Annotated in this window: 51 protein-coding genes and 1 riboswitch (1 of these 52 running past the window's edge); of the genes, 13 read left to right on the top strand and 38 right to left on the bottom strand. The window is 60.2% G+C overall.

The features are described 5' to 3' along the window. Window positions 1-417, bottom strand: partial view of an argininosuccinate synthase gene (locus DXD24_RS07575; RefSeq protein WP_117564621.1) — the 5' end (the start) only. It extends 810 nt beyond the left edge of the window; only the first 417 of its 1,227 coding nucleotides appear in the window; its start codon is at window positions 415-417; its stop codon lies beyond the left edge, outside the window. A 553-nt stretch (window positions 418-970) separates the two neighbouring features. Between DXD24_RS07575 and DXD24_RS07570 the strand changes: the two genes are divergently transcribed. Next, a complete protein-coding gene (locus tag DXD24_RS07570) occupies window positions 971-1,798 on the top strand; it encodes a Cof-type HAD-IIB family hydrolase (protein ID WP_117564623.1) in 828 nt (275 codons plus the stop codon). 275 nt (window positions 1,799-2,073) lie between these two features. Here the strand turns inward: DXD24_RS07570 and polA are convergent, their stop codons facing one another. Then, window positions 2,074-4,824, bottom strand: coding sequence for a DNA polymerase I (gene polA / locus DXD24_RS07565; RefSeq protein WP_117646487.1), 2,751 nt, complete (start codon window positions 4,822-4,824; stop codon window positions 2,074-2,076). Window positions 4,825-4,990: 166 nt separating this feature from the next. Between polA and DXD24_RS07560 the strand changes: the two genes are divergently transcribed. Together DXD24_RS07560 and DXD24_RS07555 are read left to right on the top strand one after the other, a co-directional pair. Beyond that, window positions 4,991-6,388, top strand: coding sequence for an aminopeptidase (locus tag DXD24_RS07560; RefSeq protein ID WP_117564626.1), 1,398 nt, complete (start codon window positions 4,991-4,993; stop codon window positions 6,386-6,388). Window positions 6,389-6,491: 103 nt separating this feature from the next. Continuing rightward, the gene (locus tag DXD24_RS07555) at window positions 6,492-7,301 is read left to right on the top strand and encodes a YaaA family protein (protein WP_117564628.1); all 810 of its coding nucleotides are present in this window, start codon (window positions 6,492-6,494) and stop codon (window positions 7,299-7,301) included. Window positions 7,302-7,341: 40 nt separating this feature from the next. Here the strand turns inward: DXD24_RS07555 and DXD24_RS07550 are convergent, their stop codons facing one another. Next, window positions 7,342-7,857, bottom strand: coding sequence for a hypothetical protein (locus DXD24_RS07550; RefSeq protein ID WP_055251712.1), 516 nt, complete (start codon window positions 7,855-7,857; stop codon window positions 7,342-7,344). A 62-nt stretch (window positions 7,858-7,919) separates the two neighbouring features. Next, a riboswitch (TPP riboswitch) is annotated at window positions 7,920-8,036 on the top strand. Between DXD24_RS07550 and thiC the strand changes: the two genes are divergently transcribed. Then, window positions 8,028-9,362, top strand: coding sequence for a phosphomethylpyrimidine synthase ThiC (gene thiC / locus DXD24_RS07545; RefSeq protein WP_117564630.1), 1,335 nt, complete (start codon window positions 8,028-8,030; stop codon window positions 9,360-9,362). It overlaps the preceding riboswitch by 9 nt. 178 nt (window positions 9,363-9,540) lie before the next feature. Further along, window positions 9,541-10,371: a bifunctional hydroxymethylpyrimidine kinase/phosphomethylpyrimidine kinase gene (gene thiD / locus DXD24_RS07540; protein ID WP_117564632.1), complete on the top strand. Its 831-nt coding sequence runs from the start codon at window positions 9,541-9,543 to the stop codon at window positions 10,369-10,371. A gap of 145 nt (window positions 10,372-10,516) precedes the next feature. On the opposite strand, the gene DXD24_RS07535 is transcribed toward thiD, so the two are convergent. The 5 genes from DXD24_RS07535 to DXD24_RS07515 all read right to left on the bottom strand — a co-directional run bounded on the left by DXD24_RS07535 (window position 10,517) and on the right by DXD24_RS07515 (window position 14,330). Beyond that, entirely contained in the window at window positions 10,517-11,128 is a 612-nt protein-coding gene (locus DXD24_RS07535) for a pentapeptide repeat-containing protein (protein WP_117646486.1), read from the bottom strand. A 79-nt stretch (window positions 11,129-11,207) separates the two neighbouring features. Then, on the bottom strand, window positions 11,208-11,867 hold the full coding sequence (locus DXD24_RS07530) for an SGNH/GDSL hydrolase family protein (protein ID WP_158550172.1): 660 nt from the start codon (window positions 11,865-11,867) through the stop codon (window positions 11,208-11,210). 75 nt (window positions 11,868-11,942) lie between these two features. Then, entirely contained in the window at window positions 11,943-13,076 is a 1,134-nt protein-coding gene (locus tag DXD24_RS07525; RefSeq protein ID WP_117646484.1) for a TIGR02452 family protein, read from the bottom strand. A gap of 140 nt (window positions 13,077-13,216) precedes the next feature. Further along, the gene (locus tag DXD24_RS07520; protein WP_117786661.1) at window positions 13,217-13,912 is read right to left on the bottom strand and encodes a Bax inhibitor-1 family protein; all 696 of its coding nucleotides are present in this window, start codon (window positions 13,910-13,912) and stop codon (window positions 13,217-13,219) included. A 79-nt stretch (window positions 13,913-13,991) separates the two neighbouring features. Then, complete coding sequence (locus DXD24_RS07515) at window positions 13,992-14,330, bottom strand: hypothetical protein (protein WP_147326358.1); 339 nt, start codon at window positions 14,328-14,330, stop codon at window positions 13,992-13,994. A 248-nt stretch (window positions 14,331-14,578) separates the two neighbouring features. Between DXD24_RS07515 and DXD24_RS07510 the strand changes: the two genes are divergently transcribed. The 3 genes from DXD24_RS07510 (at window position 14,579) to DXD24_RS07500 (ending at window position 17,044) form a co-directional block, all read left to right on the top strand. After that, complete coding sequence (locus DXD24_RS07510) at window positions 14,579-15,628, top strand: inorganic phosphate transporter (RefSeq protein WP_117646481.1); 1,050 nt, start codon at window positions 14,579-14,581, stop codon at window positions 15,626-15,628. A 67-nt stretch (window positions 15,629-15,695) separates the two neighbouring features. Beyond that, window positions 15,696-16,319, top strand: coding sequence for a DUF47 domain-containing protein (locus tag DXD24_RS07505; protein WP_055251695.1), 624 nt, complete (start codon window positions 15,696-15,698; stop codon window positions 16,317-16,319). A 194-nt stretch (window positions 16,320-16,513) separates the two neighbouring features. Further along, window positions 16,514-17,044, top strand: a complete 531-nt coding sequence (locus DXD24_RS07500) for a nitroreductase family protein (protein ID WP_117646480.1) — start codon at window positions 16,514-16,516, stop codon at window positions 17,042-17,044. Window positions 17,045-17,211: 167 nt separating this feature from the next. On the opposite strand, the gene DXD24_RS07495 is transcribed toward DXD24_RS07500, so the two are convergent. From DXD24_RS07495 to arcA, 30 genes are all read right to left on the bottom strand, one after another. Continuing rightward, entirely contained in the window at window positions 17,212-17,886 is a 675-nt protein-coding gene (locus tag DXD24_RS07495) for a DivIVA domain-containing protein (protein WP_006234242.1), read from the bottom strand. 61 nt (window positions 17,887-17,947) lie between these two features. Next, window positions 17,948-18,193 (bottom strand): YggT family protein, encoded by a 246-nt coding sequence (locus DXD24_RS07490; RefSeq protein WP_227790178.1) that lies wholly within the window; start codon window positions 18,191-18,193, stop codon window positions 17,948-17,950. A gap of 57 nt (window positions 18,194-18,250) precedes the next feature. Further along, window positions 18,251-18,973 (bottom strand): cell division protein SepF, encoded by a 723-nt coding sequence (locus DXD24_RS07485; RefSeq protein WP_055251691.1) that lies wholly within the window; start codon window positions 18,971-18,973, stop codon window positions 18,251-18,253. A 60-nt stretch (window positions 18,974-19,033) separates the two neighbouring features. Next, a complete protein-coding gene (locus tag DXD24_RS07480; protein ID WP_055251689.1) occupies window positions 19,034-19,771 on the bottom strand; it encodes a YggS family pyridoxal phosphate-dependent enzyme in 738 nt (245 codons plus the stop codon). 119 nt (window positions 19,772-19,890) lie between these two features. Next, window positions 19,891-20,748 carry a PhoU domain-containing protein gene (locus tag DXD24_RS07475; protein WP_055251687.1) on the bottom strand — a complete coding sequence of 286 codons (858 nt, stop codon included), beginning with the start codon at window positions 20,746-20,748 and terminating at the stop codon, window positions 19,891-19,893. A gap of 92 nt (window positions 20,749-20,840) precedes the next feature. Further along, complete coding sequence (gene pstB, locus DXD24_RS07470; RefSeq protein WP_089571588.1) at window positions 20,841-21,644, bottom strand: phosphate ABC transporter ATP-binding protein PstB; 804 nt, start codon at window positions 21,642-21,644, stop codon at window positions 20,841-20,843. 12 nt (window positions 21,645-21,656) lie between these two features. Beyond that, window positions 21,657-22,562 carry a phosphate ABC transporter permease PstA gene (pstA, locus tag DXD24_RS07465; protein WP_006234250.1) on the bottom strand — a complete coding sequence of 302 codons (906 nt, stop codon included), beginning with the start codon at window positions 22,560-22,562 and terminating at the stop codon, window positions 21,657-21,659. Window positions 22,563-22,565: 3 nt separating this feature from the next. Then, complete coding sequence (gene pstC / locus DXD24_RS07460) at window positions 22,566-23,492, bottom strand: phosphate ABC transporter permease subunit PstC (protein ID WP_117564650.1); 927 nt, start codon at window positions 23,490-23,492, stop codon at window positions 22,566-22,568. A gap of 1 nt (window position 23,493) precedes the next feature. Beyond that, window positions 23,494-24,330, bottom strand: a complete 837-nt coding sequence (locus DXD24_RS07455) for a phosphate ABC transporter substrate-binding protein (RefSeq protein ID WP_117564651.1) — start codon at window positions 24,328-24,330, stop codon at window positions 23,494-23,496. Next, window positions 24,327-25,127 (bottom strand): polyphenol oxidase family protein, encoded by an 801-nt coding sequence (locus DXD24_RS07450; RefSeq protein WP_117646479.1) that lies wholly within the window; start codon window positions 25,125-25,127, stop codon window positions 24,327-24,329. Before DXD24_RS07450 ends, DXD24_RS07455 begins: the two co-directional genes overlap by 4 nt. A 210-nt stretch (window positions 25,128-25,337) precedes the next feature. Beyond that, window positions 25,338-26,492 carry a cell division protein FtsZ gene (gene ftsZ, locus DXD24_RS07445; RefSeq protein ID WP_055251674.1) on the bottom strand — a complete coding sequence of 385 codons (1,155 nt, stop codon included), beginning with the start codon at window positions 26,490-26,492 and terminating at the stop codon, window positions 25,338-25,340. Between the two features lie 199 nt (window positions 26,493-26,691). Further along, on the bottom strand, window positions 26,692-27,948 hold the full coding sequence (locus DXD24_RS07440; RefSeq protein ID WP_233502359.1) for a cell division protein FtsQ/DivIB: 1,257 nt from the start codon (window positions 27,946-27,948) through the stop codon (window positions 26,692-26,694). Next, complete coding sequence (gene murB / locus DXD24_RS07435; protein WP_117636007.1) at window positions 27,905-28,816, bottom strand: UDP-N-acetylmuramate dehydrogenase; 912 nt, start codon at window positions 28,814-28,816, stop codon at window positions 27,905-27,907. The genes DXD24_RS07440 and murB overlap by 44 nt, the downstream gene beginning before the upstream one ends. A gap of 5 nt (window positions 28,817-28,821) precedes the next feature. Beyond that, complete coding sequence (murC, locus tag DXD24_RS07430) at window positions 28,822-30,240, bottom strand: UDP-N-acetylmuramate--L-alanine ligase (protein WP_117646478.1); 1,419 nt, start codon at window positions 30,238-30,240, stop codon at window positions 28,822-28,824. 97 nt (window positions 30,241-30,337) lie between these two features. After that, a complete protein-coding gene (gene murG / locus DXD24_RS07425) occupies window positions 30,338-31,453 on the bottom strand; it encodes an undecaprenyldiphospho-muramoylpentapeptide beta-N-acetylglucosaminyltransferase (RefSeq protein ID WP_117646477.1) in 1,116 nt (371 codons plus the stop codon). Next, window positions 31,443-32,963, bottom strand: coding sequence for a putative lipid II flippase FtsW (gene ftsW, locus DXD24_RS07420; RefSeq protein WP_147326357.1), 1,521 nt, complete (start codon window positions 32,961-32,963; stop codon window positions 31,443-31,445). The genes murG and ftsW overlap by 11 nt, the downstream gene beginning before the upstream one ends. A gap of 9 nt (window positions 32,964-32,972) precedes the next feature. Beyond that, entirely contained in the window at window positions 32,973-34,379 is a 1,407-nt protein-coding gene (gene murD / locus DXD24_RS07415) for a UDP-N-acetylmuramoyl-L-alanine--D-glutamate ligase (protein ID WP_117646475.1), read from the bottom strand. Window positions 34,380-34,388: 9 nt separating this feature from the next. Further along, on the bottom strand, window positions 34,389-35,408 hold the full coding sequence (gene mraY / locus DXD24_RS07410) for a phospho-N-acetylmuramoyl-pentapeptide-transferase (RefSeq protein WP_117646474.1): 1,020 nt from the start codon (window positions 35,406-35,408) through the stop codon (window positions 34,389-34,391). 3 nt (window positions 35,409-35,411) lie between these two features. Continuing rightward, the gene (gene murF / locus DXD24_RS07405) at window positions 35,412-36,836 is read right to left on the bottom strand and encodes a UDP-N-acetylmuramoyl-tripeptide--D-alanyl-D-alanine ligase (RefSeq protein ID WP_117564664.1); all 1,425 of its coding nucleotides are present in this window, start codon (window positions 36,834-36,836) and stop codon (window positions 35,412-35,414) included. Window positions 36,837-36,963: 127 nt separating this feature from the next. Continuing rightward, window positions 36,964-38,664, bottom strand: a complete 1,701-nt coding sequence (locus tag DXD24_RS07400; protein WP_369832001.1) for a peptidoglycan D,D-transpeptidase FtsI family protein — start codon at window positions 38,662-38,664, stop codon at window positions 36,964-36,966. A 182-nt stretch (window positions 38,665-38,846) separates the two neighbouring features. After that, window positions 38,847-39,317, bottom strand: a complete 471-nt coding sequence (locus tag DXD24_RS07395; RefSeq protein ID WP_022094483.1) for a hypothetical protein — start codon at window positions 39,315-39,317, stop codon at window positions 38,847-38,849. Window positions 39,318-39,407: 90 nt separating this feature from the next. Continuing rightward, complete coding sequence (rsmH, locus tag DXD24_RS07390; RefSeq protein WP_006234266.1) at window positions 39,408-40,373, bottom strand: 16S rRNA (cytosine(1402)-N(4))-methyltransferase RsmH; 966 nt, start codon at window positions 40,371-40,373, stop codon at window positions 39,408-39,410. Between the two features lie 20 nt (window positions 40,374-40,393). Then, window positions 40,394-40,828: a division/cell wall cluster transcriptional repressor MraZ gene (locus DXD24_RS07385; protein WP_006234269.1), complete on the bottom strand. Its 435-nt coding sequence runs from the start codon at window positions 40,826-40,828 to the stop codon at window positions 40,394-40,396. A 462-nt stretch (window positions 40,829-41,290) separates the two neighbouring features. Beyond that, window positions 41,291-42,232 carry a site-specific tyrosine recombinase XerD gene (gene xerD / locus DXD24_RS07380; protein WP_199407928.1) on the bottom strand — a complete coding sequence of 314 codons (942 nt, stop codon included), beginning with the start codon at window positions 42,230-42,232 and terminating at the stop codon, window positions 41,291-41,293. Window positions 42,233-42,234: 2 nt separating this feature from the next. Further along, a complete protein-coding gene (locus tag DXD24_RS07375; protein ID WP_006234274.1) occupies window positions 42,235-43,896 on the bottom strand; it encodes a CTP synthase in 1,662 nt (553 codons plus the stop codon). 178 nt (window positions 43,897-44,074) lie between these two features. Further along, window positions 44,075-44,413: a hypothetical protein gene (locus DXD24_RS07370; protein WP_117564669.1), complete on the bottom strand. Its 339-nt coding sequence runs from the start codon at window positions 44,411-44,413 to the stop codon at window positions 44,075-44,077. Between the two features lie 256 nt (window positions 44,414-44,669). Next, on the bottom strand, window positions 44,670-46,151 hold the full coding sequence (locus DXD24_RS07365) for a DUF1846 domain-containing protein (protein WP_117564670.1): 1,482 nt from the start codon (window positions 46,149-46,151) through the stop codon (window positions 44,670-44,672). Window positions 46,152-46,756: 605 nt separating this feature from the next. Further along, entirely contained in the window at window positions 46,757-48,244 is a 1,488-nt protein-coding gene (locus DXD24_RS07360) for a YfcC family protein (protein WP_370446252.1), read from the bottom strand. Window positions 48,245-48,382: 138 nt separating this feature from the next. After that, window positions 48,383-49,378 carry an ornithine carbamoyltransferase gene (gene argF, locus DXD24_RS07355; RefSeq protein ID WP_117564674.1) on the bottom strand — a complete coding sequence of 332 codons (996 nt, stop codon included), beginning with the start codon at window positions 49,376-49,378 and terminating at the stop codon, window positions 48,383-48,385. Window positions 49,379-49,483: 105 nt separating this feature from the next. Next, the gene (arcA, locus tag DXD24_RS07350) at window positions 49,484-50,725 is read right to left on the bottom strand and encodes an arginine deiminase (protein ID WP_117564676.1); all 1,242 of its coding nucleotides are present in this window, start codon (window positions 50,723-50,725) and stop codon (window positions 49,484-49,486) included. Window positions 50,726-51,282: 557 nt separating this feature from the next. On the opposite strand from arcA, the gene ppk1 reads away from it, so the two are divergent. From ppk1 to DXD24_RS07325, 5 genes are all read left to right on the top strand, one after another. Continuing rightward, on the top strand, window positions 51,283-53,685 hold the full coding sequence (gene ppk1 / locus DXD24_RS07345; RefSeq protein WP_233502358.1) for a polyphosphate kinase 1: 2,403 nt from the start codon (window positions 51,283-51,285) through the stop codon (window positions 53,683-53,685). 98 nt (window positions 53,686-53,783) lie between these two features. Continuing rightward, window positions 53,784-55,112, top strand: a complete 1,329-nt coding sequence (gene rlmD, locus DXD24_RS07340; protein WP_117564380.1) for a 23S rRNA (uracil(1939)-C(5))-methyltransferase RlmD — start codon at window positions 53,784-53,786, stop codon at window positions 55,110-55,112. A 106-nt stretch (window positions 55,113-55,218) separates the two neighbouring features. Next, window positions 55,219-55,761 carry a DJ-1 family glyoxalase III gene (locus DXD24_RS07335; RefSeq protein ID WP_117646473.1) on the top strand — a complete coding sequence of 181 codons (543 nt, stop codon included), beginning with the start codon at window positions 55,219-55,221 and terminating at the stop codon, window positions 55,759-55,761. Then, entirely contained in the window at window positions 55,758-56,339 is a 582-nt protein-coding gene (locus DXD24_RS07330; protein WP_117564381.1) for a nucleoside triphosphate pyrophosphatase, read from the top strand. Before DXD24_RS07335 ends, DXD24_RS07330 begins: the two co-directional genes overlap by 4 nt. A gap of 100 nt (window positions 56,340-56,439) precedes the next feature. Continuing rightward, complete coding sequence (locus tag DXD24_RS07325) at window positions 56,440-57,441, top strand: P1 family peptidase (RefSeq protein ID WP_117646472.1); 1,002 nt, start codon at window positions 56,440-56,442, stop codon at window positions 57,439-57,441. Window positions 57,442-57,671: the final 230 nt, after the last annotated feature.

The following is a 57,671-nucleotide window of genomic DNA, read 5'->3' as shown; positions in this document are numbered from 1 at the left end:
CTCGGGGTCGAGGGCCTTGACGGCAGCCTCAAAACGAACCTGGTCGTTACCCTTGCCGGTGCAGCCGTGAGCGACGTAGGTCGCGCCAAACTCGTGAGCGACCTCGACAAGCTTCTTGGCGAGCAACGGGCGGGACAGGGCGGAGAGCAGCGGATACTTGTTCTCGTACATAGAGTTTGCGGCGATAGCCTTAGTCAGGAACTCATCGGAGAACTCGTCGCGCAGATCGAGCACCTGGCAATCCAGAACGCCCAGGTCGAGGGCCTTCTGCTTCTTGGCGTCCAGACCGGTCTCCTCCTGGCCCACGTTGCCGCAGACACAAACAACATCGAGATTCTTCTCGTCCTGGAGCCACTTAACACATACGGATGTATCAAGACCACCGGAATATGCGAGAACGACTTTTTCCTTGCTCATGGCTGTTTCCTTTCGCCCTTGGTAGCTAGTTAGAACATCGGTCAGTTGCAAGTCATTTCGAGGTCAAAAACCGTGCAATATCAGGTTAAATAGCAAAAAGCAGCACAACATGCCCTAGAAACATGCAGCAATGTCGTGCTAAAACCCAACGACCTCAAAATGACTCTGTTGAGGCAATTCGCCCCATACGGACAGAGACGATTGTTATCGTCGTCGGGAAATTGCGCGCTGGCGTCGGATGGCATTGTCTGCAGTAGTGATGATCTTTACGAACTGCATCTGCCTCTCCTTTCACCTATCGCCGGGCGCAATTCTAATATCGCAAACGGTACCTTTTCCTCGGTAAGCGGCGCTTTTGCCGTCTCCGTTTTCGATGGTCGCTATATTACGCTAAAGTGCCTGCTGTACAAGCGACAAATTCAAATTTCTGAAAAGTTTTTTCATTAGTTTGTGAATTGCAGTGCAAGTACGCACCATTCCTGCGAAAATACGCTCGATTACATAGCAGAGGGTCATTACGCCCGAAACAATCTGGAAACGGAAAGGCGCATTTATGCAGACTTATGAATCAGACGCCAACATCGGCAACATTAAACTCATCGCCGTAGACATGGACAAGACGCTGCTCACCGACGAGCGCGTGTTGCCGCAGGGTCTTGATGAGCGTCTGGACAAGCTCGCCGACGCCGGCATCGTATTCTGCCCCGCCAGCGGACGTCCCGCTCCCAAGCTCGAGGAGATGTTCGAGGGCATCAAGAACCGCCTTGCTTTTTGTCCCGACAACGGAGCCTGCGTCATCTATCGCGGCAGCTATATCTATAAGAGCAACATCGATGTGGCGCTGTATCAGCAGGTGCTCGCTCGTGCCTCGGAGGACCCGCGCGCCGTTCCCGTCCTGTGCTGCTACGACGAGTTCTATGTGCTCGCCCGCGACCATCAATACCACGACGAGATCAGCGTCTACTACAACACGATCAACTACGTCGACACCTTTGAGGGCATCGATATCGAGTCCAATAAGATCTCGATCTTCTTCCCCGCCTATGATGCCGAGCCTGCATTCCGCGAGACCTATGGCCCCGAGTTCTCGGACAAGCTCTACGTCACCAACGCCGGGCGCGAGTGGATCGACTTTATGAACCTGGGCGTCGACAAGGGCGCCGGCGTCGCGCACCTGTGCGAACACCTGGGCATTGATATCGCCGATGCCGCCGCCGTGGGCGATACCTACAACGATATCCCCATGCTGGAGCGCGTCGGCCACAGCTTTATCGTTAACAATGCCGAGGAGCACATGAACGCGCACGCCAAGTGGCGCATTCCGAGCAACAACGACGGGGGCGTACTGACGCTCATCGACGCCATCCTGGCGGCTCGTTAACGTTGCTCGTCGGACCTGGCCGGGCGGCACGGGTTAACTTTTCGCTCGGTCAGGTCCTGCACAAGACGAAAGCCACATTAAGTGGCTTTCTTTGCGTGCGGAATCTACGGAAAGTTAACCCGTGCCGCCCGGCCAGGCCCTAGGTTTACCTACCTGCCGCCAAGATGTCGTCTTGAGTGTCTAGATACTTGGCTGAATTAAATTGGATGAAGGGAGCTCCTTGCTGATGAGGGGCTCCCTTCTTGTTTGGTTACTTTGGGGTTGTGGGGGCGTCTTTACTTGGCGTCGGCCCAGGTTACTCCGGTTGAGGCTTCGGCGATCAACGGTACGCGGAGGTCTACTACGTGTTCCATGACGTCGCGGACCATGGTGGTTAGGCGCTCGACTTCGTTGACGGGGCACTCAAAGTCCAGTTCGTCGTGTACCTGCAGAATCATGTGGGCGGCAAAGCCCTCTTCTTCCAGACGGCGGCTCACGCGGGCCATCGCGATCTTGATGATGTCGGCCGCAGTGCCCTGCATGGGGTGGTTCATGGCCGTGCGCTCGCCAAAGCCGCGGAGTTGCGGGTTTTTGGCCTTGAGCTCGGGAATATGGCGTCTGCGGCCATACATGGTCTCGGCATAGCCCGTCTGCTTGGCACGTGCCACCACGTTGTCGAGGAACGTGCGCACGCCCGGGTAGGCCTCGTAGTAGCGATCGATCATGTCGCGCGCCTCGGCCATCGAGATGTGCAGCGACTGCGACAGGCCATAGGCCTGCTGGCCGTACACAATGCCAAAGTTCACGGCCTTGGCGCGGCTGCGCAGGTCGGGCGTCACCTCGGACACCGGCACGCCAAATACGCGCGCGGCCGTCTCGGCATGGAAGTCCTCGCCCTCGTTAAAGGCACGTACCAGATGTTCATCACCCGAAAGATGCGCGAGCAGGCGCAGCTCGATCTGCGAGTAGTCCACCGCCAAAAAGACGCTTCCCTCGCCTGCCGAAAACGCCGTCTTGACAGTACGGCCCAACTCCGAGCGCGTCGGGATGTTCTGAAGGTTCGGGTCACTCGAGGACAGACGACCCGTCGCCGTGATGGCCTGGTTGTACGTGGTGTGCACGCGACCGTCACCACGACGCAACGGGCCCAGCGTGTCCAGATAGGTCGACTTAATCTTGGACTTCTCGCGCCAGTCCAAAATCAGACGCACGATTTCGTGGTCACGGGCAAGGTCGCTCAGCACCTTGGCGTTGGTCGAATAATAGCCGCGCTTGGTCTTTTTGAGGCCCTTGGTCGGAAGCCCCATAACATCAAACAGCACGTGCGAGAGCTGCATGGGACTGCCGATGTTAAAGGTCTCGTCGCCGGCCAGATCGCGAATGCTCCGCTCGACCTCGGCAATCTGGGTCGCCAGGCCCTCGGACAGACTATGCAGGCGGTCGGGGTCAACGAGCATGCCCGCGCGCTCCATCTTGGCAAGCACCGGCACGAGCGGCATCTCGATGCCATCGAACACGTTGGCGGCGTTCTCGCGGGCCATGCACTCGCGCAACGGCGCCACGAGCGCCAACGTCAGGGCCGCAGTACGGGCGGCAGACGCCGGAGCGTCCTCACCAGCACCCTCTGCGCCGCGCGCCGCAGGCAGCGCCATCTGCAGATACGTATCGGCAAGATATGCCTCATCGAACTCGGAGCGATCGGAATCCAGCAGATAGGCAGCGACCACGGTATCGAAGATACGCGTGGAATCGACAGCGAGCGGATCCATGAGCTCGGGCTCAGAGGAATCGATGGGCGAAAGCTCATGCAGGAGTGCCTTCATATCCGGGCTCGCCACGCGGCCCTCCATAAACAGACGTGCGAGCACGCCGGCAATCACGCCGTGGACGAGGTTGAAGCCCTCAACCTCAGCCGCCGCACCGCCGTCGCCCTCCTCGAGCGAGAACAGGCCCTTGGACGTCGCCAACCACAGCGTGCGCGTCAGTCCAAAGAGCGCGCCCTCTTCCTTGTCGTCGTCCACCACGGCGGCGACCCACTCGCCGGCATCAATCGCGCGGGAGACCTCATCTGCAACGGCACCAAGCGCGTCAGTATCGCCGGCGGCTGCGCGCAAAACGGCGGGCATCTCAAACGTGCTGGCAGTGGCAGCAGCGCCACCCTCGCCGCCGATCAGCGCCAAGAAACGGTTCTGCATGGCGGTGATACCAAGCGTACCCAGCGCCGCAGACACCTCGTCGGCAGAAAACGCCGGGAAGGACGTCGCATCAAAGTCGAGCTCGACAGGCGCATCGGTACGAATGGTTGCGACCTTGCGGCTCAGCAGCGCGTCGTCGATATGCGCGCGCAGGTTCTCGCCCATCTTGCCCTTGACCTCGTCGGCATGCGCGATAACCTCGTCCAAGCTGCCGTACTGCGCGATGAGCGCGCTCGCCTTTTTGGGGCCGATGCCCGGCACGCCGGGAATGTTGTCGGAAGTATCGCCCTTCAGGCCGTAAAAATCGGGCACGAGCGCCGGTGTAATGCCGTGATAGAGGTCGTCCACGCTCTCGGGCGTCATAATCGCCACGTCGGACAGGCCTTTGCGGGTCGAGACCACGTTGACGTGCTCGGTCACGAGCTGATACATGTCGCGGTCGCCGGTCACCAGCAGCATGTCGCAGCCGGCTTCCTCGCCCAGGCGCGCCATGGTGCCCAGGATATCGTCACCTTCCCAGCCCTCGGACTGCAAAATCGGCACGTTGAGCGCAGCGAGCAGCTCCTTAATCATGGGAAACTGCGCGTGCAGGTCGGGGTCCATGGGCGGGCGCTGCGCCTTATACTGCGGCAGCATCTCCATGCGCACGCGCGGCTTGCCCTTATCAAACGCCACGACCACACCGTCGGGGTTAAAGGCGTCGATCATCTTGAGAAACATGTTTAAAAAGCCAAAGATCGCGTTGGTGGGGCGACCGTCCGGCGCGTTCATGGTGGGCAGCACGGCGTGGAAGGCGCGGTGCATGAGCGAGTTGCCGTCGATAACGGCAAAGGTGCGGCGCTTATCAGACATATTGAATACCTCGCTTTGGGCTGGGCACGATTTGCTCCCACCAGTTTACACGCTCCCCGCCTCGCGGCCACCGCACATCAAGCTCCTCCGCCACCGCGCGCCCGCGCGTGATACGATGGCTCACGGTACATTAACCAGCACGATCGATCCGAAAGGAGCCTGCGTCATGGAGCGTCCCTGCGCATGGAAAAAGTACACGCCACAGCAGATCGAGGAGCTCGAGGAGCTTTGCCGCGGCTATAAGCAGTTTTTGAGTGAGAACAAGACCGAGCGCCTGTGTGTCAAGGCCGGCATCAAGATGGCCGAGGAGGCGGGCTACGTCGACCTGGAGACCGTGATCGCCGAAGGCCGCGAGCTCAAGGCAGGCGACAAGGTGTACGCCGCCAACCACGGCAAGGACCTTATGCTCGTCAACCTTGGAACCGCCCCGCTCGAGCAGGGCTTTAACATCCTGGGCGCCCACGTGGACTCGCCTCGCCTGGACCTCAAGCAAAATCCCGCCTTCGAGGCCGGCGACATGGCCTACCTCGACACGCACTACTACGGCGGCGTCAAGAGCTACCACTGGGTGGCCTCCCCGCTCGCGCTTGTGGGCGTCATCTGCAAAAAGGACGGCACCACCGTCGACATCAACATCGGCGACAAGGCTGACGACCCGGTCTTTACCATCTCCGACCTGCTGATCCACCTCTCGAGCGAGCAGATGTCCAAGCCGGCCAAGGACGCCGTCGACGCCGAGATCCTCGACGTGATCGTGGGCGGCCGCCCCGTCAAGTTTGACGAGGACGACAAGGACGCCCCCAAGGAGCCCGTCAAGCAGATGTTCTTGGATATCCTCAAGGAACAGTACGATGTCGAGGAGGAGGACTTCCTCTCCGCCGAGATCGAGGTCGTGCCCGCCGGCCCCGCCCGCGACATGGGTCTCGACCGCTCCATGATTTTGGGCTATGGCCACGACGACCGCGTCTGCGCTTACCCCTCCATGCTCGCCCAGATCAACGTGGCAGACGTCGAGCGTACGAGTATCACGCTCATCGTCGACAAGGAGGAGATCGGCTCCGTGGGCGCCACCGGCATGACGAGCCGTTTCTTCGAGAACACCGTCGCCGAGATCATGACGCTCGCCGGCGAGAGCAGCCCGCTGGCCCTGCGCCGCGCACTCGCCCGCAGCCGCATGCTCTCCTCTGACGTGTCCGCCGGCTTTGACCCGGGCTACGCCGGCAAGTTCGAGACCAAGAACGCCGCCTTTATGGGTCGCGGCCTGTGCTTTAACAAATACACGGGCAGCCGTGGCAAGGGCGGCTCCAACGACGCCGACGCCGAGTACGTCGCTCTCATCCGCGACATCATGGACGAGGCAGGCGTGGACTTCCAGACCTGCGAGCTCGGCCGCGTCAACGCGGGTGGCGGCGGCACCATCGCCTACATCATGGCCGAGTATGGCATGAACGTCATCGACTCCGGCGTTGCCGTCCTGTCCATGCACGCCCTGTGGGAGGTCGCCAACAAGGCCGATATCTACGAGGCCTATCGCGGCTACAAGGCCTTCATCGAGCGCGCCTAACCAACCCTTCATCAGTTGCGGTGAAATACGGACTAAACTGGCCCATAAACGGCCAAAACAGACCGTATTCCACCGCAACTTCCTTTTTGGCAGAGGAGAGTCCATGCTGCAGGTCATCATTTCGCCCGCCAAGCAGATGCGTGCGGCCCAAGATGCTTTTGAAGTCCTGGGCATTCCACCTTTTGCGCACGAGACGGCTCGCCTCCACCGCGCACTGCTAGATATCGAGCGGAATGAAGGCAGCGGAGGTCTGCAGGCGCTCTGGAACGTGAGTGACAAACTGCTGGGGCCTTGCCTCAACACCCTGCATGAGTTTGGGCCCATCCTGAAAAACGGCGATCTCGACAATCCCGCACTCGCCCGTCACCTCTCCCCTGCCGTCATGTCCTATCACGGCATTCAATACCAGAGCATGGCACCCGAGGTGATGGATTCCGCGCAGCTCGCATGGCTGCAAGACCATCTGTGGATCCTATCGGGCCTTTACGGATGCGTACGCCCCTTTCATGCCGTTGAACCGTATCGGCTGGAGATGGGCGCGAAGCTTGCCGTCGACGATGCCCGAGACCTCTATGCGTTTTGGGGCGACAAGCTCGCACGGGCCATCGCTCCGGCAGGCTCCAACGCTACGATCGTCAACCTCGCCAGCGCGGAATACGCCAAAGCCGTTCTGCCCCGCCTCACCACCGATGCCACGGTCGTCACATGCCTCTTTGGCGAAGGCATCCGCAACGGCAAGCCCATCCAGCGCTCGACCGCCAGCAAAAAGGCACGCGGCTCCATGGTGCGCTGGATGGCAGAAAACAAGCTCGAGGATGTAAGCGGGCTCACCGCGTTCGACGTTGGTTATCGCCACTTTCCCGAGCTTTCAAATAAAAACACTTTGGTCTTCCTGAACGAACAGGCCTTGTAGGATCACCGCTACTTTTGAATGTGCCGCCTAGGCACGGCGTCTATTCCGCCAAGCCGTCGGCTTTGGCAATTTCATTTGTCGAGCCGTCCTGATAGGTAATCTTGACATGCTCAACCTCGGACACCGCAACACCCGTCGGAGGCTCCAGGCGCCATTCCGTCAGCGCAATGTCCATGGTCGTGGGAACGTCCCCCTGATCTTTGAGCTCGACCGACAGCGTCTTAAGCGACGCATCGAAGGTCACGCGCTCGATCTCTTCACCAGGAATGGAGCCACCGCTCAGCTGCAGCTGCACAAACTCGTCGCGCGGATACCAATAGTCGCCCGGCGCGGCCACCGTGTTACCACCAGCGACCTTCACCGTCATGATCGGCAGGGCATCGTCGGCCTCAAACTCCCAGGCAGCGCCGCCGCGACCACCATACGTCCAGATACAAAAGGCAATCACCAGCACGGCAAGCACCGCAAAGCCAATCGCGACAAGGCCATGGTGCGCACGGCTTTCCTCGGCCGATACATCCCATTGCGTCTCTCGATATAGATGCTTGTCTTCCATGTTCGCCTCCCCACAGGCACGCTCGTTGGCCCAATCGTACCCATTCAGGCTATACTTGAGCCCATGACATAACGGGGAGCTTGCAGGACAAGACGACAGGCTGAGATTGGGCGCGCCCGCCCTGACCCGCAAACCTGATATGGGTAATGCCAACGAAGGGAGCCGTGCCAATGAGCACACAGACCGAGCCCAAGCTCGTCACGCAAATCGACTTCGCCCGCGCCGGGCAGATCACACCGCAGATGAAGGAGGTCGCCGAGCGCGAGCATCGCGACCCCGAGTACATCCGCGAGCGCGTGGCCGACGGCCGCATCGCCATTCCCGCCAACATCGTGCATATCAAAAAGGGCATGCGCGCCTTTGGTGTCGGCGAGGGCCTGGCCACCAAGGTCAACGTCAACCTGGGCATCTCGGGCGACAAGGCCGATGCCGCCGAGGAGTGGAAGAAGGTCAAGATCGCCGAGGACTTTGGCGCCGACGCCATCATGGACCTCTCCAACTCGGGCAAGACGCGCCAGTTCCGCCAGCAGCTCATCGACGAGACGCCGCTCATGGTGGGCACGGTGCCCATGTACGACGCCATCGGCTACATGGAAAAGCCGCTGGTCAAGCTTACCAAGGACGACCTGCTCGAGGTCGTGCGCGCACACGCCGAGGACGGCGTGGACTTTATGACCATCCACTGCGGCATCAACAAATCGGTCATCAAGACCTTTAAGGAGACCGGCCGCCTGATGAACATCGTCAGCCGCGGCGGCTCGCTGCTGTTTGGCTGGATGGAGGTCACCGGCAACGAGAACCCCTTCTACGAGTTTTACGACGAGGTGCTCGAGATCTGCCACGAGTACGATGTGACGATCTCGCTCGGCGACTCCTGCCGCCCGGGCTGTCTCTACGACTCCAACGACGCCACCGAGACCGCCGAGATGATCGAGCTGGGCAAGCTGTGCAAGCGCGCCTGGGCCGCCGGCGTCCAGGTCATGGTCGAGGGCCCGGGCCACATGGCGCTCGACGAGATCGCCGCCAACATGAAACTGCAGAAGCGTCTGTGCCACAACGCCCCGTTCTATGTGCTCGGGCCGCTGGTGACCGATATCGGCGTGGGTTACGACCACATCACCGCTGCCATCGGCGGCGCCATCTCCGCCAGCTCCGGTGCCGACTTCCTGTGCTACGTGACGCCGGCTGAGCACCTGTGCCTGCCCAACGCCCAGGACGTGCTCGATGGCCTCATGGCCACCAAGATTGCCGCGCACGCCGCCGATATCGCCAAGAAGGTGCCGCACGCCCGCGACATGGACGACAAGATGGGCCAGGCACGCCGCAAGCTCGACTGGGATGCCATGTGGAAGTGTGCTCTCGATCCGGTCACCGGTAAGAAGCGCTACGAGGAATCCCCCGCCGCCACCGAGGGCACCTGCACCATGTGTGGCAAGATGTGCGCCGTCCGTACCGTCAACAAGGTGTTCGAGGGCACGACGATCGATCTTGGCATGGAGGATTAACGCGTCACTGGAGCCACAATCGGCAACAAGGTGCTCGTCAATTGTTGACATGTGAACATTTGCTTACATTTGCGTAAAGATTGCATCACCCGCCCGGGATCGGCATACAGCCGGCCCGGGCATCTTTATAATGCAGGCTTAAAGACCCATTTGATTCCGACCGGACAAGGGAGCGAACATGGATCGCAGTAAGGTACCCGCCGTCCTGTCCATCGCAGGATCCGATTCCAGCGGCGGCGCCGGCATTCAGGCCGACATCAAGACCATCACAGCGCACCGCCTGTATGCCGAGACGGCCATCACCGCCATCACAGCGCAAAACACACTGGGCGTCACCGCCGTGCAGAACATCTCCCCGGATATTGTCGCGGCGCAGATCGATGCCGTTTTTGACGATATCCGCCCCAACGCAGTCAAAATCGGCATGGTTTCCTCTGCCGAGATTATCGAGGTTATCGCCGACCGCTTGAGCGCATGGGATGCGCAAAACATCGTTGTCGACCCCGTCATGGTCGCCACCTCGGGCGCCCGTCTCATTGCCGAGGATGCCACCGAGGCGCTTACTCGTTGCCTGTTCCCACTGGCGACCGTTATCACGCCCAATATTCCCGAGGCCATGGCGCTGCTCGATTACGAGATCGATTCCGAGCGCACGCAGCAAAATGCCGCCATGCTCCTCACCCGCCGCTTTGGTTGCGCATCCCTCGTTAAGGGTGGGCATCTTGTCAACGAGGCCAACGATGTATTGGCCGAACCCGCGCCACTCGATAACGAAGGCAACCATATGGGCGATCCGCTCACCACGTGGTTCCGCCACAAGCGCATCGAGACCGGCAACACGCATGGCACCGGCTGCACGCTTTCATCCGCCATCGCCTGCGCATTGGCCCAGGGCATGGATCTTGCCGATGCCGTCAACGCCGGCAAGGCCTACTTAACGGGCGCTCTGGCCGCCGGCTTTGACATGGGCAAAGGCTCCGGCCCCGTCAACCACATGTGGCAGTACTAAATAGCCAGTAACCTGCCAAAAAAAGACAGGCTACCTTGCACCAAAAACCGTCGCAACATTCGATGAAAATCGTGCAAACGCGAAAAATCATCGGATGTTGCGACGGTTTGATTTTAGATAGCGGTCGAGCAAAGGACCGGGGCGCCTATTCGTCGGCGAGCTGGATGCCGAGCAGGCCCGAGAGTGCCAACGCCTGCTCGGCATTAACCGTCAGGCCACGCAGCTCATGGTAGTCGCCCGAGACGACAGGGGCCGCGAACGTACAACACGATACATCCACGCCGGAAAGCGGCGTCTTGAACACATCGATTCGCGTCAGGTCGCAGCCGTCCAAGCGCAATTGCCCCAGCTTTGCCCCCTGGAGTGCGGCCTCGGTCAAACGCGTGTCACGCGCAGCCATGGGGCCAATGTTTCCCTCCGAAAGGTTCGCATAGCTCAAATCGCACAATGTAAACGACACACTCGACAGACGCGCCCTGAGCAAGTTGAGTCCCGGTGCCGAGCAATCGACGAAGTCGCAGCGATTGAGCCAACAGCCTTCCATGTTGCAGCGGATAAAGCGGCAACCGCGAAACACCACGTCACGAAACGTCGAGCCGCTCCAGTCAACACCATCGAACTCGCAAGACCGGAACACGACGCCATCGAAGGTCGCGCCGTTCGCAACGTCATAGGCAAGATCCAAATCTTCGAAAGCGGTATTGGAGACGAGCTCATCGCCCTCGGCAAAGAGGTCGATGAGCTCGTCCATGCCCATATGGCAGCCAATCCGTTCGTTTACCCGGGCAAAACCACCACAAAGGTGCCTGTCCCCTTTGCGGTGGCTTGGGGTCGCGCTACTCACTGAGCATCTCTTGGAGCTTGGCTGCCACGGCATGTCCCAAGCTCTCGTGGCTTTCGGGCATCATATGCAGATAGTCGATATCGCCCGGCTCGGCAAACTCGGCGGCATTCAAAAAGTCGCAGCCAAACTGCTCGGCCACGTGCGCATAGTACTCGCCAAAATGTTCAGATGCCTCAACGGAATGCTCGTCAAAGTCGGTCATATACACATCGGCGATTTGCGGCTTAATCTTGATAGGAGCCATCAGCAGGATGCGCGGGCAAGGCGCAGCGTCGGTCCACGGAAACGCGCGGACGGCGCGAATCAGCGCCATGGCGCCACGGGCGATATCGGAAGCTGTCACGTTAAAGACCGTCTTGCAGTCGTTGGTGCCCAGCATGATCACAATGGCGTCCAGCGGCTTATGGGCCTCGAGCAGCATCGGAAGCGCGCGAATACCGTTGAGGTTGGTGTCCAGATGGCACATATCGTCGCGCACCGTCGTGCGGCCGTTGAGCCCCTCCTCAATCACATGCCAGCCCTCGCCCAGATCACGCTGCGCCACGCCACACCAGCGCACATCCCGCGCATAGCGCACTGCGGTGCCGTCGCGCATACCCGCCGGATCATAGCCATAGGTGTTGCTGTCACCAAAGCACAGAACGTTTTTCATCGTAAGCTCCCCACTCAATAAAAAGCCGACGGGAGCAGCCCCCGTCGGCTCGGTATATCGCATCACGCGCACCGTTTACAGGTACTTGCGCCAGTCGTCGTCATCCTCGTCATCCTCGGCAGCGGCCTGAGCCTGCTCGGCGGCACGGGCGGCTGCGGTACGGGCGGCAACCTGAGCATAGGACTCCTCGTTGCGCTCGGGGAAGTTTGCCAGCACGTGCTCGAACTTGGCGAAGTCCTCGTCCCAGCGCGTAGAGGGCACGGCAAAGAAGACCTGCTTGACCTTGAAGTCGCCCGACGCGAGCTCCTTGCGGAAGAGCTCGGCCACGGCCTCGGCATCAAAGCCGTTGTTGTCGCAGCCCCAAGCACCCAGCACGAGCTTCTCGCGACCAAGCTCATCGCAGATGGCGAGCACAAAGCGAATGCGGTCGCGCAGGGCATCCAGCAGAGCATCGTCGCTCACGCGATACTCCTGGCGGGCGCTCCTAACGTTGGGCGCGGCGGCCACGATCACGTCGGCGTATGCATGCACGTGGTTGCGGTCGAAGCGCACCGCAGGCACCACCAGGGCGCGGTTACGATAGAGCTCGCAGTTGATGTTGCGGCGACGGTTCTCGCCGTACCACTTACGCTGCTTATCGAGAACGTTGTACAGATACGAATCGGCGCACAGCGTGGCCTCCTGGCCCAGATAACCCTGAATATATCCACCGCCCGGATTGGTAAACGAGGCAAAGGCGAGCACGGCCATGTCGCAGAACTGCGCATAGCCGCGACCGTTATCGAGGATTGCCTGCGTGGCGGAGGCATCAAGCACAGTGACCTCGGGCAGGACCGGAGCGGGCTCCTCAGCAGGCGCGGACTCAGCTTCGGCGATTTCCTCGGCAGGCTCCTCGACGGGCTCGGGCGCCGCCTCGGTCTCGGGCGCCGCCTCGACCTCGGCAGTCTCCGCGTTCTCGACGTCCTCGGCGACCTGCTCTTCGGCGGCCACAGCACTCTGAACCTTGGCCTTCATCGCCGCGACAAAGCCGGTAGGCATACCGTCAAACTCGCGAACACCGGCAAGCGAACGCTCGATATCCTTGGCGCACGCTTCGGACACAGTTGCCACGTGACGCTCGGCGGCCTTGGCACGGGCCTCGCGCTTGGGATTGGGCTGACCCGCTCGGTTGGACCTGCGGTTACGGTTCCTGTTGTCGACGTCTGCCATACGTGGCCACCTTTCCTGTCGCTGCCGCTATCGGCTTTTCCCATCCATGATACCCCGCCGCGTACAAAAAAGACGGCCCCGAAGGACCGCCTTTCACATCGTTTTACCGCGTCCGACAAGAAACGCTGCAATCCCCCGCGCTAGTCGCGACGACCGAGGATGTTCAGGATGCGCAGGAACACGTTGATAATGTCCACGAACAGGTTGGACGCCATGAGCACCGCATTGGGCAGCGTGGGCGGCACCGTCGTGGCAACATAGGTGTCGTAGCCAATAAAGCCGGCGAACACCACGATCACGATCAGGTCGGTGATGGTCTGCGAGACGCCCATGAACATCAGCACGATTTCAACCAGGATAGTGGCGAGCAGAATGCCAAAACCGATGCCATATACGCGCTGGAAAAACTTGGGGAACGTCACGCCCAAGGCGCCAAAGACAAAGGTGATGGCGGCCGTGGCGATAAAGGCGGTGTTGATGGTGGGCAGGTCGTAGTTGGCAAGGCCAAACGACGCGGTCAGGCCGAAGGTACTCGCAAAGATTACGTAGCCCACAAGGGACAGACCCACGGACTGCTTGCCCGCAGCAGCCGACATCATGACCATGCCGACGATGGTTAAAATAAACGAGCCAAAGACCAGTGGCAGGGCGGCGCCGCTCATCATCATGCGCGCAAACGACATGGTGCTCGTAAAGTAGGCGCCGGCACCCATGGCGCAAAAGCCCAAGAAGATCAGGGCAGATATGGCGAGATTGTACGCGCGCGGCGACATCTCCTTGGCGCGACTTGCGCCGGTCTCGACGGGGCCGTTCTGATAGCCCTGAATATCGTTCATGCTTCGTCCTTTCAAAAAGCGCCACGACAGCGCAGCAGGTGACAAGATTCCTGCCATTGTACCCGAACGCCGTGCGTCCTTACCTACGGCGCTCGCCCTCAAGCGTACGATCAAACGCCCAAACCCACCAACGCATCACGTGTGCCTGCGAGCCGTCCGCCCGCTCGCGCGTCTGGTCCTCCAGATACAACTCGGTCGCGTGCCCGCCAAAACGCACCTTATAGGTTGCCGTACGAATGCCGTGAACCGTCAGGCCAAACCCAGTGGTCGAGACAATCTCGTCAATCGTAAAGCAACGACCGTCGACCCAGCAGACGGTGACCGGCACGACCTGTCCGCCCGCGAGGATGCGAGCCACGACGTCCACATACTGCTTGTGCACGCGCCGAGTTTTGCCATCTGTCTGTCGATATTCCATGCCTCCTATTATCGAACGCATGTTTGCATGTTGTAAAGCGAACAGGTTGTGGTTTTGGGGTGTTGGGGCGCGCACGTGTCCTCATGGTGTGTTAGCAAAAAGAACACCCACGGTCAACAGGGCTAATATTCATTTTTAGCGCCAAAAAATTCACTGCTCCCATCAGAACTCGGTAAAGAAACCCGCAGGAGGTGATACGATTTATCATGTTTCTGTAACGTGCCTGCAAACTTCGAGAAAGCCCATATATGGACGTAACGTTCTCAACCTTCCTCGGCCAACTTGTGTCGAACCCAGTCCTTGCCGTCACCGTGATCCTCGCGCTCGGCGCCATCTTCGTCAATGGATGGACCGACGCACCCAACGCCATCGCGACCTGCGTCACTACGCGTTGCATGCCCGCCCGCGCCGCTATTCTCATGAGTGCCGCATTCAACTTCCTTGGCGTGCTCATCATGACGCACTTTAACGCGAGCGTCGCCAACACCATCTCCCATATTGTCGACTTTGGCGGAAACAGCACCATGGCGCTCGCCTGTCTGTGCGCGGCGCTGTTCTCCATCGTCGTCTACGGCGCCACAGCGTCGCGTTTTGGCATCCCCACCTCGCAAAGCCACAGCCTTATCGCCGGCCTGACCGGTGCCGCCATCGCCCTCGGCGGTGCGAGCAGCGTCAACGTCCACGAGTGGATGAAGGTCATCTACGGCCTGGCGCTCTCCATCGGTCTGGGCTTTGTCATGGGCTGGGTCCTGTGCAAGCTCGTCTCGATTCTTTTCGCCGCCGCCAACAGGCGACGTGCCAATGTCTTCTTTAAATACGCTCAGATCGCGAGCGCTGCGGCCATGAGCTTTATGCACGGCGCGCAGGATGGACAGAAGTTCATCGGCGTGCTCTTTTTAGGCGTGGCCTTTGCCAGCGGCCAGACGAGCGTCGGCGATGCCGGCATCCCCATCTGGATTATGCTGCTATGCTCGGCCACCATGGGCATCGGCACCAGCGTGGGCGGCGAGCGCATCATCAAGTCCGTTGGCCAGAGCATGGTCAAGCTCGAAAAGTACCAGGGCTTCTCCGCCGACCTGGCGGGCGCCGCGAACCTGCTGCTTGCCACCCTTACCGGCATCCCCGTGTCCTCCACGCACATCAAGACCTGCGCCATCATGGGCGTCGGTGCCGTCAAACGCCTCTCGGCCATCAACTTCGGCGTCGTCAAGGACATGATGTTCGCCTGGTTCTTCACCTTCCCCGCCTGCGGACTCATCAGCTTTGTCATGGCCAAGCTGTTCATGATGTTCATCTAGTCAAACCGAACGTCCATCCGAACCGTAACACCTCGCCCACCCGTCTTCGCCTCGAAAGGACCCACTCATGGCAAAGAAACCCGATTCGTTCTACTTTGACAACTACGTCGCCTGCGCCGACCTCGCCGTCCAGGCCGCCGAGCTGCTTACCAAGATTTTCGAGAACTTCGATCCTGCAAAGATTCACGATATGCTCGACAAGATGCACGCGATCGAGCATGCGGCCGACAAGAAGCACCACGAGCTCGAAGACGCCTTGCTCACCGCCTTTATCACCCCGCTTGAGCGCGAGGACCTGGACCTGATGAGCTGCTCGCTCGACACCGTGCTCGACCGTATCGAGGGCGTCGTGCAGCGCGTCTACTTCACCAACATCCAGAGCATCCATCCCGATGCCATCGTGATCGCCCACAAGGTGACCGACGCCTGCCGCGCCATGAAAGACCTGATGGTCGAGCTGCCTAACTACCGCAAGTCCAAAACGCTGCGCGAGCTCGTCATCCAGATCAACACCATCGAGTCCGAGGCCGACGAGCTCTATATCAACGCCATGCGTAACCTGCACGTTAACGGCAAGGACCCGCTCGAGGTCATCGCTTGGCGTGACGTGTACGCCTTCCTGGAGTACTGCGCCGACTGCTGCGAGAATGTGGCCGATGTCGTGGATTCGATTGTCATGAAGAACAGTTAATTGGGGGTACATGTCCCACCGGTCGCCATTGGGAACTTTGGCTGATAGATTTAGCGCGACGGGGGTTTGGCTGAAGGGACCTTTGGTATCCGTTCGGACACTTTGGCCCTTGATGAGCGTTTGGCTGATTGCTGCTTTGGGTACTCTTTGGGTTACTTTTGGTTTGTTTGATTTTTAATTTTAGGAGGGCTTGTATGTCTTATTTGGATCTGGCTCGTGGTCGGTATTCTTGTCGTTCTTTTGAGGACCGTTCTGTTGAGCAGGCTGTGGTGGATGCCATTGTTGAGGCTGGGCGTATTGCTCCTTCTGCTTGTAATAATCATCCAGCCCGTGTGATGGTGCTGGATACGCCTGAGCTGTTGGAGAAGGCTGCTGCTTGTCAGCCTCGGTTTGCTCGTGATGGGTCTATCTTTGGAGCTCCGCTTGTCTTCCTTATTTGCAGCGTTACCGATGATGCTTGGGTGCGCCCGTATGACCAGATGAATTCCAGTGAAATCGATACGTCCATCGTGTGCGACCAGATGATGATGGAGGCCACCGAGCAGGGCCTGGGAACGTGCTGGGTATGCCATTTTAAGCCTGAGGTGGCACAGGAGCAGTTCAATCTGCCCAAGGGCGTCTATCCCTATCACATGCTCGTCTGTGGCTATCCCGCCGACCACATCGCAGACCCCGAGCATCGCGAGGCCCGCACCATTCCCCTCTCCGACTTCCTCCTCAAGTAGATTTTTGGGACATGCCTTAAAACCTACCCTTGACCGCTCACCCGTTCGCCGAGTTCTGCGCCACTATGTGCAGGGCTCGGTTTTTTATGTTACGCACCCCGGCACAGTCATAAAAAAGGACCCGCAAGCTGCGGGTCCTTTCTAGGCACTAAATTGTAGGCCGAATGTTAGTCCAGGTCGTCGGCGGCAAAGTTGTCGATCGGGGCGAAGGGATCGGCCACGGGGACAACCGGGTCAGCGACGGGCAGCGGCTCAGCGGGAACAGTCACCGCAGGAGAAGCGGCAGAACCGACCGGCGTGGAGGCCATGAGGTCGGCCGGGAAGGAGTTCTGGGCATCGTCCATGAAGTGCTGGATGAGCTTGAGGTACTCGGCCTTGAACTCCTCGCGGGAAGCCTTGAGACGATCGATTTCCTCGAGCTCGGCCTGCTTCTCGGTCAGAGCCTGGCGGATAACCTCGCGGGCCTTAGCGTCAGCCTCGTTGCGGATACGCTCAGCGTTCTCGTTGGCATCGTTGACGATGGTCTCAGCGGTCTGCTGGGCAGCGATCAGGGCAGCGGAAATCTGGCGCTCCTGAGCGGAGAAGTCAGGGGCAGGAGCAGCCACGGGGGCGGCAGGAACGGCTTGGGCGGTGGCATCCTGAGCCTGGGCAAGCTGAGCCTGCGCATCGGCAAGCTGCTGCTCGGTAGCAGTCAGGCGACCCTTAAGGTCGACGATCTTAGCGAGCATAGCGTCAACCTCGGAGGACAGCGTCTCCAAGAAGACGTCGACCTCGGCGGGATCGTAGCCACGCTTGGCCTCAGAGAAAGTCTGAGCCTGGATGTCTGCAGGGGTAATAGCCATAACAAGTCTCCTTTTTCATCGCCTCGGCGCTACACGCCCGACGTAAGTTACTAAGTCAGTTCTATACGAGTATACCTATAAGAAGCTGCAGAACCAGCCTCTGCACCAACTGCAACGCAATAATCGCAACGACCGGCGAAAAATCGATACCGCCCATCGGCGGGATGAAACGACGGAACAGGTTGAGCCACGGACCGCACACGCTATCGAGCACCGCAGCAATATCCTGAAGCAAACCACCCTGCTTCATGGGAATCCACGTCATAAAGCAGTAGACGACAATGAGCGTGGAATAGAAGTTGAACAGCGTGTTGACCAGCTGGACGATAGTGTAGATGTTGATGGGAATCTCCTCGTCTTGTCTTTACTTAAGGTAGCCGTCGGCACGAAGCTTCTTGAGATCGGAATCTTTGACCTCGCAGCCGGCGGGCAGCACCATGAACACGCGGTCGCCCACCTCCTTGACCGTGGCACCCAGACCGCAGGCAAAGCCGTAAGAGAAGTCCAAGACGCGCTTGGCAACTTCGGTGCGTACGCCCACAAAAATCAGCGCAACGGGCTGCTTGGTGCGCACGCGGCGGACAACGGTCTCGACGTCGTCGTAGCTCTCGGGGCGCAGAACATAGGCCGGCAGCTGCGGCGTGGCGTTGATGATATTGCTCGCATAGGCCGAGGCATCGCTCGGTGCAGGCGCGGGCGCAGCGGCGGCACGGGCGCGGGTGTTCTCGGCGTAGCTCGACGGCGTGTCATAGGCACCAGGACGATAACCGCTCGCAACGCTGTCCTGCGAGCGCGAAGGCGGGTTATACGTCGTGGCATGACGGGAGTCATCGCCGACAAGCTGACCGGAGCGCGTATACACGGCAACCGACTCAGCTTCACCGCGGCGCGTCTGGCCAAGCAGGCCGTTGCTCGGCTCGTCTTGGGTGTAGAAGCCCTCGCCCGAAGCACCGCTGTAGCCGTTGCCCTGATAACTATCGTCATAGCCGTCATCGTAGCCGTAGTCGTCGTCCTGGCCATAACCCTGGTCGTAACCCTGCTGGCCGCCCAGGTGCATCTTATTTTTAATCTCGTCAAGGAAGCCCATGGTTGTGTCCTCTCGCGGTTTAGTGCAGGCACCCCGATAATCAGTGCGCACTTCAGAGCCTTATTTTACTGCAAACTCCGGGCTAAATACTACCCTGCCCAGGCGAACGAGCGTAGAGCCCTCCTCAAGGGCAGGCTCAAAGTCCTCGCTCATGCCGCAGGAAAGCTCAGGCAGGTTCAAATCGGGATGCGCCGCCTCCAGCTCATCCCTCAGCTCACGAAGCCCCGCAAAGGTGCGGCGTGCCACATCCTTATTCCCCCGGGGCGCCATAGTCATAAGCCCCTGTACGCAAATTCCCTCAAGTTCCGCAAGCTCACCCGCGGCGGCGCGAATCTCATCGGGCGAAAAGCCTCCCTTCGACTCCTCACCACTCACATTGACCTCGATGAGCACACACTGGGGGCCGGCGAGCTCGCCTGCCTCAATCTTGCGGACAGCACGGCTCGAGATCGCCTGCGCCAGATGCAGCGAACCCACCGAGTGAATCAGCTCGGCTGAGCCCAGCACCGCATTGATCTTATTGGTCTGCAGGTTGCCGATCATATCGAAGCGCACCTCGGGCAGCTCCGGATGCTCCGCCAGACCCGTGAGCTTGCGAACCAGCTCCTGCGGGCGGTTCTCGGCAAAATTGCGATACCCCGTCTGGATGGCGGCAACGGTCTCATCGACACCAACGGTCTTGGACACGGCAATGAGGCGCGCGGCGTCGTGGGGGCGGCCCGCGCGATCGAGCGCCGCATAAAAACGTTCCAGAATCTGCTCGCGGCGAGCGCGCATCAAGTCCAAATAGTTATCCATTGCTAATCGCCTCCGCTGACAGCCAAACAAGTAGTCCCATGCTAACGCAAGAGCGCGGCCCCGCATGTGCAAGGCCGCGCTCACTTAGGTATTTACAATCTTTCGACGAACGGGGTCACTTACTCCTCGTCGTCCTCGCCATCGTCCTCGTCCTCAAGATGATCGAGCAGGTAGCGAAGACCCTCGCTGACCTCGTTAGCGGGCACCTTGGCAACGTAGCGAGCGTCGACGGCGGGCCTCATGATAACACCCTCGCCCGAAGGCACGCGCATGCTCTCGAGCTCATCCTCGTCCACACGGGCGATATCGCCGGCGTTCATACGCTGACCAGTCAACAGGAAGGTCAGACGGCAAGCGGCATCGATGGAAATCGAAGCGATGCGATCGAGGTAGCGCGAAACCATGATAGCGCGGCGCAGGTCGTCATAGTTGCTGTCGTCGTCCATAAAGTCGCCCGTATCCATACGGTTAAAGGTGCGGAAGAACTTCTCGTAGGCGGCGTGCACCGGCTCGTCCTCGACGGCCAAGTTGCAGATGATGGACATGTCATTGGTGACGAGCGCAGAAAGCGAAGAGCCCAGCACCTGGTAAACAGCTTCGGCCTCGGCCTCAACCGTACCGACGAGCTCCTGGGGCAGCGAGATGTCGGCCTTGACCATGTGACGCGTGGCGCGGCAGATCTGGCGAACCTTATCGGTCATGCGCTGCAGGTTAAAGTCGACGTAGATAATCGTCTGCAGCAAGCGGAAGTCGGAGGCGACCGGCGACTGCGTGGCGATCAGGTTGTAGCACACGGCCTCCAAGTTGGCGCAGCGCGCGTCAATCGAAAGCGTGCGCTTCTTGGTCTTGGTGGCGAGCTTGCGGTCGTCGGTCACATAGGCCTTAACGGCATCGTGGAGGGCCAGATCGACGGCCTCGTAGATGCTCAGCATCTCGTGGCGGGCCTCGATGAGCTGACGGGAAAACAGTTTACGCATGGTTCACTCCAATCAGTTGGGTGCGGTCATGCCGCCCGCACAGTGAATACGCACCGGACCAGGTCCGATCGGCTTGGGACTAGTCGCACCGATCAGCCAAAGCGGCCGGTGATATAGTCTTCCGTCCGCGAGTCCACCGGGCTGGTGAAGATCGCGTCGGTTTGACCATACTCGATGAGCGTGGCAGGTTCACCGGCAACTTCCTGCAAGAAGAATGCGGTGTAGTCGCTGATACGAGCTGCCTGCTGCATTGAATGCGTGACGATGATGATCGTCATCTCGGGCGCCAGCTCGGCCATCAAATCCTCGACCTTAGAGACGGACGTGGGGTCGATGGCGGAGCAGGGCTCGTCCATCAGGAGGACATCGGGTTGCACCGCAAGCACGCGCGCGATGCACAGACGCTGCTGCTGACCGCCCGAGAGCGCCAAACCATCCTTGTTGAGCTGATTGGATACCTCTTTCCAGAGGTTGGCGCGCTTGAGCGATTCTTCCACGATGTCATCGAGGTCGCTTTTGCTAGTCACGCCCTGCAGACGAGGGCCAAAGGCGACATTCTCGTAGATGGATTTGGGAAACGGGTTGGGCTGCTGAAAAATCATGCCCACGCGGCGACGGAGGTCGACCGGGTCGACGCCCTCGGCATAGATATCGTTGCCGTCGAGCGTCATGGTGCCCTCGACGCGCGTACCCTCGATCAGGTCATTCATGCGGTTGATGCAGCGCAAAAACGTCGACTTGCCGCAGCCCGAAGGGCCAATGAAGGAGGTGATGGCGTTTTTGGCGATGTTGAGGTCGAGCCCCGTCAGCGCATGAAAGTCACCGTACCAAAAGTTGAAATCCTTGGCCGTAATGGCCGCTTGCTCCAGCGTGGGAGCGGACTGATAAACGGACATGGGACTCCTTAACTAGCGACGCTTGCGCGACAGGAAGCGCGCAAACAGGTTGAAGGCCAGAATGATCACCATCAGCAAGAGCGCGGTGCCGTAGGCTGCGTTCATGTTGATGCCGTCGTTGGCAAGCAGGTACAGGTGAACGGTCATGGGGCGGCCGGAATCGAGCGGCGAGATAGGTAGATTGATGGCCTGGCCCATGGTGTAGAGCACCACGGCGGTCTCGCCAATGGCACGGCCGATGGCAAGGACAATGCCCGTGGCAATACGGCCAAAGGCAGAAGGAAGCACGATCTTGGAGACAACCTGCCACTTGGTGGCGCCCAGGCCGTACGCGCCCCAACGGATATAGCGCGGAACAGCGCGAATGGCCTCTTCGGTGGTGCGCATGACGATGGGAAGCATCAAGAGCGCGAGTGCCAGAGCGGCAGAGACCATCGAAAGGCCCAGGCCCATGGCCTCGACAAACAAGGCGTAGCCAAACAGGCCCATAACGATGGAGGGCACCGAAGCCAAAGCGTCGGCAGCGTAGCGAATGAGCTCGACGACCTTGCCCTGCTTGGCGTACTCGGCCAGATAGACGGCTGCCAGCACAGCGATCGGCGTGCAGATAAGCATAGCGAGCGCCGTCACATAGACGGTCGAGACGATCGTGGGCCAAATTCCGCCCTCGGCGTTGACGCCCTGGGGCCAACCGAAGATAAAGTCGAGTGAGATATGCGGCAGGCCGTTAATGACCACGTAGGCGATGATAGCGACCAGCACCAGCGTGGTGATGTATGCCGCGGCACGGAACACGCCAAGCATGATCTTGTTGGACAGGTCCTTGTTGATGCGGCCCTTCTTGCCGTGGGAAAGGGCACGCTTGATGCGCTCGCGCGACGAGGTCGTATCGACCGTCGTGTCAACGGAATCGGACATAGCCTACCCCCTCTTCTTCTTGGAAACCAGGCGGACGATGCCCACCAGCGTGGCGGAAATGATAAACAGGACCACGCCCATGCCGAACAGCGCCGAGCGATGCAGACCCGAGGAATAGCTCATGTCGAGCGCAATCTGGCTCGTGAGCGTCGAGATGGGGCTCGCAATGCTGTCGGGAATAACCGGGGCGTTACCCACGACCATGAGCACGGCCATGGTCTCGCCGATGGCACGGCCCATACCCAGCACGATGGCATCCACGATACCCAGCTTGGCGGCAGGTAACACGACCTTATAGATAGTCTGCCACTTGGTGGCGCCCATGGCATACGATGCCTCGCGAATGCCCATGGGAATGGAATTGAGAGCATCGATGGTAAGCGTCGTGATGGTGGGCACGATCATAATGGCGAGCACGAACCACGCCGTCAGCGCGCCAAAACCAAGACCGCCGGTCAGTTGTGCGATAAACGGGCGGATGATGATCATGCCAAAGAAGCCATAGATGATAGAAGGGATGCCGGCCAACAGGTCAACGGCAGGGCTGATGAGCTTGCGCACGCGCTTGCTGGCGATCTCGACCAGATACACGGCCGTGCCCACGCCTAGGGGCACACCCATGGCGAGCGCGCCGACGGTCACCAGACCCGAGCCGGCAAGCAGCGACACGATGCCGTAGTGACCCTCAGAGGGCGCCCACGTAAAGCTAAAGAAGTCCGCCAGACCGATGTCGGTAAAGACGGGCAGCGCCGAGTACGTGGTAAAGACAAAAATCAGGATGACGGTAACCACCGCCAAGAACGCGCAGGCAAAGAAGATCCACTGCAGCGCCTTCTCCTTGATATAGGTGCTGCGCGATACGAGCGCCAGCTCGCGCTTCTTGGGCGCCTGACCATTCTGCTCAGTCTGGGAGTTTTCCTGTGCTTCCATGCTACTCACTCCCCTTCTCGTCGTTGGTGACGGGGATAAAGCCCGCCTCGCGAATCTGCTTGTCCATCTTTTCGGACGTCACATAGTCGATGTAATCCTGCGCCTGCTGCGAAGGCGCACCCTTCACAAAGAAGTAAAGGTCGCGTGAGATGGGATAGCCGCCGCTCGCGACCGTCTTCTCGGACGCCTCAACATGATTGACCGAGACGGCCTTGACCGAGGTCTTGGCGTTGAGGCTATCGACGAAGCCCAGCGAAATGTAGCCAATGGCACCGTGCGAACGAGATACCACGTCGCGCACCTGGCCCGTGCCCGAAAGAACGGCCGAGCGGCGATCGAACGGGGTGCCGTCCATCACGATGGTGCGGAAGGCTTCACGCGTGCCGGATGCCTCGTCTCGGTTGATGACCTGAATCTTCAGGTCCTCGCCACCGACCTCTTTCCAATTAGTAATCTTGCCGGCATAGATATCGCGGAGCTGCTCGGTCGAGAGGTTATCGACCGGGTTATCGTCGTTCACGATGACCGCGATACCGTCGTGGGCAATGACGATGGGAGTCAGGCCCAGATCCTGTTCGTCGGCATTGAGTCCACGGGAGGAGCTGGCGATATCGGCCGTGCCAGCGCTGACGGCTTCGATGCCAGCGGAAGAGCCCAAACCGGAAACGAGCACGTCGATGCCGGTCTCCTCCTTAAAGCCCTCTGCCGCAATCTCGGCGATAGGAAGGCAGGTCGTGGAGCCGGCCACGGTAATGGAAGAGGTAGAAGATCCCGAAGAACAGGCGCACAGCGTAAGCGTAAGCACAGCGGCGCTCAGGACCGATACGATCTTTCTCATAGCATCACGCCGATCGCAGCATGGCGCCCACAGGTGCCGTCCTCGTTACGGTAGGAATAAAAGCGGTCGTTCTGGCGCACAGTCGAAAGCTGGGTATCCACGATATTATCCGCGTCCACACCGGCATCTACCAGCGCCTCACAAATGGCAGCGGAAAGATCGAGCATGCGAGAGGCACTCGCATCGATGCAAGAGAACTCGACGGCAAAGCGATCCATGAGTTCCTGGGATACCTCATATTCGTCAGCCAAGATATGGGGGCCGATATAGGCGGAAACGTCGCTCGCATCGCAGCCGGCAGCATCGCAAAGCGCCTGGCACGCCTTGGCAGAAATACGTGCAATCGTGCCCTTCCAACCGGAGTGCACCACGGCAAACCCGCCGGGGGCCACCAGCACCACGGGAACGCAGTCGGCAAAGCAGAGCAGCACGGGCACGTCATGGGCCGTACAGACGATGGCATCGCAGCCCTCAGCAATCTGCTCGCGAACAGCCTCAAGATCGTCGGCGCCGTTCGAAGTCACCGTAACGATATGGTCACCATGTACCTGATTGGGCACGAGCAGATTATGCTCGCACTCAGTGGCACCCATAGCTTCGAGCGCTCGACGACGATTTTCTTGAACAGCAAAGGGGTCATCGCCTACATGCGAGCCCAGGTTGAGCGAGGAGTACGCATCTTCAGAAACGCCACCGGTGCGCTCGGTAAAGGCAAAACGGACATCGGATGTCGCGCCCTCCACCAACGTAACTCCATCATGGTCGACACGCGAAACCCTGTCCGCACGTGCTGCCATACTAAAGCCTCCTAATAACACAAGTACCGCGGCGTCGCCGCGCAGTCCGCGTTTATACGGCTGTCATACTTCCTTAAAAGGATACCCGCAGCGGTAGGGACCAAACGTAAAGGGAACGTAAGGAGATTGGAGGCTTTCGTTTACAAACGAGAAACAAAACGGGGTGCATCCAAATGGACACACCCCGTGCAGGTCGTTGAGAAAAACGAACTAGAAGCTACCGCGCTTCAGGAAGTCGGGAAGCTCGAACTGGTCGTTGCCAAAGTTGGGCAGCTCGGTACCACCGACGTTGCGGGTCGGAGCGGCCTGAGCCGGGCTGGCAGCCGGGGCGGTGCGCTGCGGCTCAGCGGAGGCAGCGGCCTTGCTCTGAGACTGCTGAGCAGCAAAGAGCTCATCCTGACGGTTGACGTTGGAGTCGGAGAAGCCCGTAGCGATGACGGTGATACGCACCTGATCGCCCAGGGACTCGTCGACAACGGTACCGAAGATGATGTTGGCCTCGGGGTCGACGGCGTTGGCGACAACGTCGGCGGCGTCGCTGATCTCCTGGATGCCCAGGTCCTTGGAACCGGCGATGGAGAGCAGCACGCGCGTGGCACCATCGATGGAGCTCTCGAGCAGCGGGCTGGAGATGGCCTGCTGGGCAGCGTCGACGGCACGAGTATCCCCAGAAGAGGTACCGATACCCATCATGGCGGTACCGGCCTGCTTCATGATGGTCTTAACATCGGCGAAGTCCAGGTTGATGATACCGGGGACGGTGATGAGGTCGGTGATGCCCTGGGTGCCCTGGGAAAGGACGCCATCGGCAATCGCGAAGGCCTCGAGCATGGTGGTCTTCTTCTCGGCGATGTCGAGCAGCTTATCGTTAGGAATGACGATCATGGTGTCGACGCAATCGGAGAGGGTCTTGATGCCCTCCTCGGCGCTCTTCTTACGCTTGCGGCCCTCGAAGGTGAAGGGCTTGGTCACGACGGCGACGGTCAGTGCGCCGACCTCGTTCATCGCGATATCGGCAACGATGGGAGCAGCGCCGGTACCGGTGCCGCCGCCCTCGCCGCAGGTGATAAACACCATGTCGGCGCCAGCGAGCGCCTCGGCGATGTCGTCGCGGGACTCATCGGCAGCCTTGCGGCCAACCTCGGGATTGGCGCCGGCGCCCAGGCCGCGGGTAAGGTCGGTGCCGATGTGCACCTTGATATCGGCATCAGAGATCGCGAGTGCCTGAGCATCGGTGTTGATGGCAACAAACTCGACGCCGCGGATGCCCTCTTCGATCATTCGATTGACCGCGTTGGTACCGCCGCCGCCGACGCCGACCACCTTAATGACGGCAAGGTAGTTGTTGATCTCTGTCTCGTGCATGTCGGTCCTCCGAACAAAGGTTATAGCCATAGCATGGGTCGACCCCTGCGCACATTAACCTTCAGGTTGAAAGTAAATGCAAAGGTAAACCGTATTATGTTTGCACATTATGAACGTATCAGTCAAATAATTGACCGTGAAAACCAAACAAACCAGATAAACGGCGTGGTATGGCCCCTCAACAAAGCATCAACCAGCGCTACGAGGTCGGAGCATTCCTAAATGTGTAGTTGCCCGGAGAGCGCACATTGATATACGTTACGCCCTCTACCTGCGAAAGCAACTTGGTGACTACGCGTTCCTTCTTGGCGATATCGTCCGAATCGCCCAGCGACACCTCAATGCCGTTATTGAGGTTTGCCGAGATGGCTTCGACCGAAGGCGTGGAAATATCCTTGACTTGTCCCAAGAACTCGCTCGAAAAACCACGCACATAATCCAGGCCGGCCTTAACGGCTTTGGAGTTCACCGCCTGGCCGGAAACCGGAGCGACATCCGCCGAGACATCAGTCAATAACACCGCGCCATAATGCTTGGCGAGCGCCAGCGCGGCATCGATTCCGGTCAAGGTATTTGAGCCCTGCCCTGTCGTGATGACGTTGCCCTGGTCGTCCACTTCGACCGACGTCGACAGCGGGGCGATCCAGGTGTCATCGTCTCCGATAGCCCAGGCAAGGTCGTCGGAGCTGATATACGCAATGGCGATAACTTTACGCTCCGTCGGCGTGATGATAAGCGTATGGGGAAACTGGCGCTGGACATCCACGCCCGAAACCCACGGGTTCTGCTTGAGATCCTCGGTAATCTGGTCGGGATCGACGTTAAAAAGCGACGTTCCCTCGGGCAAGTCGATCAGCTGGATAGCATCGTGCTTCGTCACATGCTCGCTGCCTTGAATCTGAATATCAGTGGCAGTAAACAGTCCAGAGTTGATCACCACGATGGCAACGACGACGAGCACGGCCAAGACGGCCAGAACGCCGCCCACGATTTTGCCTTTGCCTGTAACGACAGAAGCGGCATCTGATGTTTTATTTGCCATCGCTCCAAGTGAAGATAACGGGTTGAAACCTTTTTTACTCGAAGGCTTCTTGGCGGTAGCCGGCACCGATGTCAGCGAGCGCGGTTTCGATGCGCCCAGCGTGAGACCTGGACGCGCCGCTTTAGTTCCCGTCGAGGGCTTGGGAGCTGCCATGGGACGGGCAGGCTTGGCGCCCATAACAGGCTTTGACGTCACCGAGGGACGAGAGGACTTTTTTGCGGCCGGACGATTACCGAGCTGCGAGCCGACGACCGGACGACTGGTCTGTCGAGCATGCCCGACAGACTTAGAGTGCGCGACGGTATTGCGTTGAGGTTTGGCAGGCGCGCCGGAACGCCCTCCGGCGCGGCGGAAGGTGGGTTTCGATGCTCTAGAAGCCGAGGAATTTAACTTCCGGTCTGAGCTCGATGCCATACGCCTCCCTCACCTTTCCGTGCACATGTCTGATAACCGCGGCAACGTCATCGGCCGAGGCAGTTCCGTTATTAACGATAAAATTAGCGTGAACGGGCGAAACTTCCGCGCCGCCAATCGAAAAACCCTTTAATCCACAATCCTCGATAAGCTTGCCCACACTCGCATCGGGCGGGTTGCGAAAGACAGACCCGCAGGATGCGCGACCCATGGGCTGCGTACGCTTGCGCCTTGTAAGGTACCGCTCCATGCGCTCGCGAATGTCGGCCTTGGGCGCCGGTTTAAGCTTGAGCACGCACTCGAGGATGATCTCATTGCGGGGAAGGCTACATTCGCGGTAGCCCCAAGAGATCTCGGACCCCGCATAATGCTTGATACCGGATGCCGGGTCAAACGTTACGACATCCTCAACCAGCGAGCCAATCCACTCGGTCCGCGTGCCGGCATTCATAGATATCGCACCGCCGACCGAACCAGGAATGCCAACGGCAAACTCAAGGCCCGAGAGGCTACGCGACAGGGCATCGTTGACCAGGCGCGCAAACATCACGCCCGCACCGACCGTCAGCGTACAACCGTCATCGGCAACAACCGTGCGCTGGAACTCACGTCCGAGCGAAATGACGGCACCGCGATAACCGCCATCGGCAACCAGCAGATTGGAGCCCTTGCCGATGATGACCCACGGCACCTGCTCGCGATCGAGCACCGCCACGGCGCGGCGGAGGGCATGATAGCTATGGCACGTCACAAAGAGGTCGGCCTTGCCGCCGATACGATAGCTCGTATGACGCGCAAGGCGCTCGTCCTCGATCACATCCGTGTCGATCATGCCCGAGAGCGCCATGACGGCGTTAAACAGACCCATTAGACTTAAGCGTCTTTCTTGGCAGTCAGATACTCAATGAACTCGGGACCGACGGTCGTAACGTCGCCGGCACCCATGGTGAGCAGCAGGTCGCCCTCGCCCACCATCTGCTCGAGCTCCTGATTGAGCTCAAGACGGCTGGAGCAGTACACGACCTCCTTGCCAGGATGCTTGGCGCGCACGGTATCGGCGAGCATCTTAGAGGTGACACCCGGAATGGGCATCTCGCCAGCCGAGAACACATCAATCAGCAGCAGTTTATCGGCATTGGCAAATGCATCGGCAAAGTCGTCGCACAGGGCCTGCAGGCGCGAATAGCGGTGCGGCTGGAACACGACGTCGACGTGCTTGTAACCCAGCGACGAAGCGGCAGCAAGCGTCGCCTTGATCTCGGTGGGGTGATGGCCGTAATCATCGACCACGGTGATGCCATCGATATCGCCCACGTGGGTAAAGCGACGGCGGACGCCCTCAAAGCTCGAGAGCGCCTTGGCGGCGGCGTCGATGTCAAGGCCCAGGACATGGGCGACGGTGAGCACCGCCGTGGCGTTGAGCATGTTGTGGCGACCAGGATTGCTCTTGATCTCCACAGCGCGCTCAGTGCCGTCCTCAAAGCGAACGATAAAGTCACTCTGGATGCCCTTGACATCCGGGTGCATGCAGACGATGTCGTTGCTCTCGGCAAAGCCGTAGGAAAGCACGTGACGGCCCGTCGACTTGGCGAGCTCGACCAGATGCGGGTCCTCACCGCAGACGATGACGGCGCCGTCCTCGCCCACCAGGCTCATGAATTTGGCGAAAGTTGCCTCGATCTCCTCGATACCCGAGTAGTGATCGAGGTGGTCGGCCTCGACGTTGGTCACAATGACTACGTTGGGGTTCAGGAACAGGAAGGAGCTGTCGGACTCGTCGGCCTCGGCGACAAAGTAGTCGCCCGAGCCGTTCTTGCCGTTCGTGTCATAGCCCTCGACGATGCCACCGATCAGGAAGCTCGGATCCAGACCCATGCGGTCGAGCATGGTGGCACACATCGAAGACGTGGTGGTCTTGCCATGCGTGCCGGCAACAGCGACGGTGGTGTAGCCGTGACCCAAAGCAGAGAGCATCTTGGCACGGGGCCACACGGGAATACCAAGCTCGCGAGCGCGCACGAGTTCAGGGTTGGACTCCGGAATAGCGGTGGAGACAACAACCACGTCGGGCTTGACCTCGTCGATCGTGGCGGCCTCATGGCCCACATGCACCTTCACACCAGCGCGGGTAAGCTGGCGGATATAACGTGACGTCTTAAGGTCGGAGCCGGTAACGGCATAACCGCGCTCGTGCAGAACGAGGGCGATGCCGCTCATGCCGGCGCCGCCGATACCGATAAAGTGGGCGCTCTTAAACTCGGGCGCGGAGGTTGCAGTCTGGGAATCAGCCATGTGCTCGTGTACTCCTTGCGTAAACACTGCCTGTAACCCGTTAACTGTACCGCACCTACCGCATCAGCGCGAGGGCGACCGACGATATCCCGTCTAACTAACGTAAACCCTCTACCGCATCCGCCAGAAGAGCGGCGGCCCTATCCTGAGCCAGACCACGTGCCGCCTGACGCATGGCGTCGCGCGCCGCCGCGTCATCGACCAGGTGCAGCAGCTCATCGGCAAAGGCAGAACCGTCGATATCGGCATCGGCGCAGAGCACGCCGGCCCCGGCGTCGACCAGATAACGGGCATTGGTGGTTTGGTGGTCGGCCGTCGCATGCGGATACGGCACGAGCACCGAGGGCACGGCAAGCGCAGCGATCTCGGCCACGCTCGATGCGCCCGAACGCGAGAGCACCAAATCGGCAGCAGCCAGCATATCGCCCATGTTGTCGATGTAAGGCTGGACGCGGTAACGCTTCGCCTCCTCGGGCGTCAGCGCCAAAGTGCGCTCGGTCTCCTCAAAGCCATCGGCACCCGTCGAATGCAACACATAGAGGTTCTTGCGCGAAAGCAGCTCGTTTTTGAGCGAAACCACGCGCTCGTTGAGGTGCTGGGCGCCAAGTGAACCGCCAAAGACGAGCAGCAGCGTAGCGTCCTCGGGCACACCAAGCGTCTTGCGGCCGCGAGCGCGATCGCCCTCGATTACCGAGCGACGTACGGGGTTGCCGGTCATGAGCACGTGGTCAGGGTCACCTTCGCGCTCAAAGACCGCGCGCGCTGCCGGCACCGAGATGCACACGCGGGCGGCGTGGGAGTTCATCATCTTGTTGGCCAGGCCCGGAACAGAGTTCTGCTCATGCAGCAGATACGGAACGCCCGCGCCCTTGCACCACCCCAGCAGCGGAACCTCGACATAGGCACCAAAACCGATGGCGGCATCGGGCTTGCCGACCTTTGAGAAATGACTGGCGAGCGCACGCTTGGCCTTGTTGACACGCCACAGGGAGGTCAGCGCCGTCCAAGGACGGGAGCGGTCGAAGCCCGTGACCGTAATGGGCACAAAATCAAACCCAGCCTCGGGGACCAGACGACCCTCGAGCTTGCGTGACTGGCCCACGAACACAACGTGGTGGCCACGATCACGCAGCTCTTCGGCCAAGGCGAGCGCGGGGTTGATGTGTCCCGCCGTGCCGCCGGCTGCAATAGCAACGGTCATCTTATCGGTCATGGTAGTCCCTTCGTACACGCGGTCCCTGGTCGTCGGTGCGTAGACGCGCCGACGGGTCCGAGTTCAAATCGATTCGATTATATCCGCCGCCCGCATTGCGAGGAGTTGGGCGCTGCGGACGACCTTGCGGCGCCGTTCGCTGACGCGGACGGGCTGCCGGCTCGGTCGCAGAGCCATCCAGGACGGTAAAACCGTTACGCGAAGATCGCTCACCGCGCACGTGGGGCACGCCGGCGGTACTCTCATCCATAACGGCAAAGCTCTCGCGGCGACGGTCGTACTCATCGCGACGGGCGCTCTCGTACGAAACGCGCAGGATCAACCCGGCAAGCATGAGCGACACGATAATCGACGAACCGCCATAGCTAATAAACGGCAACGGTTTGCCCGTCATGGGAAACACGTTGAGGATGCCCAGCGCATTGATCAAAAACTGTACCGCGAGAATGACCGCAGAGCCAGACGCCATGAGCGCGCCCCGACGATCGGTCGCCTGCTCGGCAATGCGAAACGCCGAGTAGATCAGCATCGCAAACACCAAGAAGAACAGCACGGTTCCGACAAAGCCGACTTCCTCGCCAATGATGGCCAGGATGTAGTCATTGTGCGCCTCGGGCAGATACGAGTACTTCATGGTTGAGTTGCCGATGCCACGGCCGAACAGACCGCCCGAGGCAAAGGCCATGATGGCAAGCGTGGCCTGATAGCCGTCACCATACTCGTCAGCCCAAGGGTTCAAGGCAACCTGAATACGCACCATACGGTACGGCTCTGCGACAAGTGCAATCACGATCACGAGAATGCCGAAGATTAGCACGCCGATGATAAATCTCGGGTCGAGACCCGCAAACAACGCCATGCACATGAGGGTCAACAGGATGATCAGGACAGTACCGAAATCGGGCTGGATAAAGATCAGAAAGAGCGAAATACCCAGGTAGATGCCCATCTTGCGAAGGAATTCGTTGATGTTGCCGCCGGGCGAAAAGATACGGTCGAGCATGATTGCCGAATACGCGATGGCGAACGGCTTTAAAAACTCAGACGGCTGGAACTGAATACCGGCGATGTTGAGCCAGCGCGTGGCGCCACGACTGCCGCTACCCATAAAGAACACCAGAACCAGTAGCCCTATCATGCCCATGAGGAAGATCCTGAGCACGTCTTCCCCAAACCAACTGTCCGGCAAGACGCGCACGATGGCAACCATAGCCAGCACGCCAACTCCGGCAAACGCGGCCTGTCGAAACAGGAAAAACGTCGCCGAACCATTCTCGTGCAGCGCCTCGACCGAAGATGCCGAGTACACCATCAGCAGACCAAAGCACACCAAAGTAAACAGGCAGGCCATAAATATCAGACGGGGGCGCATGATGCGGGCGGGGACGCCGGCAATATAGCGCTCACTGAACGTCTGCCCGCCGCGTCCGGAACGCGGCGTGCTACGCAGCGAGGAAGCACGGTCCGAGTCGGGCCTCCTCATATCACTTCGGGGGCTCTCCTCTCTCACCGGCAACCCCTATTCCGTTTGCGATTTCGCTGCTGCGGCAAGCTGGGCCACGTAGTCCTTAAACACGCGACCGCGCTCCTCGTAGCCCGAGAACTCGTCGAACGAAGAGCAAGCGGGCGAAAGCAGGATTACGTCGCCGCGGCTCGAGAGCGAGCGGGCAACGTCAACGGCATCGCGCAGATCATCGGCCTGGGCGATATCCACGTCACCATCGACATCGGCCTCGTCCATAGCGGCGGTAAAGCGCTCGCGCGCATCGCCAAAGCAAACGACCGAGCGCACGTTGTCCATAACGACGCGGGCAAAGTCCGCAAGCGGCGTACCCTTATCGTGGCCGCCGAGCAGCAAGATCACGTTGTCATCGGGAAATGCCGTCAGTGCCTTCTCGACCGCGTCGGTGTTGGTCGCCTTGGAATCGTTGACGTAGCGCACTCCGTCAATCTCGCCGCACGGCTCCACGCGGTGCTCGAGCGGCTGGAACGAGGCCAGACCGCGGCAAATGCCCTCGGGATTGGCACCGACGGCCAGGACAGCCGTGGCAGCGCACAGGGCATTGATAACATTATGATGGCCCGAGATCTTGAGCTCGGATGTAGCGATGAGCGGGGTCTCGACGCCCTTCAGGCGCACGATCATCTTGCCATCGCGCACAAAGGCGACATCCTCACCCTCTGGCTCGTCAAAGGCAACCTTGCAGATGCGACGACCCGGCGTGTAGATGTACTCATCGAACTCATGGATGCCGGCATCCTCAACGTCGACAACCACCAGATCGTCATCGACCATATTGTCAAACAGTTTGATCTTGGCAAGCGCATAGTTCTTATGGCTCTTGTGCCAGCCCAGGTGGTCGGGAGTGATGTTGAGCAGCACCGCCACGCGAGGGTGGAGCTCGGTGGTCGTAGCAATCTGATAGCTCGAGAGCTCAGCCACAAACCACTCGTTGTGGGCTCGGCCGTCAATCTCGTTGACCGGCGGCTCGCCGATGTTGCCGACAGCTACACTGGCCTCGCCGGCAGCCTTGAGCAGATAATCAGTCAGCGACGTGGTGGTCGTTTTGCCGTTGGTGCCCGTGATGGCGATCCAGTTATCGGGCGACAGGCGATAGGCAAACTCGGGCTCACCCATAATCTGGGCGGCATGCTCGCGCCCGGCCTTAAAGAAGCCCGAGAACTCCGAGATGCCCGGGCACGTCACGCATACGTCATAGGCGCCCTCGACCTGTTCGGTCCCATAGACAAACGACGCACCAGCAGCCTCGAGCGCACGCGTGGCGTCATTGGGCTCAGAGGTGCCGCCGCCATACACGGTAACGGCACTTACGCGCTCGGGATGTGCCAGCGCCCAGCGGGCGACATCGAGACCGGATTTGCCCTGACCCAAAACGAGCAGGCTAAAGACATCAGCAAGAGGCATGAAAGACCACTATCCCAACTGGAAGAACAAGGCAAGGCCAACGGCACCAAAGGCCGCAGCGATAATCCAAAAACGGATGACGACCTTGATCTCGGCCCAGCCCTTCTTTTCGAAATGATGATGGATGGGCGCCATAAGGAAGACGCGCTTGTGCGTAAAGTGGAAGTAGACAACCTGAATCATGACCGAAAGGGTCTCAACGATAAACAGGCCGCCGATGATGAGGGAGACGACCTCGGTGTTGGTCATGATGGACGTGCAGGCAAACGCGGCGCCCAGGGCAAGCGAGCCGGTATCGCCCATAAAGATGCTCGCCGGATAGCAGTTGAACCACAGAAAGCCCAAGCAGGCACCGGCACACGCGGTGCAGAAGATGGACAGGTTCACGTCTCCGTGCAAAAACGCCATCGCAGCCATGGCGAGCATGGCGATCATGGAGGTGCCGCCAGCAAGACCGTCAAGGCCATCGGTCAGGTTCACGGCATTAGAAAGACCGGCGATCATCAGCCAGCAAAAGACAATGTAGAGCCACGGGAACGAAAGGCCGCAGATGGTGGTCGAAAGCACGCCAAGGTCGATCGTCAACCCACCGGGAAAACGAATCTCGGGGGCGACGCCGCACCAGTTGACGGCAAGTACCGTAAAGGTAACGCAGATGATGGTAAGGCCGATCATTTTGGCATGAGGCGTCAGACCGAGCGAGCGCCCATGCGTAACGGAGGTCAGGTCGTCGATCAGACCCAGCACGCCGGTCGCCAGCGTGGCGAGCAGCACGAGCACGAGCTCGGTGGTGAGCTTGCCCATCAGCAGGCAGGTCAGCGAGATCGCGACGAGGATGACAACGCCACCCATGGTGGGCGTTCCCTGCTTAACCAAATGACGCTTGGGGCCGTCGGCACGAACCTGCTGGCCGATACCCTCGACCTTGAGCAGCTTGATCCACCACGGCATGAGCAGCAGCGCAATGGCGGCGGCGATGCCAAGCCCCAAAAAAGCCTGATACGTTGGATACGAGGGATTGCCGAACATGGGCTAGCACACACCTTCCACAAAGCGGTCGAGCTCAACAAAGCGGGAACCCTTGACCAGCACAACATCATGTTTTTCAAGCGCGCCGCCCATGCGGTCGAGCACCTGCTGATAATCGGAGAACACCTGGATGCGGTCCTCGTCCATGCCCATCATGCGTGCGGCATCGGCCATAAGCTGGGCCAGCTCACCGCCCACGCACGCCAGCATGTCGAGCTTCTTGGCGGCGGCATAGGCGCCCACGAGCTCATGCATGCGAGGAGCCTCATCGCCCATCTCGCCCATCTCGCCCAGGATCGCCATGCGAGACCCCGTGCACGAAAGCGAGCACAGCAGATCGAGACCGGCTGCCATCGATTCGGCGCTGGCGTTATAGGAATCGTCGATGATGCGTGCACCACTCTTGGCGCGCTTGATCTCCTGGCGGTGCCCGGTGATCGTAAGACCCCTAAAGGCAGCATCGATCTGCTCGGGCGTCACGCCCAGGCGATAGGCAACCGCGGCGGCCTTAACGGCATTAGGAACGGACTGCACGCCGGGGATGGCAAGCATGGTATCGATCGTCTCACCCTGGCCAAAATCGAGCGTAAAGACCGGACGGCCTTCGTCATCAACGCGAACGTCGCGGGCACGGACCTCATCATCGTCCGAGACGCCGGCCAGCATCACGTCGATACCAGCAGGTTGGGCGAACGTGTCGCGAATGAACGGCGTAAAGTCGTCCTCACCGCCCAAAACCAGCAGCGGCAAATAGTCGCCAGCGGCGCACATGCCCTGAACGATCTCGGCCTTAGCGCGGGCGATGTTCTCGCGGCTGCCCAAAATGCCGATATGAGAGGTGCCGATCTTGCTCACGATGGCAAGGTTGGGATTGGCAGACTGAGACAGGCGCTCGATCTCGTGGAAATGGTTCATGCCCATCTCGAGCACCAGGACCTCGGTATCGGCCGGAGCGGAAAGCACCGTGAGCGGCATGCCGATCAGGTTATTGAAATTGCCCTTGGTGGCCCAGACACGATAGCGCTTGGCGAGCACAGCGGCGAGCACGTCCTTGGTCGTCGTCTTGCCGATGGAACCGGTAATGCCAACGACCAGGCAGCCAAGCTCCAGGCGATACGCATGCGCCAAACGCAGCAGAAACTCCTCGGGATCATCGGTCAGCAAGATGGCACAGCCCTTGTCCTGCGCCAGCGAGACCAGCTCGGCCTCGGGCTCACGCGTCATCACGACGGCGCCGGCACCCGACTGGACGGCACGGGAAGCAAAATCATTGCCGTCGACGTTTTCACCGGGAAAGGCGACGAAAATCGTCCCTTCCTCGACCTGGCGCGAGTCGATAACGCACCCGCGGCATACCCGATCGGCTTCTCCCGTCACGGTTCGGGCCCCTGTTGCGGCCGCGAGGTTGTTGACGGCGATCTCTATCATTGCAGCTCCCCTGTAAACCTAATAATGCTATCGGCGTATTGTATCCCAGCGCCGCGTATGCGTGGTGCAGGGCATGTGAACACCCCTCATATGGGACAACAAACCACGCCCCAAAGATTGTAACCCCCTACTTCGTGTGCGGGATACCCAGCACGTCGAGCGCGTTGGCCATAATGAACTGGAACGGAACCGCAGCGGCATCTGAGCCGCTCGGCGTTCCGTCGAGCGTGATATAGCACAGCACCTTGGGCGATTGTGCCGGTGCAAAGCCCATAAAGGACGACATGTAGTTCTCCTTGAGGTAGCCGCCGTTCTCGTCGGCACGTTCGGCCGTACCGGTCTTACCCGCCACGTCATAGCCGTCAACCGCGCCGCCAACGCCCGTTCCCTCCGACACGACCGTCTGCATGCACGATGTCACCTGGGATGCGGCATCCTCCGAAATCGCGCGCTCGCCTTCGCCCCAGTCCTTCTCGTCACCTTTGCTGGACTTATAGAAGTGCGGGGTCATCATCACGCCGCCGTTGGCGATGCCGCCCACGGCACGTGCGATCTCAATCGGCGAGACAGACAGCGCCTGTCCAAAGCTCATCGAGCCCAGCGTGGCGCCGTCATACTGGTCACGCTCCTTGACGATGCCCAGGCTCTCGCCCGGAAAATCGACACCAGAGCTGTGACCGATGCCCCACTTGTCCACATAGGCGGCAAAGTCGTCGGCACCGATCTTGCGCCCCACCAGGACAAAGCCTACGTTGGACGAACGGCGCATCATCTCGCGCACATCCATGGTCATGGCATAGTCGCGCTTGTCGGCATCGGTGACGGTATCGTCGCCCACCTTGATGCTCGCCGGCACCTCAAACGACGTACTCGACCGCACGACACCCAAGTCGAAGCCGGCGCCCGCCACGAGCGTCTTAAAGACCGAGCCGGGCTCGTAGGCGTCGGTGACCAGGCGCAGGTTCATATCCTCGGTCTTGGCGTTTTCCAAATTGGTCTGGTCGTAGGTCGGATACGAGCAGGCTGCCAAGATCTCGCCTGTCGTAGGATCGGTGACCAGCGCCGAGCCGTTCTTGGCCTTTGTCTTCTCGACAGCCTCTGCCAGGGCATCCTCGGCCGCACGCTGGATATTGACGTCGAGCGTCGTCACGATATCAACGCCGTCGACCGCAGCCACCTTTTTATAGGCACCGCCCGCGATATAGCTGCCGTCCCTCGCGCGCTCGCGTACGAGAGAACCGTTCGTGCCGGTCAGAAGCTTGTTGTATTGCTTTTCGAGACCCGTCAAGCCGTCGTTGTCTACATTCACTACACCCAGCACCTGCGATGCCAGATTGCCGTATGGATATACGCGCTTCATGGCCTGCTCAAAAAGCACGCCGGGCAGGTTCTTCTTCTCCAGCGCCGCAGCGTCGTCTTCGTCCACCTGGCGCTTGATATACACCCAGGTTCCATCGGACTCAACGAGCTTGCGGCAGGTCTTTTTATCGATTCCAGTTGCCTTGACCAGCGCCGACACCGTCTTGTCAACGTCCTCGACAAGCTGCGGGTTCACGGCGATGTTGCGACATTCGACCGACGACGCCAGCACGTTACCGTTGCGGTCGTAGATGGTACCGCGTTTGGCATAGAGGGTCTGCGCAAGCAGTCGGCGCGCATCGGCACGCTCGCGCAGTTTATCGGCTTCGACAATTTGATAGTCGGCAAGGCGAAAGACGCCCAAGCCCAAGCCAAGCCCAATGAAGCCCATGACGGCTTTGCGGCGAGGCAGAGGCGTGCCTGTGAGCCATTCGGTCGACGAACTCTTGCGCGACCTGGTGTTATGCACTTGGGGGCCGCCCGAGCCGCAAAGTCGCGACGCCGGGTCGTTGCCACGGGACTGCCCGGCGTTGTAAGATTGCCGACCCGTTCCTTGATAACCAGAACGCCCCCGCGACGAGGGACGTCCAGAACCGCGGCCCCCATCGGAACCGCGGCGATAGTCATTTGTCATACTCAGCTACCGTCTTGCTACTGAGCGGTCGCGGTCGCGTTGGCGCCCGCGGCTGCATCCTGCGAAAAGTCAAGTGTAACGCTCTCGCTGGGCTCCACCATGCCGTAAGCGCCCGCAAGGTCGCGAATGCGCGTGTCGGCGCCATAGACCGAATGCATGACCTCCAGGTCGGAGCTCTCATCGGTCGCCTTTTCGAGCGTGTTGGTAAGCTCGGCGTTGCTGTTGAGCACCTGGGCCGTAACGCCGGCGAGCGCCACGCGGGCGACGCCAATCGTCATGAAGATGGCCGCAATGATGCAAAACGTTTTAAGAACGCTCATGAAAACCGGGCTTACCGCCTGGTTTGCCTGACGGCCCGCGCCCGTGTAGACATCAAAGCGCGGCGTGCGCTGCTCACGGGGAGCAACGGGGGCCTGCGGCGTCTCACGATAGGCGGGCATGGCGTTCATATCATAGGCGAGTGCTGCGCTTGAAGTGTTGTAGCCCATGATATGCCGCCTCCCATCCCGAGTACGTTGGTAGTGTGTTTAAGCTTCGTTTATGGTGCGAGCGGGAGGTCCAATATCGCGCGGTCGTGCCTACAGACGCTGCGCCACGCGGATTTTGGCTGATCTCGCCCGAGGGTTGCGCTCAACCTCATCAGGCTGGGCAACCAAGGGTTTGCGGGTGATGACCTTGAGTATCGGCACGTTGCCGCACACGCACACCGGAATCTCCGGCGGACACGTGCACCCTTGGCTCATCTCCTTAAAGTGGTTCTTTACGATACGGTCCTCGAGCGAGTGATACGAGATGACGCAGATACGTCCGCCCGGGTTGAGCCACCTGGTGGCGGCATCAAGCCCTCGTTCGAGCACATCGAGCTCGTGATTGACCTCGATGCGAATGGCCTGGAAACTTTTCTTGGCCGGGTGTCCGCCATGCCGACGAGCGGCAGCCGGGATACCCGCCTTGATGATCTCGACAAATTGGCCGGTGGTTTCGATCGGTTCTTGCTCGCGGCGGCGCACGATCTCGCGCGCGATCTGCGAGGCGAACTTCTCTTCGCCGTAGACGCGTAGAATCCGGGCGAGGTCGTGTTCGTTATAGGTGTTGATGACCTCAGCTGCGTTTAAGGTGTTATTACCCGGATCCATCCGCATGTCCAATGGGGCGTCCTCGTTATACGAAAAGCCCCTGCCAGGGATATCGAGTTGCGGCGACGAAACGCCCAAATCGAACAGGAAGCCATCGACCCCGGGCACCTCGGCCGAGCAAAGCAGCTCGTCCAAGTCGCCGAAGTTGCCCTTCAGCAGCTGGTGCGGAACGCCGGGAACCTCGCGGTCCAGACGGGCGCCAGCGGCCTCGAGGGCCATGTCGTCCTGGTCGACGCCGAGCAAAAGGCCCGTCTCCCCCACCTGCGCGGCCATCTTTACCGAATGGCCGGCACCGCCAAGGGTGCAATCGCAGACAACGGAGCCGCTCTTTAGCCGCAGCGACTCAAGCACTTCGCCGAGCATGACAGGTTCATGCCGATATTCTTGTGTCAAGATCCCACGCTCCATCCGTTACCCGTGCCTTGCCCTTACGAGAAGAAGAGGTCCAGCAGGGCCTCATCGTCATCGTCCTCATCGGCCGCGGCGCGATCCCAAACCTCAAGGTGGTCGTAGTTGCCCACAACCGTGACCTCGCGGTCGAGGTTCGCCTGCTTGCGGAGAGACTCGGAAAGACCGATACGACCGGCGCTGTCCACATCCATCGACGTGGTGCGCTTGTTGATCGCCCTCATGAGCTTCTGGTCGTTAATGTCACGCGGGTTAAAACCCTCGTGGCCCTCACGACCCGCGAAGAGTCCTTCGACCCACTTATCGAAGGCCTCGGCAGAGAACACGTACAGAGCATCGACATCCAGGGCTTTGAACACGCGAACGTGCTCTCCAAGCTCCTCGCGAAGGGGTGCAGGCAGGGACAGACGACCTTTTGCATCGAGATTGCGCTCGTATGCACCAGTCATTCCCATGTGCGCCCTCCCCTCGGTTACTCAGATGGCACGTACGCGGGGAACCACACCGCCTGTCGACGTCATCAATAATATGGGGAACCGCCCCATTTTTCAACACCTTTTCCCACCCCTTCCCCCACCCCTCCCCACTATTCCACCCCCAATATGTTGTAAAACACCCTCGAGCATATGTTCGAAAACACAATATGTTGTGTTTGCAGCAAAGGCGGGATGCCACCTGTAGAACCACGCCCGCGAACCTCAACCTTCAAGTTGACCTTGAGGCGATTTTTACGTCCCTTTACACGCCGTTCACATCGCCCCCAAACTCCCCCACCCACGGTACACACGGCCCACCGCCGCGTCGGTGTCTAGCGAAAAATGGGACGAGCCCCAGATTGCCCATGCGCGCAAAAGTGCGTCTCGGCAATCTGGGGCCCGTCCCCTTTAGTATTTATAAATATGCAGGTCAGCGAGGTGCTAGCGATGTGCTAGCGGATGCGCCGCCAGATAGACCTCGGTCAGTTGCGTTCGGTCGACATGCGTGTAGACCTGGGTGGTCGAAATATCGGCATGGCCCAAAATCTCCTGCAGCACACGCAGGTCGGCACCGCCCGCGAGCATGTGGGTGGCAAAGGAGTGGCGCAAGGTATGGGGATGGAGCCCCACCAGCCCCACCTGACGCCCATACCGCTCGCATATCGCATGCACGGCCTGGCGCGACAGGCGACGTCCGTTCTTATTTAAAAAGACCGCCGAGGTCTCGGTTCCGCGGGCATGGGCCGCCAAGCGAGAACGTCCCTCAGTTACATAGAGCGTCAGAGCTCGCGCCGCGCTTCCCACCAGTGGGGACAGGCGTTCCTTTGAGCCCTTACCGCGAACGAGTACAAAGCCATCGTCAATATGGATATCGCCCACATCGAGCCCAACCAGCTCACTCACACGCAAACCGCATCCGTAGAGCACTTCCAAGATGGCATGGTCGCGCAGTCCCATCTCGCCCTCGGGAAAGTCTTGATCGAGCAGCGCCGAGACATCCTCCACCGATAGATACTCCGGCAAACGCTCAGCCTTTTTAGGCAGGCGCAACGCCGCCGTCGGGTTTTGGGCCACGGCCCCATCGCGCACCAAAAAGGCATGCAGGCCCTTCACGGCAGCAAGCGCGCGCTCCACCGAGGCGTCGGAATAGCCTCCGCCGCGGCGATCGGCAACAAAGCCCTCCACGACCTGACGGGTCACCTCTTCAAAAGACACAATACCCGCCCGCTCCAGATAGGCGCAGTACGTCGTCAGGTCACGACGATAGGCCACAATCGTGTTGCGCGCCAAGCCCCGCTCGACCGCGAGGTAATCGAGATACTCCCCCGCCGCCACGGCGAGCGACGAGGGAGTAGCTTCGGTATGTTCCTTATTCGCCGGCACCCTTAGTCCGTAGCGAGGTTCATGGGCGTCACCTGCAGACGGTCGACACCCTCGTGCTGGCCGATCGAAGCGCGCACGAACTCGCGGAACAGCGGCTGCGGGTTGGTCGGGCGGCTCTTGAACTCGGGGTGAGCCTGGGTTGCCACATACCACGGATGAACGTCGCGCGGCAGCTCGACCATCTCGACCAGGCGCTCGTCGGGCGACAAACCCGAGATAACCAAACCGGCGTCCTCGAGCTGGTCGCGGAAGGCGTTGTTGAACTCAAAGCGGTGACGGTGACGCTCGTAGACGAGTTCCTCGCCATATGCCTCACGAGCAAGAGTATCGGCGGCGAGCTTGCACGGATAGGCGCCCAGGCGCATGGTGCCGCCCTTCTCGGTCACGTCCTCCTGCGAGCTCATCAGATCGATGACGCTATACGGACCGTCCGGATCAAACTCGGAGGAGCTGGCACCAGCAAGGCCAACGACATTGCGGGCGAACTCGCACACGGCGACCTGCATACCCAGGCAAATGCCCAGATACGGAATCTTGTGCTCACGGGCAAACTCGGCCGCGAGGATCTTGCCCTCCAGGGCGCGCTTGCCAAAGCCGCCGGGGACCAGGATGCCCGAGGCGTCGCCCAGAACCTCGGAGACATTCTGCTCGTCGAGGCTCTCGCCGTCGACTAGCTGGACGTCCACATGGCGATCGTAGAAGACGCCCGCATGGTGCAGGGCCTCGATAACCGACAGGTACGCATCGGGCAGCTGCGTGTACTTACCCACGACGGCGATCTTCACCTTGTCGGCGTGATGGTTGGCGTGATTCTGTTTGCGCAGGAACTCGTTCCACTCACTCATGTCGCGCTCACGCGGATCGAGACCCAGACGCTCGCAAATGCGCAGGTCAAAGTCCTGCTCGGCGAGTAGCTGCGGAACATCGTAGATGCTCGCGCAGTCCTCGTTGGTAAAGACACAGTCGGTGTCGACGTCGCAGAAGCTTGCGATCTTGCCGCGGATGGCATCGTCGATATGGTGGTCGGAACGCAGAACGATAATATCGGGCTGGATACCAAAGCTGCGGAGCTCCTTGACGGAGTGTTGCGTCGGCTTGGTCTTGACCTCGTGGGCGGCGGCGATATAGGGAACGAGCGACACGTGGATGTAGCAGACGTTCTCGGGGCCGGCCTCCTTGCGGTACTGGCGAATGGCCTCGACAAACGGCTGCGACTCAATGTCGCCGATGGTGCCGCCCAACTCAGTGATGACCACATCGGAGCCGGTCTGCTCCTCAATACGACGGAACTTATCCTTAATGGCGTTCGTGACGTGCGGAATCACCTGCACGGTGCCGCCCAAAAAGTCACCGCGACGTTCACGGGCGATCAGGCTCTTATAGATGGCACCAGTCGTAAAGTTGGAATCACGGGTCAGGTTCTCGTCAATAAAGCGTTCGTAGTGGCCCAGGTCCAGATCGGACTCGTAGCCGTCCTCGGTCACAAAGACCTCGCCATGCTGGAACGGGCTCATGGTGCCGGGGTCGACGTTCAGATACGGGTCAGCCTTTTGCATCGTTACCTTGTAGCCGCGCGACTTGAGCAGACGGCCCAGCGAGGCCGCGGTAATACCCTTGCCCAGAGACGAAACCACGCCGCCGGTCACGAACACATGCTTAGTCATATTGAGTTACCTGCGCTTCCCGTAGAAGTTGTCCATACACATCTTACGGGTCTTCATTGTAATACTCGCGACGCGCGCCGCACGCAATTTTTCTTACGTGCAATCGCATTTCTCCATCTCGAAACAAAACGCCGCCCGGTTGCCCAGGCGGCGTCGTTTCCGCTATGAATGCATGCTGTTATCGATCGGCGAGTTCGTCCTTGATTAAGTCCTGCACGAGCATACCGGCACGGACGCCCTCTAGATACCACTCGCCACGCTCCGTGAGACAAATACCATTTGCGAGCTGGCCGCCGTCGTCGCTGTAGCGCGAGACGACCTCAATGATGTCTTCGGATTCCAAGCGCTCAATTGCCGCGCGGGCGCGATACGGAGACACCCCCACACGCTCGGCAAGCGTCTTGCGCGAAAAGCCATAAAATCCGCCGTTGTCTTCGGATTGCTGAGCGATCTCCATCAGCACCTGCACCTCGACACGCTTCATATCGTTGACACTCGCACGACCCTTGCCCGCCATAGCAGCCTCCTCAAACCGAGCACGAGCATCTAACGCGCCGTGCGCGACCGACACACCTCACGATGTCAGGTAATATCCATCATGCGGCATCCCGCTAAGGATGAAACAGTTATGGTTATTGTATACCGCTCAAATTGTTTCTAGGCAGGTAAACGGCTATTTTTCGCCGAAATAGGCTCTTTATTGATCAAAAAGCCGTACCGGGCGCTAACCCGATACGGCCAAAATGCAATGCAATTACCGCGGTGCTTCAAACTTAGCGATGGAAGAAACCGCGGCGCTCAAACTTGGGCTCGCAGCACACGTTGATACCCAGTTTGCGCAGTACCGTCTCGTCCGTCGGCGAGATGATCACGCTAAAGAAGGCATCGCAACCGCGCAACTGCTCCAGGCCCAAAAGGACGCGAGCGGCCGTCTCACTCGTGGCCGAGGTGATCGACAGCGCCATAAGCGTCTCGTCGGTGTGGAGGCGCGGGTTTTTACTTCCCAGGAAATGCGTCTTGAGCTTGCTGATGGGCTCGATCGCCTCATCGCTAATGACCTCGAGCTCAAGGTCGACGCCCGAGACATGCTTGAGGGCGTTCATAATGAGCGAACTTGCGGCGCCCAGGCGCGTGGAGGTCTTACCGGTCACCACGGAGCCATCGGGCATGACCATGGCACCCACGGGACCACCCGTCAGCTGCTCCCTGGTGAGGGCCGCCGAGCGCGCCGGTGAGTAGTTCTTATCGATGCCGGCTTTCTTCATAATAATCTTGAGACGGTCAACTTGCTCATCGCCCACGCCGGTACGGCGCACATTTTCGACCGCGGTAAAGTAGCGGCGGACGATCTCCATCTTGGAAGCGTCGCGGCAGGCATCGTCATCGGTGATGGCAAAGCCGACCATATTGACGCCCATGTCCGTAGGGCTCTGGTAGGGGCTCTTGCCCAGGATCTTTTCCATCAGGGCACGGACTACCGGGAAGGCCTCGACGTCGCGGTTGTAGTTGACCGTGGTCTTGTTGTAGGCCTCAAGGTGGAACGAATCGATGATATTGGCGTCGTCGAGGTCAGCCGTGGCGGCCTCGTAGGCAATATTGACCGGATGCGTCAGAGGAAGATTCCAGACCGGGAAGGTCTCAAACTTGGCATAGCCGGCGGCGGTACCGTGCTTATGCTCGTGATACAGCTGCGAGAGGCAAGTGGCGAGCTTGCCCGAGCCGGGGCCGGGTGCCGTCACGACAACGAGCGGACGCGTGGTCTCGACAAACTCGTTCTTGCCGTAGCCATCGTCGGACACGATCAGATCGACATCGTGCGGATACCCCTCGATGGGATAGTGCAGCTTGGCGGGAATACCGAGCGCGTTCAAGCGGTTGCGGAACACATCGGCAGCAGGCTGGCCGGCGTACTGGGTGATAACCACAGCCGCGACGGCAAAGCCGTTGCCGCGGAACAGGTCAACCAGGCGCAGCACATCCTCGTCATAGGTAATGCCAAGGTCACCACGAGCCTTGTTTTTCTCGATGTGGTTCGCGTTGATCGCGATGATAACCTCGACATCGTCGGCGATGCTCTTGAGCATGCGGAACTTGCTGTCCGGTTCAAAACCCGGCAGCACTCGGCTCGCATGATAGTCATCGAACAGCTTACCGCCAAACTCCAAATAGAGCTTGCCACCAAACTGCGAGATGCGCTCCTTAATGTGAGCAGCCTGCAGCTCGATATACTTCGCGTTGTCGAAACCCTGGCGCATGTATGGCTCCCGTCCCGTTTCGTAAATTAAGTTCCTACGCGATTATAACGGAGCCTGCCCTCCCCGATGCCCAGGCCATCAACAGGCACCAACCAAACACGCCATCGATAAGTTGCGGTGAAATAGCTCCTGTTTAACCCCTCAAGACGGCCAAACGGGAACTATTCCACCGCAACTTCCCCTTTTGGCGCAAAGTAACCTGACCCCTTTGCACCAACAGCAGAAACGTCGCGGGCAGAGAACGGACAGCGAACAGGCACCAGAGCGAGCAAGCCGCCCCCTGCGCCAACAATGGCAGCGCCGCAGGTTGAGCATAAGTCAGCGAAAGCCCACCAGAGCGAGCAAGGTGACGTGAAAGAGGGGGGCATAGGCCTTTTGGCCATGCCCGACGATTGAACGTCAGATTGCCGCTCTGGCGGGCTTGCAGCGTCGAGGGGTTCCGGCGTTTGGCAAAACGCCGGAACACAAGAGCGCCCCCTCCCGCGCACGGAACGGGAGGGGGCTAAAGGTAGGAGTCTACCGGTGGGGTTACCCCACCGGACAGACGATGACCAGGTGATCCTTTACAGGATCGTCATGGTTTCCGTGGGGTACCCAAGGGGTACTTAGAGCATCACGCAAGCGACGGTCAGGATGACGGCGCAGACGACGGAGAGAGCGACGATGAGCTTAAGCGCAAACTTGAGCCAGGTCGTCCACTCGATCTTGGCCAAGGCAAGACCGCCCATGATGGCGCCAGAGGTCGGGGTGAACAGGTTCACGACACCGATGGCGGCGGAGAAGATCATGACCATGACCTCGGGCGAGAAGCCGAGCTTAACAGCCAGCGGTCCCATGATGGGCATGGAGACAGTAGCCATACCGGAGGTCGAGGGGATCAGGAAGGACAGGCCGAAGTAGACCAGGAAGCTCATGGGAGCGAAGATCACGCCGGACAGGCCAGCCAGAGCATTGGCGGCAGCGTCGAGGACGTAGACGTCGAGGCCGGTGCTAGCCATGAGGACGGAGATACCACGGGCGAGGGCAATGACGAGGACAACGGACATCATGTCGGCAGCGCCGGTGATGAAGGTGTTGACGATCTGCTTCTCGGAGAGGCCACCGATGATACCGATCAGGATAGCCATGAGGAAGAACCAGGTGGAAGCCTCGTCGAAGTACCACTGGCCAATGGGCAGGCCGGTGATCAGGGCAGACCAGCCCTGGACGATGGCGTTACCGTCGGCGTCATAGACAGCGCCAGCATCGAAGAAGTTGGCGACGCCCTCGTTGAGGTCGGCCAGCGGGATGAAGCCGACGATCATGACGACGAAGGTGAAGGCAAAGGCGATCAGAACACCCTTCTGACGACCGGTGAGCTTGACCTCCTTGTGAACCTCGGAAGCAGCCTTGCCGTGAGCCTCTTCGGCGTCCTTGAGCTCCTGCATCGAAAGGATGGTGGAACCCTTGTCAGCCTTGACCTTCTTGGCATAGCTCATGACGAAGAGGATGGACATAACAGTGGTAACAATCCACAGGACGGCACCGAGGCCGATGATGATGGACTGGTTGACCTCAATGCCAACGCCAGTCAGAGCGTCAACGGCAGCACCGACGGCAAACGGGTTAACCGTGGAGCCGAGGCAGCCGCAACCAGCGCCGAGCAGGACGGTAGCAGCGCCGACCATGGGGTCGAAGCCAGCAGCCATCATGGTGGCGGCGAGCAGGGCGTAGAAGGGAACGGTCTCCTCGCACATACCATAGGTGGTACCACCGAGGGAGAAGATGAACATCAGCACGGGAATGAGCATAATCTCATTGCCCTTAAGCTTCTGCACCAGAACGGCAATGCCGTTGTCCAGGGCGCCGGTCTCGGTCATCATGCCGAGGAAGCCACCGAGGATCATAACGAAGAGGCAGACGGGCAGAGCGTCAGCGAAGCCCTTGACCGGGGCGGTGCAGAAATCGCTCAAGCGGGCAGCGGTAACCGCGCCACCGGACGTACCGGAGACGATAACGGTAACAACCGCGACGATTGCCAGCAGAGCAAGAAGAATGGTGAACGATGAAGGCATACCGCGCTTTTTCTTAGCGGTCTCAGTCATAGTTCTCATCCCCCCTTCATAAATCATTTACTGATCTCGCCCGAAGCGGCTCTTCCGTGCCGTGCATGTCGCTCAGTGCGAGATTTTTACCAGACAAAAGTGCTCGGGGTGCGCAGCAATGCACCCCGAGCGAGATGCTAGATGCTCTTACTTGAGCGTAGCGTACATGACAGCCTTGATGGTGTGCATGCGGTTCTCGGCCTCGTCGAAGACCTTGGAAGCGGGGCTCTCGAAGACCTCGTCGGTGACCTCCTGCTCGGTGATGCCGAACTGCTCGCACTTCTCGGCGCCAATCGTGGTGTTGGTGTCGTGGAAGCTGGGCAGGCAGTGCAGGAAGATGGCGCCCGGGTTGGCCATAGCCATGACCTCGGAGGTAACGCGATACGGGGTGAGCTGAGCGATGCGCTCGGCCCAGACCTCGTCGGGCTCGCCCATGGAGACCCACACGTCGGTGTAGAGAACGTCAGCACCGGTGACGCCGTCCTTGACGTCGGTGGTCAGCTTGATGGTGCAGCCGTTGGCCTCAGCGATAGGCTTGCAGGCCTCGATGACGTCGTCAGCGGGCATGCACTCCTCGGGGCCGCAGGCCACGAAGTTCATGCCGAGCTTGGAGCAGACGACCATGAGGGAGCGAGCGACGTTGTTCTTGCAGTCGCCCATGAAGACGAGGGTCTTGCCCTTGATGTCGTAGTTGAAGTTCTCCTGGACGGTCAGGATGTCGGCGAGCATCTGGGTGGGGTGCCACTCGGTGGTCAGGCCGTTCCAGACGGGAACGCCAGCCTTAGCGGAGAGCTCCTCGACGTCGTCCTGAGCGAAGCCACGGAACTCGATGCCGTCATACATGCGGCCGAGAACGCGGGCGGTGTCCTCGATGGACTCCTTCTTGCCCATCTGCGACGAACCCGGATCGAGGTAGGTGACGCCCATGCCCAGATCCATGCCGCCAACCTCGAAGGCGCAGCGGGTACGAGTGGAGGTCTTCTGGAAGAGCAGAACGATGTTCTTGCCCTCGAGATAACGGTGCGGAACGCCAGCGCGCTTCATGTCCTTGAAGTTCTTGGAGAGCTTGAGCAGGTACTCGATCTCCTCGGTGGTGAGGTCGAGGAGCTTGAGGAAGCTACGGCCGGAGAGGTTAACGCCCATGGTTCGTTTCCTTTCGAAGAAATGAATTACGTAAGTATTAGTGTTGCCCGTTTGACGGGCGAAACCGGTGCGGTTGTAGGGGGACCGCACCGGAAACGGAAAGACTTAGAGGTCCTCGCGCCAGAAGGGCATGCTCATGCAGCGCGGGCCGCCGCGGCCGCGGGAGAGCTCGGCGGAGGGCACGACGAGAAGGTCCAGGCCCTCCTTGTACAGCACGTCGTTGGTGACGGTGTTGCGGGCGTAGACACAGATCTTGCCGGGCTCGACGCACAGGGTGTTGGAGCCGTCGTTCCACTGCTCGCGGGAGGCCGCGATCGGGTCGCCGCCGCCGCAGGGGATCAGCTTGACCTGGTCGACGCCGGTGGCGTCCTCCAGGACGTGCTCGAGGGTGTCCTCGATCAGGCGGATGTTGACCTCGCCCGGGTTCTTGCCGGCGGTCAGCTCGTAGACGCGCAGGGTGCCCATGATGGCGGGGTGGATCGTGAACTTATCGACGTCGATCTGGGTGAAGACCGTGTCGAGGTGCATGAAGGCGCGCGAGACCGGGATGTCGAAGGCCAGGATGCGCTCGACCTTGGAGTCGGAGTTCCAGAAGATGTTCTGGGCCATGACGTCGATGGCCGCGGCCTGGGTGCGCTGGGAGATGCCGACGGCGAGGGTCTTCTCGTTGATGTTCAGCACGTCGCCGCCCTCGGTGTGGAACTGGCAGTCGCGGCGGAAGTACAGGGAGACGTCCTTGTAGTCGGGGTGGTACTTGAAGACGTACTTGCCGTACAGGGTCTCGCGGTTGCGGGTGACCGAGTACATGCGGTTGAGGTTGACGCCCTCGCCGACGACCGCGAACGGGTCGCGGGTGAAGTAGAGGTTGGGCATCGGGTCGATGATCAGGTCGGACTCGGACTCGGAGTTGACCAGGGAGTCGAGGGTCGTGGACGCCGTGAGGGGCATGTCGATCTCGGCCTTGGTCATGCCGGCCATGGTCTTCTTGACGAACTCGAGGTTGTCCTCGATGGAGTCCAGCTTCTCGCGGACGATCTGCGGCATGTGCTGGCCGCGGATGCCGGCCTCGGCGATGTACTGGTCGGTGAACTCGGCGCGGGCGCCGGGGACCTGGTCGAACACCTCGGCGACGAGGTTCTCGAGGTAGAGCACCTCGACGCCCTGGTCCCTCAGGATCTGGGCGAAGGTGTCGTGCTCCTGCTGCGCGACCTCCAGGAACGGGACGTCGTCGAACAGGAGTCGCTCGAGCTCGTCGGGCGGCAGGTTGAGGAGCTCGTCGCCGGGACGGTGCAGGCAGACCTTCCTGAGCTTGCCGATCTCGGAAGGCACGTGCAGACCTTTCGTCATGGCCTCCTACCTTTCTTTCGGGCCTTTCGGCCGAATCTCTCAGCACCCTTCCGTAACGGGTGCTGCTTGCTGACAGCTCTAGTTATATCCAAATATCACCCGCAATTCCACCTCGCCCCCGAACGGTCAACAAAGTTCGATGAACGGTATATCGAATATGATTCCCCCATAATGCACTTCGGCGTTCTAAAGTAGCTTTTCTAAGGTAAATGCTCTTTTTTCTTAAAAATCATTCGCAATCACAACTCCAATCTTTCGATTAAGAATTGCATATCTAAAACGGTTTTATGTATATAAATGACGCTTGTTCGTGTTTCTGTCTGTATTCGATGATATTCAGCTACCTATCATTCTTATTCACACATACTCACCAGTTGAGTGAGGATATAGACCGTTTTTCACAACGCGAAGGGCGTCAGCTCTATGGCTTGTCAGCGTAAGAAGTAGGTAAAGATACCGTTCACGCGATACGTCCGTGCCATAGGTCGACTAAATTGAGACAATAGTGAATAGTGTTAGGCAACCGTCCCCCACGGGGACTGAACGGACAGATGCATATGCCGAGCAAAATCGAAAAAAAGCAAGCCGCTGCAAAGCTGCGTAAGCCGCCGCGCGACTTCTCGTACACGCAGAACCGAGAGCTCAGCTGGCTGCGCTTTGACAACCGTGTGCTTGACGAAGCCTTCGACGAGACCGTTCCGCTGTTCGAGCGGCTAAAGTTCGTGTCGATTTTCGAGTCTAACCTCGATGAGTTTCTCATGGTGCGCGTGGGCGGCCTGTCCGATCTGGCAGAGCTCAAAAAACAGCCTGTCGACAACAAGAGCAATATGACCGCCTCCGAACAGGTCGATGCTGTCATGGCCGAAATGCCCGGGCTCCTTACCCGATGGGAGTCCATCTTTAAGAGCATCGAGGGCAAGCTCGACACCCTGGGCGTTCACCGCGCCCGCATCGATTCGCTTACGCCCGAGGAGCGCACCTTTGTAACCCGTTACTTCCAGGCCTACGTGTCGCCGGTCATCTCACCGCTGGTGATTGACCCGCGCCACCCCTTCCCCAACCTGCGCAACGGCGCACTCTACCTGGCCTGCGGCCTGGACGGCGTCACCGACGAGGAGAGTCTGCTGGGCCTTATCGAGATTCCCACCTCGATGAACCGCGTGGTCGAGGTCCCCTCGTCCACCGGCACCTACTCCTACATCTTGCTCGAGGACGTCATCCTCGCCTGCCTGGACAGCTGCTTTGGCTCCTATAAGCCGCTCGACCGCGCGCTCATCCGCGTCACCCGCAACGCCGACATCGACCCGGACGGCGAGGGCGTCGAGGAGGAAGAGGATTACCGTCAGCACATGAAGCGCATCCTCAAGAAACGCTTGCGCCTGCAGCCGGTGGTGCTCGCGGTCTCGGGGTCGCTCGAGAAGGCGACGCTCAAGACCATCCGCAAGGCGCTCGAGCTTTCGCGCCGCTCTGTCTTTACCTGCGATATCCCGCTCGACCTGGGCTACGTCTTTGGCATTGAGGGCAAGATTCCCGAGCACCTGCGCAACGAGCTGCTCTTTACGCCGTTTAAGCCGCAGCCCAACCCCACCATCGATATGACCCGCTCCATCCGCGAGCAGGTACTTCAGCACGACAAGCTGCTCTTTTATCCCTATGAGGCCATGAACCCCTTCCTGGATCTGGTGCACGAGGCCGCCTACGACCCCGAGTGCATCTCACTGCGCATCACGCTCTACCGCGTGGCCAAGCAGAGCCGCCTGTGCGAGTCGCTGATCGATGCCGCCGAGAACGGCAAAGAGGTCACGGTGCTCATGGAGCTCCGCGCGCGCTTTGACGAGCAGAACAACATCGAGTGGGCCGAGCGCTTGGAAGAGGCCGGCTGCACCGTCATCTACGGCTCCGAGGGCTTTAAGTGCCACTCCAAGATCTGCCAGCTCACCTATCGCGAGGGCATGGCGCTAACGCGCTTGACGCTGCTGGGCACCGGCAACTTTAACGAGAAGACGGCCAAACTCTACAGCGACTTTATGCTCATGACCGCTCACCCCGGCATCGGCGAGGACGCCAACCTGTTCTTCCGCAACCTGTCGCTGGGCAACCTGCGCGGCGATTACCGCTTCCTGGGTGTGGCGCCCGTCGGACTGAAACCGCTCATCATGCGCGGGCTTGACCGCGAGATCCAGCGCGCCCTCGCCGGCGAGCCCGCCCGCGTGTTTTTTAAACTCAACTCGCTCACCGACCGCGAGGTCATCGACAAGATCGCCGAGGCATCGTGCGCAGGAGTCCGCGTGGACATGATCATCCGCGGCATCTCGTGCCTCAAGCCGGGCGTTCCTGGCAAGACCGAGAACGTGCATGTCCGTTCTATCGTCGGACGCTTTTTGGAGCATGCGCGCGTTTACGCCTTTGGCGTGGACTCGGACATGATCTATCTGAGCTCGGCCGACATGATGACACGCAACACCGAGCACCGCGTGGAGATCGCCTTCCCCGTGCTCGACCCCACCTGCCGCGCCCTGGTGCACGAGTACATGAGCATGCAGCTGCGCGACAACGTGAAGGCCCGCAGCCTCACGAGCGACGGCACCTGGGTCCCCGTGGAGCGCGCAGAGGGTGAGAAACCCTTCAACTCGCAGGAAGCCCTGCTGGAGCGTGCCTACCGCAACGCCGAGGCCGCGCCCGAGCCCGTCATTGAGGCAAAGCCCGCCCCTGCTCCTAAGCCGCAGCCGGCCACACCCGAGGTTCAGAAGGTCCAGGCGACCGTCATTGAGCCCGAGCCCGCACCTGCACCTCAGCCCGAGCCGCAGGCAGCTAAGCCCGCACCCGAGACGAGCGCCCGTCGCGATAAGCCCGCCGGCAAGACCAAGGCCATCGAGCGCCATCGCCCCGGTCGTGTGCGCATGGGCCTGGGCCTGATCGGCCTGGGTCTTAAGACGCTCATTACCGGCAAGACGAAATAGTCGTTTGTAGAAGCAGTTTGTAGAAGCGCCCCGCATTTGAGGAAAGCCTCGGATGCGGGGCGCTTTTCCCTGCTACCATGGTGCGAGCAACAACACGAATGACAGGCAGGGATATGAAGCTCACTATAGAATCGATGACCTACGGCGCCGACGGGCTGGCGCACGCCGACAACGGCAAGGCCGTCTTTGTGCAGGGCGCCGTGGCAGGCGACACCGTCGAGGCCGAGGTCGTACAGGACGGCAAGTCGTTCATGCGCGCCCGCACGACCGAGATTCTGGAGCCGAGCCCCGATCGCATTCAGCCCCCCTGCCCCTTCGTTGGCATCTGCGGCGGTTGTTCGTGGGGCAATCTCTCACGCACGGCACAGCTCGCCGCCAAGGAGCAAAACCTGCGCTCCACGCTCGAGCGCATCGGCAAGTTCGCTCCTGAGCAGGTCGATGAGTTGGTACAGCCCATCTGCCACACCAAGGACGACTGGGGCTACCGCAATAAAATCGAGCTCGAACCGACCGTCGTCAACGGTCGCGTGCGCCTTGGCATGCACGGTGTCGACCCCAGCAAAATCGTGACCGTCGATGCGTGCCCGCTGTTCGATAAGCGCTTCCCGAAGGCGCTCAAATCGGTCGTCGGCGCACTCAACTATCTAAGCGGCAGCCATGACTTGGGACTCGAACGCGTGGGCATTCGTGCATCGCGCCGTACCAAGGCACTCGAGGTCGCACTCTGGACGCCTACAGGCTCTTTTCCGCGCTCGCAGGTCTCCCGCGTGCTGGCGGACGCCGCTCATCCCACGAGCATCGTGCGCGTGATGAGCAAGGGCGAAAAGAAGGCCCGCCGTGTCTCCAAGGTCGAAATGCTCGCCGGAGAGGGCTCATGGACCGAGAATATCGCCGAGGGTCAGATGCGCTTGTCCGCCCCGTCTTTTTTCCAGGTCAACACCAAGGGTGCTGAGATTTTGATCGAGCTTGTCATGGAAGCGCTCGACCCGCAAGAAGACGAGCTTGCCGTGGACCTGTACTGCGGCGCCGGAACCTTTACCCTGCCGCTCGCCCGCCGCTGCGACTTCGTCGCCGCCGTCGAGGCCTACGGCCCGGCCGTGCGCGACCTGCGCCGTAACCTGGAGATCAACAAGCTTGATAACGTCGACGTCATTGGCGGAGACGCGGTGCGCGAGTTCCCCGACCAGGATGCCGACGTCTTGGTGGTCGACCCGCCGCGCGCAGGCCTCGCCCCCGAGGCGATCGACCTTATCGCCAGCACGAGTGCTCGCGATGTCGCCTACGTGAGCTGCGACCCGGCCACCCTGGCGCGCGATCTCAAACGCTTTGTCGAAGAAGGCACCTTCTCCCCCGTCAAGATCACGCCAGTCGACCTGTTCCCGCAAACCTTCCACTGCGAGACCGTCGTCCACCTTAGGCGCAACTAGTCACTCAATCATTGCTCAGATAAATCATTGAGAAATCGAGCGTGGCAAGCGGAGGTCTTCGGGGTATAAGACGGCTAATTGTATGCCGCCTATGAAAGGAACCCTCATGCCCAGCGTTGCCGTTCTCGCCGCCGATGGCTTTGAAACTATTGAATGCTTGACCATGGTCGATGTCATGCGTCGCGGCGGTGTGCGTGCCACGCTCGTCTCGATTATGCCCACACGTGAGGTCGTAAGCTCGCTGCAGATCCCCGTGACCTGCGATGCGCTCTTTGATGAGATCAACTTTGACGAGTACGGCTGCGTCGTGCTGCCCGGCGGCTTGCCCGGTGCCACCAACCTGCGTGCCGATCAGCGCGTCTGCGACGTGGTCTGCGAGTTCGCCGCGACCAAGCACGTTGCCGCCATCTGCGCCGCCCCGTTTATCCTGGGCGAGCTCGACCTACTCGAGGGGCGCCACGCCACGTGCTTCCCTGGCTTTGAGAAAAGCTTCCCCGAAGGCGCCTATACCGGCGAGAAGGTTACGCAAGACGGCAACATCATCACCGCCAGCGGCATGGCCCAGTCGCTCCCCTTTGCGCTTGAGCTGCTGCGCACGCTCGCCGGCGACAAGGCCGTCGAGAAGGTCGCCGAGGGCATTCAGCTATGATTTTGGCTTCGCAATCACCGCGCCGCATCGAGTTGATGCGCGAGGCGGGCTATGACATTCGCGTGATTCCCGCAGATATCGACGAAACGCCTTTTGATGGCGAAGCTCCGCTTACACTCGTCGAGCGCTTGGCGCGTGCCAAAGCCGCCGCCGTTGCCGCCGAGCATGCCGAGCCCAACGAACTGACCGTCGCGGCCGATACTATTGTCACCTTTGACGGCCAAATTTTGGGCAAGCCGGCAGACGGGGACGAGGCGCGCACCATGCTCCGCGAGCTTTCGGGCCGCACGCACCAGGTCGCAACCGGCGTCTGCATCGTTAAAGCCGGCGACGCTACAGCTCCGCATGCCGCCGAGAGCCTGTCGTTTGTCGATGTGACCGACGTGACGTTCTATGAGCTTACCGAAGAGCAGATCGAGCGCTATGTTGCCTCCGGCGAACCCATGGACAAGGCCGGGGCCTACGGCATCCAAGGCACAGGCGGCCGCATGCTTGTGCACGATATTTCGGGTGACTTCTACAACGTGGTGGGCTTGCCCATCGCTCGCGTCGCACGCGCGATTCAAAAACTCTCGTAATTGCATCTGGCGCTGGGTATCCCCCAGCGCCTACAATTTTGCCGTACCGTACGGATCCCGACCGGGCATAAGGCCCGGCGGAAAACCGATAGGAGAAAACATGGACACACTGCTCGAAGCCATCGATGTTTGCAATGTCGATGGCTTTTGCTATGGCAACTATACCGACGAGAAGGCCGGCACCGGCTGCACCGTAATCGTAGCGCCCGAGGGCGCCACCGGCGGTGTCGACGTTCGCGGCGGCGCCCCCGCTTCGCGCGAGTCCGACCTGCTGCGTCCCGAGAACACCGTCGACAAGGTCCACGCCGTCTGCCTTTCGGGCGGATCGGCCTTTGGTCTGGAGGCCGCAAGCGGCGTGGCCCGCGAGCTCGAGAGCCGCGGCATCGGCCTGCCCGTCGGTCCCACACAGGTGCCCATCGTGTGCTCCAGCTGCATCTTCGACCTTGCCTTTGGCGACCCCACGGTGCGTCCCGACATCGAGGCCGGTATCGCTGCCGTGCGTGAGGCACTGGACCACACCCCTGCCTCGCTCGAGCAGGGCAACGTGGGCGCCGGCACCGGCGCCACCGTAGGTAAGCTCATGGGATCTGCCACCTGCATGAAGGCCGGCCTTGGAGCCGCCGCCGTGGCGCTCGGCCCCGTCAAGGTGGGCGCCGTGGTCTCAGTCAATGCCTGTGGCAACGTTGTCGACCCCTTCACCGGCGAGTGGGTCGCCGGTATGCGCGCCGCAGCCGATAGCGACCAGATCGTCGACATGGAACTCGCAGCCTTTGCCGCCGCCGGATCCATGCAGATGCCGCTCGACCGCACCAACACCACCATCAGCTGCATCGTCACCAACGTGGAACTCACTAAGGCACAAGCCACCAAGGTCTCTCAGATGGCCGCAGACGCCTACGCACACGCCATCCGTCCCACGCACACTACCAACGATGGCGACACCATCTACACCCTCGCCAGCGGCAAACTGGGCGCCCAGGCAAGCGCCGTCGTTCCCCTAGACCTGCTGGGCATGCTCGCCGTAAGGGCCCTGCAAACCGCCATCGTAAACGGAGCCAAAAACGCCAAAACCTCCCACGGCATCCCCGGCGCCGCGAGGTAATCTCACTCGTCCGTCGGTCGGAGGCGGGCGGGCATTACGTTTGCTGCTCTACAGTCCTATGCAAGACGAAGGCCACATTAAGTGGCCTTCTTTGCATGCGGAACTCGCGACAAACGTAATGCCCGCCCGCCTCCGACCGACTTCCAACCTTATTCTTTTCAGCCCAGGCCCCTGTGTACCGCGCGGTGACGCATAATTTCTTTCGCAAATTGACAACCGCATAGCGGAAC

The sequence above is a fragment of the Collinsella sp. TF12-2AT genome, assembly GCF_003436735.1.
Taxonomy (GTDB): domain Bacteria; phylum Actinomycetota; class Coriobacteriia; order Coriobacteriales; family Coriobacteriaceae; genus Collinsella.
The sequence above is the reverse complement of the archived record's forward strand: the minus strand, read 5'-3'. Positions and strand labels throughout refer to the sequence as shown.

Bases quoted from the DNA above. Each gene is read 5' to 3' on its own strand.
- thiD (WP_117564632.1), top strand. From the start codon at position 9,541: ATGGATCGCAGTAAGGTACCCGCCGTCCTGTCCATCGCAGGATCCGAT.
- DXD24_RS07495 (WP_006234242.1), bottom strand. From the start codon at position 17,886: ATGGCTATTACCCCTGCAGACATCCAGGCTCAGACTTTCTCTGAGGCC.
- DXD24_RS07485 (WP_055251691.1), bottom strand. From the start codon at position 18,973: ATGGGCTTCCTTGACGAGATTAAAAATAAGATGCACCTGGGCGGCCAG.
- murC (WP_117646478.1), bottom strand. From the start codon at position 30,240: ATGGCTGATTCCCAGACTGCAACCTCCGCGCCCGAGTTTAAGAGCGCC.
- DXD24_RS07510 (WP_117646481.1), top strand. From the start codon at position 14,579: ATGGACGTAACGTTCTCAACCTTCCTCGGCCAACTTGTGTCGAACCCA.
- DXD24_RS07525 (WP_117646484.1), bottom strand. From the start codon at position 13,076: ATGGCAGACGTCGACAACAGGAACCGTAACCGCAGGTCCAACCGAGCG.
- DXD24_RS07500 (WP_117646480.1), top strand. From the start codon at position 16,514: ATGTCTTATTTGGATCTGGCTCGTGGTCGGTATTCTTGTCGTTCTTTT.
- murD (WP_117646475.1), bottom strand. From the start codon at position 34,379: ATGCCTCTTGCTGATGTCTTTAGCCTGCTCGTTTTGGGTCAGGGCAAA.
- pstC (WP_117564650.1), bottom strand. From the start codon at position 23,492: ATGGAAGCACAGGAAAACTCCCAGACTGAGCAGAATGGTCAGGCGCCC.
- DXD24_RS07555 (WP_117564628.1), top strand. From the start codon at position 6,492: ATGCTGCAGGTCATCATTTCGCCCGCCAAGCAGATGCGTGCGGCCCAA.
- DXD24_RS07520 (WP_117786661.1), bottom strand. From the start codon at position 13,912: ATGAACGATATTCAGGGCTATCAGAACGGCCCCGTCGAGACCGGCGCA.
- pstB (WP_089571588.1), bottom strand. From the start codon at position 21,644: ATGTCCGTTTATCAGTCCGCTCCCACGCTGGAGCAAGCGGCCATTACG.
- thiC (WP_117564630.1), top strand. From the start codon at position 8,028: ATGAGCACACAGACCGAGCCCAAGCTCGTCACGCAAATCGACTTCGCC.
- DXD24_RS07335 (WP_117646473.1), top strand. From the start codon at position 55,219: ATGCCCAGCGTTGCCGTTCTCGCCGCCGATGGCTTTGAAACTATTGAA.
- murF (WP_117564664.1), bottom strand. From the start codon at position 36,836: ATGATAGAGATCGCCGTCAACAACCTCGCGGCCGCAACAGGGGCCCGA.
- DXD24_RS07385 (WP_006234269.1), bottom strand. From the start codon at position 40,828: ATGGGAATGACTGGTGCATACGAGCGCAATCTCGATGCAAAAGGTCGT.
- DXD24_RS07330 (WP_117564381.1), top strand. From the start codon at position 55,758: ATGATTTTGGCTTCGCAATCACCGCGCCGCATCGAGTTGATGCGCGAG.
- DXD24_RS07440 (WP_233502359.1), bottom strand. From the start codon at position 27,948: ATGGCATCGAGCTCAGACCGGAAGTTAAATTCCTCGGCTTCTAGAGCA.
- murG (WP_117646477.1), bottom strand. From the start codon at position 31,453: ATGACCGATAAGATGACCGTTGCTATTGCAGCCGGCGGCACGGCGGGA.
- DXD24_RS07370 (WP_117564669.1), bottom strand. From the start codon at position 44,413: ATGGCGGGCAAGGGTCGTGCGAGTGTCAACGATATGAAGCGTGTCGAG.
- DXD24_RS07480 (WP_055251689.1), bottom strand. From the start codon at position 19,771: ATGGATAACTATTTGGACTTGATGCGCGCTCGCCGCGAGCAGATTCTG.
- murB (WP_117636007.1), bottom strand. From the start codon at position 28,816: ATGGGTCTGTTTAACGCCGTCATGGCGCTCTCGGGCATGATCGACACG.
- DXD24_RS07570 (WP_117564623.1), top strand. From the start codon at position 971: ATGCAGACTTATGAATCAGACGCCAACATCGGCAACATTAAACTCATC.
- DXD24_RS07325 (WP_117646472.1), top strand. From the start codon at position 56,440: ATGGACACACTGCTCGAAGCCATCGATGTTTGCAATGTCGATGGCTTT.
- DXD24_RS07550 (WP_055251712.1), bottom strand. From the start codon at position 7,857: ATGGAAGACAAGCATCTATATCGAGAGACGCAATGGGATGTATCGGCC.
- DXD24_RS07375 (WP_006234274.1), bottom strand. From the start codon at position 43,896: ATGACTAAGCATGTGTTCGTGACCGGCGGCGTGGTTTCGTCTCTGGGC.
- DXD24_RS07530 (WP_158550172.1), bottom strand. From the start codon at position 11,867: ATGAAAAACGTTCTGTGCTTTGGTGACAGCAACACCTATGGCTATGAT.
- DXD24_RS07505 (WP_055251695.1), top strand. From the start codon at position 15,696: ATGGCAAAGAAACCCGATTCGTTCTACTTTGACAACTACGTCGCCTGC.
- DXD24_RS07475 (WP_055251687.1), bottom strand. From the start codon at position 20,748: ATGCGTAAACTGTTTTCCCGTCAGCTCATCGAGGCCCGCCACGAGATG.
- mraY (WP_117646474.1), bottom strand. From the start codon at position 35,408: ATGTTCGGCAATCCCTCGTATCCAACGTATCAGGCTTTTTTGGGGCTT.
- argF (WP_117564674.1), bottom strand. From the start codon at position 49,378: ATGGGCGTTAACCTCTCCGGCCGTAGCTTCCTCAAGCTCCTCGACCTC.
- DXD24_RS07560 (WP_117564626.1), top strand. From the start codon at position 4,991: ATGGAGCGTCCCTGCGCATGGAAAAAGTACACGCCACAGCAGATCGAG.
- DXD24_RS07360 (WP_370446252.1), bottom strand. From the start codon at position 48,244: ATGAGAACTATGACTGAGACCGCTAAGAAAAAGCGCGGTATGCCTTCA.
- rsmH (WP_006234266.1), bottom strand. From the start codon at position 40,373: ATGGAGCGTGGGATCTTGACACAAGAATATCGGCATGAACCTGTCATG.
- DXD24_RS07455 (WP_117564651.1), bottom strand. From the start codon at position 24,330: ATGAGAAAGATCGTATCGGTCCTGAGCGCCGCTGTGCTTACGCTTACG.
- DXD24_RS07535 (WP_117646486.1), bottom strand. From the start codon at position 11,128: ATGGGCATGGACGAGCTCATCGACCTCTTTGCCGAGGGCGATGAGCTC.
- DXD24_RS07515 (WP_147326358.1), bottom strand. From the start codon at position 14,330: ATGGAATATCGACAGACAGATGGCAAAACTCGGCGCGTGCACAAGCAG.
- DXD24_RS07395 (WP_022094483.1), bottom strand. From the start codon at position 39,317: ATGGGCTACAACACTTCAAGCGCAGCACTCGCCTATGATATGAACGCC.
- ppk1 (WP_233502358.1), top strand. From the start codon at position 51,283: ATGCCGAGCAAAATCGAAAAAAAGCAAGCCGCTGCAAAGCTGCGTAAG.
- DXD24_RS07450 (WP_117646479.1), bottom strand. From the start codon at position 25,127: ATGGCAGCACGTGCGGACAGGGTTTCGCGTGTCGACCATGATGGAGTT.
- rlmD (WP_117564380.1), top strand. From the start codon at position 53,784: ATGACAGGCAGGGATATGAAGCTCACTATAGAATCGATGACCTACGGC.
- polA (WP_117646487.1), bottom strand. From the start codon at position 4,824: ATGTCTGATAAGCGCCGCACCTTTGCCGTTATCGACGGCAACTCGCTC.
- pstA (WP_006234250.1), bottom strand. From the start codon at position 22,562: ATGTCCGATTCCGTTGACACGACGGTCGATACGACCTCGTCGCGCGAG.
- DXD24_RS07365 (WP_117564670.1), bottom strand. From the start codon at position 46,151: ATGCGCCAGGGTTTCGACAACGCGAAGTATATCGAGCTGCAGGCTGCT.
- ftsZ (WP_055251674.1), bottom strand. From the start codon at position 26,492: ATGCACGAGACAGAGATCAACAACTACCTTGCCGTCATTAAGGTGGTC.
- arcA (WP_117564676.1), bottom strand. From the start codon at position 50,725: ATGACGAAAGGTCTGCACGTGCCTTCCGAGATCGGCAAGCTCAGGAAG.